Source organism: Bacteroides congonensis (assembly GCF_900130125.1).
GTDB classification, from domain to species: Bacteria; Bacteroidota; Bacteroidia; order Bacteroidales; family Bacteroidaceae; genus Bacteroides; species Bacteroides congonensis.
Map to the genome: position 1 here is coordinate 173,015 of NZ_FQXY01000011.1, position 57,671 is coordinate 230,685.

49 protein-coding genes and 1 tRNA gene (2 of these 50 running past the window's edge) are annotated in these 57,671 nt (G+C 44.3%); 14 read left to right on the forward strand and 36 right to left on the reverse strand.

The window, feature by feature from the left end; all coding sequences use genetic code 11:
• From BQ7997_RS18265 to BQ7997_RS18365, 21 genes are all read right to left on the reverse strand, one after another.
• Positions 1 to 1,073, reverse strand: the 5' portion of a protein-coding gene (locus tag BQ7997_RS18265) for a C45 family autoproteolytic acyltransferase/hydrolase (protein WP_073347574.1). 646 nt of this gene lie to the left of the window's left edge; 1,073 of the gene's 1,719 nt are visible here — the first part of the coding sequence; it begins with the start codon at positions 1,071 to 1,073; its stop codon lies off the left edge, out of view.
• Positions 1,066 to 2,556: a phytoene desaturase family protein gene (locus BQ7997_RS18270; RefSeq protein WP_073347575.1), complete on the reverse strand. Its 1,491-nt coding sequence runs from the start codon at positions 2,554 to 2,556 to the stop codon at positions 1,066 to 1,068. Before BQ7997_RS18270 ends, BQ7997_RS18265 begins: the two co-directional genes overlap by 8 nt.
• Positions 2,549 to 6,415 (reverse strand): 1-acyl-sn-glycerol-3-phosphate acyltransferase, encoded by a 3,867-nt coding sequence (locus BQ7997_RS18275; protein ID WP_073347576.1) that lies wholly within the window; start codon positions 6,413 to 6,415, stop codon positions 2,549 to 2,551. The genes BQ7997_RS18270 and BQ7997_RS18275 overlap by 8 nt, the downstream gene beginning before the upstream one ends.
• A complete protein-coding gene (locus BQ7997_RS18280; protein ID WP_073348443.1) occupies positions 6,412 to 7,602 on the reverse strand; it encodes a DUF2062 domain-containing protein in 1,191 nt (396 codons plus the stop codon). The genes BQ7997_RS18275 and BQ7997_RS18280 overlap by 4 nt, the downstream gene beginning before the upstream one ends.
• Positions 7,599 to 7,994, reverse strand: a complete 396-nt coding sequence (locus BQ7997_RS18285) for an ApeI family dehydratase (protein ID WP_022137635.1) — start codon at positions 7,992 to 7,994, stop codon at positions 7,599 to 7,601. The genes BQ7997_RS18280 and BQ7997_RS18285 overlap by 4 nt, the downstream gene beginning before the upstream one ends.
• Positions 7,995 to 7,997: 3 nt before the next feature.
• Positions 7,998 to 8,558 (reverse strand): flexirubin biosynthesis protein LolB2, encoded by a 561-nt coding sequence (locus BQ7997_RS18290; RefSeq protein WP_073347577.1) that lies wholly within the window; start codon positions 8,556 to 8,558, stop codon positions 7,998 to 8,000.
• Entirely contained in the window at positions 8,533 to 9,168 is a 636-nt protein-coding gene (locus BQ7997_RS18295) for a flexirubin biosynthesis/transport protein LolA2 (protein ID WP_073347578.1), read from the reverse strand. The genes BQ7997_RS18290 and BQ7997_RS18295 overlap by 26 nt, the downstream gene beginning before the upstream one ends.
• Before the next feature lie 11 nt (positions 9,169 to 9,179).
• Positions 9,180 to 9,860 carry a polysaccharide deacetylase family protein gene (locus BQ7997_RS18300; protein ID WP_073347579.1) on the reverse strand — a complete coding sequence of 227 codons (681 nt, stop codon included), beginning with the start codon at positions 9,858 to 9,860 and terminating at the stop codon, positions 9,180 to 9,182.
• Positions 9,857 to 10,888, reverse strand: a complete 1,032-nt coding sequence (locus BQ7997_RS18305; protein ID WP_073348444.1) for a beta-ketoacyl synthase chain length factor — start codon at positions 10,886 to 10,888, stop codon at positions 9,857 to 9,859. Before BQ7997_RS18305 ends, BQ7997_RS18300 begins: the two co-directional genes overlap by 4 nt.
• Before the next feature lie 12 nt (positions 10,889 to 10,900).
• A complete protein-coding gene (locus tag BQ7997_RS18310) occupies positions 10,901 to 12,190 on the reverse strand; it encodes a beta-ketoacyl-[acyl-carrier-protein] synthase family protein (RefSeq protein ID WP_073347580.1) in 1,290 nt (429 codons plus the stop codon).
• Between the two features lie 3 nt (positions 12,191 to 12,193).
• The gene (locus BQ7997_RS18315) at positions 12,194 to 12,475 is read right to left on the reverse strand and encodes a phosphopantetheine-binding protein (protein WP_073347581.1); all 282 of its coding nucleotides are present in this window, start codon (positions 12,473 to 12,475) and stop codon (positions 12,194 to 12,196) included.
• Between the two features lie 17 nt (positions 12,476 to 12,492).
• On the reverse strand, positions 12,493 to 14,289 hold the full coding sequence (locus BQ7997_RS18320; protein WP_073347582.1) for a beta-ketoacyl synthase N-terminal-like domain-containing protein: 1,797 nt from the start codon (positions 14,287 to 14,289) through the stop codon (positions 12,493 to 12,495).
• On the reverse strand, positions 14,274 to 14,717 hold the full coding sequence (locus tag BQ7997_RS18325) for an acyl-CoA thioesterase (RefSeq protein ID WP_022137627.1): 444 nt from the start codon (positions 14,715 to 14,717) through the stop codon (positions 14,274 to 14,276). The genes BQ7997_RS18320 and BQ7997_RS18325 overlap by 16 nt, the downstream gene beginning before the upstream one ends.
• Entirely contained in the window at positions 14,714 to 15,148 is a 435-nt protein-coding gene (locus BQ7997_RS18330) for a hotdog family protein (RefSeq protein WP_073348445.1), read from the reverse strand. Before BQ7997_RS18330 ends, BQ7997_RS18325 begins: the two co-directional genes overlap by 4 nt.
• Before the next feature lies 1 nt (position 15,149).
• Positions 15,150 to 16,244 carry a FlxJ family methyltransferase gene (locus BQ7997_RS18335; RefSeq protein ID WP_022137625.1) on the reverse strand — a complete coding sequence of 365 codons (1,095 nt, stop codon included), beginning with the start codon at positions 16,242 to 16,244 and terminating at the stop codon, positions 15,150 to 15,152.
• A complete protein-coding gene (locus tag BQ7997_RS18340) occupies positions 16,225 to 17,166 on the reverse strand; it encodes an LpxL/LpxP family acyltransferase (protein WP_073347583.1) in 942 nt (313 codons plus the stop codon). Before BQ7997_RS18340 ends, BQ7997_RS18335 begins: the two co-directional genes overlap by 20 nt.
• Positions 17,167 to 17,168: 2 nt before the next feature.
• Entirely contained in the window at positions 17,169 to 17,420 is a 252-nt protein-coding gene (locus BQ7997_RS18345; RefSeq protein WP_022137623.1) for an acyl carrier protein, read from the reverse strand.
• Positions 17,421 to 17,440: 20 nt separating this feature from the next.
• Positions 17,441 to 18,664: a beta-ketoacyl-[acyl-carrier-protein] synthase family protein gene (locus tag BQ7997_RS18350; RefSeq protein ID WP_022137622.1), complete on the reverse strand. Its 1,224-nt coding sequence runs from the start codon at positions 18,662 to 18,664 to the stop codon at positions 17,441 to 17,443.
• Positions 18,665 to 18,692: 28 nt separating this feature from the next.
• Entirely contained in the window at positions 18,693 to 19,421 is a 729-nt protein-coding gene (gene fabG, locus BQ7997_RS18355) for a flexirubin biosynthesis SDR family reductase FlxB (protein ID WP_073347584.1), read from the reverse strand.
• A gap of 1 nt (position 19,422) precedes the next feature.
• Positions 19,423 to 20,946 (reverse strand): flexirubin biosynthesis tyrosine ammonia-lyase FlxA, encoded by a 1,524-nt coding sequence (locus BQ7997_RS18360; protein WP_073347585.1) that lies wholly within the window; start codon positions 20,944 to 20,946, stop codon positions 19,423 to 19,425.
• Positions 20,947 to 21,153: 207 nt separating this feature from the next.
• A complete protein-coding gene (locus tag BQ7997_RS18365) occupies positions 21,154 to 21,585 on the reverse strand; it encodes an acyl-CoA thioesterase (protein WP_022137619.1) in 432 nt (143 codons plus the stop codon).
• Between the two features lie 78 nt (positions 21,586 to 21,663).
• Between BQ7997_RS18365 and BQ7997_RS18370 the strand changes: the two genes are divergently transcribed.
• The 8 genes from BQ7997_RS18370 to glmM all read left to right on the forward strand — a co-directional run bounded on the left by BQ7997_RS18370 (position 21,664) and on the right by glmM (position 31,318).
• Positions 21,664 to 22,227 carry an L-threonylcarbamoyladenylate synthase gene (locus BQ7997_RS18370; protein ID WP_073348446.1) on the forward strand — a complete coding sequence of 188 codons (564 nt, stop codon included), beginning with the start codon at positions 21,664 to 21,666 and terminating at the stop codon, positions 22,225 to 22,227.
• A complete protein-coding gene (locus tag BQ7997_RS18375) occupies positions 22,228 to 24,021 on the forward strand; it encodes a chloride channel protein (RefSeq protein ID WP_073347586.1) in 1,794 nt (597 codons plus the stop codon).
• A gap of 50 nt (positions 24,022 to 24,071) precedes the next feature.
• Positions 24,072 to 25,040 (forward strand): methionyl-tRNA formyltransferase, encoded by a 969-nt coding sequence (fmt, locus tag BQ7997_RS18380; protein ID WP_073347587.1) that lies wholly within the window; start codon positions 24,072 to 24,074, stop codon positions 25,038 to 25,040.
• A gap of 65 nt (positions 25,041 to 25,105) precedes the next feature.
• On the forward strand, positions 25,106 to 25,756 hold the full coding sequence (rpe, locus tag BQ7997_RS18385; protein ID WP_073347588.1) for a ribulose-phosphate 3-epimerase: 651 nt from the start codon (positions 25,106 to 25,108) through the stop codon (positions 25,754 to 25,756).
• 134 nt (positions 25,757 to 25,890) lie between these two features.
• Complete coding sequence (locus BQ7997_RS18390) at positions 25,891 to 28,014, forward strand: ComEC/Rec2 family competence protein (protein WP_097677835.1); 2,124 nt, start codon at positions 25,891 to 25,893, stop codon at positions 28,012 to 28,014.
• Positions 28,015 to 28,060: 46 nt separating this feature from the next.
• Complete coding sequence (locus BQ7997_RS18395; RefSeq protein ID WP_044655588.1) at positions 28,061 to 29,098, forward strand: DHH family phosphoesterase; 1,038 nt, start codon at positions 28,061 to 28,063, stop codon at positions 29,096 to 29,098.
• Between the two features lie 118 nt (positions 29,099 to 29,216).
• Complete coding sequence (locus tag BQ7997_RS18400) at positions 29,217 to 29,888, forward strand: BamK family beta-barrel-assembly machinery protein (protein ID WP_022138313.1); 672 nt, start codon at positions 29,217 to 29,219, stop codon at positions 29,886 to 29,888.
• Between the two features lie 38 nt (positions 29,889 to 29,926).
• Positions 29,927 to 31,318, forward strand: coding sequence for a phosphoglucosamine mutase (gene glmM / locus BQ7997_RS18405; RefSeq protein ID WP_073347590.1), 1,392 nt, complete (start codon positions 29,927 to 29,929; stop codon positions 31,316 to 31,318).
• A gap of 1,008 nt (positions 31,319 to 32,326) precedes the next feature.
• On the opposite strand, the gene BQ7997_RS18410 is transcribed toward glmM, so the two are convergent.
• From BQ7997_RS18410 to BQ7997_RS18425, 4 genes are read right to left on the reverse strand one after another with little or no spacing between them, the layout of a single operon-like run.
• The gene (locus tag BQ7997_RS18410) at positions 32,327 to 33,124 is read right to left on the reverse strand and encodes a LytR/AlgR family response regulator transcription factor (protein ID WP_073347591.1); all 798 of its coding nucleotides are present in this window, start codon (positions 33,122 to 33,124) and stop codon (positions 32,327 to 32,329) included.
• A gap of 31 nt (positions 33,125 to 33,155) precedes the next feature.
• The gene (locus BQ7997_RS18415; protein WP_073347592.1) at positions 33,156 to 34,214 is read right to left on the reverse strand and encodes a sensor histidine kinase; all 1,059 of its coding nucleotides are present in this window, start codon (positions 34,212 to 34,214) and stop codon (positions 33,156 to 33,158) included.
• 29 nt (positions 34,215 to 34,243) lie between these two features.
• Positions 34,244 to 35,143 carry an efflux RND transporter periplasmic adaptor subunit gene (locus tag BQ7997_RS18420; protein ID WP_073348447.1) on the reverse strand — a complete coding sequence of 300 codons (900 nt, stop codon included), beginning with the start codon at positions 35,141 to 35,143 and terminating at the stop codon, positions 34,244 to 34,246.
• A gap of 19 nt (positions 35,144 to 35,162) precedes the next feature.
• The gene (locus BQ7997_RS18425; protein ID WP_073347593.1) at positions 35,163 to 39,488 is read right to left on the reverse strand and encodes a CusA/CzcA family heavy metal efflux RND transporter; all 4,326 of its coding nucleotides are present in this window, start codon (positions 39,486 to 39,488) and stop codon (positions 35,163 to 35,165) included.
• 253 nt (positions 39,489 to 39,741) lie between these two features.
• On the opposite strand from BQ7997_RS18425, the gene BQ7997_RS18430 reads away from it, so the two are divergent.
• On the forward strand, positions 39,742 to 40,284 hold the full coding sequence (locus BQ7997_RS18430; protein WP_022138319.1) for a glutathione peroxidase: 543 nt from the start codon (positions 39,742 to 39,744) through the stop codon (positions 40,282 to 40,284).
• On the opposite strand, the gene BQ7997_RS18435 is transcribed toward BQ7997_RS18430, so the two are convergent.
• From BQ7997_RS18435 to BQ7997_RS18445, 3 genes are all read right to left on the reverse strand, one after another.
• The gene (locus BQ7997_RS18435) at positions 40,262 to 40,780 is read right to left on the reverse strand and encodes an NUDIX hydrolase (protein ID WP_073348448.1); all 519 of its coding nucleotides are present in this window, start codon (positions 40,778 to 40,780) and stop codon (positions 40,262 to 40,264) included. The genes BQ7997_RS18430 and BQ7997_RS18435 overlap by 23 nt on opposite strands.
• Positions 40,781 to 40,850: 70 nt before the next feature.
• Complete coding sequence (locus tag BQ7997_RS18440; RefSeq protein WP_073347594.1) at positions 40,851 to 42,071, reverse strand: S-adenosylmethionine:tRNA ribosyltransferase-isomerase; 1,221 nt, start codon at positions 42,069 to 42,071, stop codon at positions 40,851 to 40,853.
• Between the two features lie 98 nt (positions 42,072 to 42,169).
• Positions 42,170 to 42,243, reverse strand: a tRNA-Pro gene (locus BQ7997_RS18445).
• Between the two features lie 491 nt (positions 42,244 to 42,734).
• Here BQ7997_RS18445 and BQ7997_RS18450 point away from each other — a divergent pair.
• Positions 42,735 to 43,601 carry a helix-turn-helix domain-containing protein gene (locus BQ7997_RS18450; protein ID WP_022138322.1) on the forward strand — a complete coding sequence of 289 codons (867 nt, stop codon included), beginning with the start codon at positions 42,735 to 42,737 and terminating at the stop codon, positions 43,599 to 43,601.
• Between the two features lie 46 nt (positions 43,602 to 43,647).
• On the opposite strand, the gene aroB is transcribed toward BQ7997_RS18450, so the two are convergent.
• Positions 43,648 to 44,709, reverse strand: a complete 1,062-nt coding sequence (gene aroB, locus BQ7997_RS18455; RefSeq protein WP_073347595.1) for a 3-dehydroquinate synthase — start codon at positions 44,707 to 44,709, stop codon at positions 43,648 to 43,650.
• A gap of 80 nt (positions 44,710 to 44,789) precedes the next feature.
• Between aroB and BQ7997_RS18460 the strand changes: the two genes are divergently transcribed.
• From BQ7997_RS18460 to cls, 3 genes are all read left to right on the forward strand, one after another.
• The gene (locus BQ7997_RS18460) at positions 44,790 to 45,194 is read left to right on the forward strand and encodes a hypothetical protein (RefSeq protein ID WP_073347596.1); all 405 of its coding nucleotides are present in this window, start codon (positions 44,790 to 44,792) and stop codon (positions 45,192 to 45,194) included.
• Between the two features lie 83 nt (positions 45,195 to 45,277).
• A complete protein-coding gene (locus BQ7997_RS18465) occupies positions 45,278 to 48,208 on the forward strand; it encodes a TonB-dependent receptor (protein ID WP_022138325.1) in 2,931 nt (976 codons plus the stop codon).
• 128 nt (positions 48,209 to 48,336) lie between these two features.
• Positions 48,337 to 49,776 (forward strand): cardiolipin synthase, encoded by a 1,440-nt coding sequence (gene cls, locus BQ7997_RS18470; RefSeq protein ID WP_022138326.1) that lies wholly within the window; start codon positions 48,337 to 48,339, stop codon positions 49,774 to 49,776.
• A gap of 15 nt (positions 49,777 to 49,791) precedes the next feature.
• On the opposite strand, the gene BQ7997_RS18475 is transcribed toward cls, so the two are convergent.
• Genes BQ7997_RS18475 through BQ7997_RS18485 form a run of 3 tightly spaced genes read right to left on the reverse strand, consistent with a single transcriptional unit; the run spans position 49,792 to position 51,772 of the window.
• Entirely contained in the window at positions 49,792 to 50,325 is a 534-nt protein-coding gene (locus BQ7997_RS18475; protein ID WP_073347597.1) for an RsmD family RNA methyltransferase, read from the reverse strand.
• The gene (locus BQ7997_RS18480) at positions 50,316 to 51,086 is read right to left on the reverse strand and encodes a DUF3822 family protein (RefSeq protein WP_073347598.1); all 771 of its coding nucleotides are present in this window, start codon (positions 51,084 to 51,086) and stop codon (positions 50,316 to 50,318) included. The genes BQ7997_RS18475 and BQ7997_RS18480 overlap by 10 nt, the downstream gene beginning before the upstream one ends.
• Complete coding sequence (locus BQ7997_RS18485) at positions 51,086 to 51,772, reverse strand: hypothetical protein (protein WP_022138329.1); 687 nt, start codon at positions 51,770 to 51,772, stop codon at positions 51,086 to 51,088. The genes BQ7997_RS18480 and BQ7997_RS18485 overlap by 1 nt, the downstream gene beginning before the upstream one ends.
• Before the next feature lie 95 nt (positions 51,773 to 51,867).
• On the opposite strand from BQ7997_RS18485, the gene BQ7997_RS18490 reads away from it, so the two are divergent.
• The gene (locus BQ7997_RS18490; RefSeq protein ID WP_073347599.1) at positions 51,868 to 53,286 is read left to right on the forward strand and encodes an ATP-dependent DNA helicase; all 1,419 of its coding nucleotides are present in this window, start codon (positions 51,868 to 51,870) and stop codon (positions 53,284 to 53,286) included.
• A 172-nt stretch (positions 53,287 to 53,458) separates the two neighbouring features.
• Here the strand turns inward: BQ7997_RS18490 and BQ7997_RS18495 are convergent, their stop codons facing one another.
• The 4 genes in view from BQ7997_RS18495 to BQ7997_RS18510 are tightly spaced (at most 33 nt apart) and all read right to left on the reverse strand, a layout consistent with a single transcriptional unit that may run on beyond the window.
• Positions 53,459 to 55,402 (reverse strand): BT_3987 domain-containing protein, encoded by a 1,944-nt coding sequence (locus tag BQ7997_RS18495; protein WP_073347600.1) that lies wholly within the window; start codon positions 55,400 to 55,402, stop codon positions 53,459 to 53,461.
• Positions 55,403 to 55,435: 33 nt separating this feature from the next.
• A complete protein-coding gene (locus tag BQ7997_RS18500) occupies positions 55,436 to 56,608 on the reverse strand; it encodes a DUF1735 and LamG domain-containing protein (protein WP_073347601.1) in 1,173 nt (390 codons plus the stop codon).
• Between the two features lie 9 nt (positions 56,609 to 56,617).
• A complete protein-coding gene (locus tag BQ7997_RS18505; RefSeq protein ID WP_073347602.1) occupies positions 56,618 to 57,628 on the reverse strand; it encodes a glycoside hydrolase family 18 in 1,011 nt (336 codons plus the stop codon).
• A gap of 14 nt (positions 57,629 to 57,642) precedes the next feature.
• Positions 57,643 to 57,671: the 3' portion of a SusD/RagB family nutrient-binding outer membrane lipoprotein gene (locus BQ7997_RS18510; protein WP_073347603.1), read on the reverse strand. 1,546 nt of this gene lie beyond the right edge of the window; only the last 29 of its 1,575 coding nucleotides appear in the window; its start codon lies off the right edge, out of view; the stop codon is at positions 57,643 to 57,645.

Here is a 57,671-nt window from a genome sequence, read left to right on the forward strand (position 1 = left end):
AACGCTTCCGATTGGTAATGATTGGTGCAGATAATTCTGTCTTTTTCCTTTCCGTTGAAAAGAACGGTCTTTTCCGGAGATTTCTCGATGATAGCTGCCCTGCCGTCTTTGGCGGAGCCTATCAAGATAGATTCGGAGACAAAAGTGTTCCGCTTTTGGGCGATGGCGAGGGCTTCGTCGATAGTTGACGCATATTGCAGGATTTCCCGGGTAAGGATGGAGATAGGCGTGGCGGAACTTGTCGGCATGGCGGATTTTGCCGCGTTGATGGTTACGGTGAGCCCGGTTTCGTTCATGCCGGACAATACGCCTATCATGCCCGGCCATCCGATGGAAGCGAATGCATACCCTTTGGACGGTGCGCAGAAGGTGACCAGTTTGTTTTCTGCAAAGGCATCCCCGACATAGAAATCGAAGTTGCGCCCTATAAGCAGCGACGAGTCCGCACTTTGAGTTCCCCAGGTGGCAAACGAGCTGCATCCCACTAACATATAGTCCTGCATGGTGTGTCCCAAGTCGTGTGCCGCATGGTAATTCAACTGGCGTTCGTAAGGAGTGCCGATAAAGTCGTAGTCGTGGGTGCACGATAGTGAGATTCCATAAATCTCTTCCCGATATTCTTCAGGGACATTCTCACCCAAATTACGGTTGAACAGTACAATGAAGAACCGCAGAAATTTCAGATAACTGTCTGAAGGTATAATTTCACGAATCTGGTCAACGAATACTTTCTCTTGGTGATGAAGCAAATCGGCAGACAGTTTGCCGATGGCGTCCCCTCTTTCAAGGGCATCGCCTCTCACGAACAATTCCCACAATCCGCTTTCACTGCGTCGCATAAAGTTATCAGCATAATATCGAAGGTCGAGAGTATCCTTGTAGAGCACTTCTGCCGGAACCAGAGCAATAGTATCTGCATAAGGTACTTCTGTCAGGATGATATTAGGCTCTTTTGGCGGTGTCATCATATCCGCTGAAAAGTAGAGATAACTGATTCCGCCTATTAATACGATGACGAGCAACAAGAGAATGCCGCCCGTATATTTGATGGTTCGTTTGATAACTTTATGCATTTCCTACTTTTTTAGCTAAATATTCCTGTCCCACAAATTCGGTGCACGTAAGCATAGCTGTCAGTGTTACGCCCAGTGCGCCATGTACATTCAGGTTTTGACCTGTAAAAAATAGATTACCCAACCGGCTTCGTGTAGATACAAAACCGATTTGCGGGCATTTATAGTCTTTGATGATTCCGTATGCGGAACCGTCTACCGTACCTGTGTAGTCACGATAACTCAATGGAGTAGTGGTGAATAGTTCCTCTATGTTTTCAGAGAAATCGAAGCCGTGTCTTCGTAGGAAACGGAGTATTTGTTCCGCTTTCTCTTTCTTGAAGAACTGGTAACCCTCGCCGCGGTGTTCGGGAGAGGAGTCCTTCCATGCAGACAATTCATCCATATACATCGGTGTCAGGATAGAGATGACACTGGCATATTGGCTGTCCTCGGAAGAGGCTTGCATCGAAATCATGCAGTTAGTAGTTCGTCCCGGATAGAGCAACTTGTCATACCACACTTTATTGTTCCCATGCAGATAGATGTTGCGGTTCTGGTACGGAGTACTTTTCTTTTTCATTACCAGATAAAGTGTGAAGATGCCGTATGTGTTGTCGAGCGAACGGATTCGGGAGATAAAGGCATTCTTGATACTGCGGTTCTTGTCCAGTATTTCCAATGTCCGTTTGGGGTGTATGTTCGATATGACATAATCGCTTTCCAACCGTTCTTCACCGTTGACAATGACTCCCTGCACTTTCTCGTTCTCGACGATGATGCGGGTTGCTTCGCTGTTGTTGAGAACCGTACCGCCATTGTCCCGGATTACGTCAATCAGTTCCAGACTGACCTGCATGCTTCCGTCTACGAAACGGTAAGCGCTTTCAATATAGGAATGGTTAATCATGGCATGCTGATAGAAGGTGGAAACATCTTTCAGGCCGCCATAGAGCAAAGCGGAGCCTGCTAACACATTTTGCAGGGTATGGTCGTGGGTGATGTCGGCAATCAGTCCGGCAGCGGAAGTGCAGAAGTACTTCATGCCTTCGAGTGCAATGACGCCTTGTTTCAGATGGTTTACGCTAATCAGGTTCCCTACCGCTTGAAGCTGCTCGGTATAGCGTTTCAGGTTCTCTTTCTCGTGAGGGAAAGACCGGTGGAGCGTCTCGATAAATTGCGGGTATCCCATTGCGTAATCATACGCTTGCCCTCTGTAGTGAATCGTATCGAAAGCTTCGGCGTCCAACCGCTTCATTTTTAGCTTGTCCATAATGCCGAAATAGCGGAAATACTGGTTCATTACCTGTCCCTCATCCAGGCTTCCTACATAATGAATGCCTGTATCAAGCAAACGTCCTTTTCGCTGATACGTCTGGAAGCATCCCCCGAACTGCGCATTTTTCTCTATTACGCATACGTTGAATCCCTCTTTGCTGAGAATCGCTCCACATTCCAGTCCGCCCAGTCCGCTTCCGATGATGATAATGTCATATTTACTCATGCCAGTCCGGTTTTCTGAATATATAAATGGTGTTTGATGTATATTTGTCGTTGGGTATGGTTTCGACGTTCATGCCGCAGGTTGCCGCTATCTCCCGCAGTTGGGCTTCCGTGGTGAAGGACAACTCTTCGGTAGTCCGGTTGAAATTGAAGATGCGCGTGGACAGTAGCTCTGTGAACCGGGTCAGGCGGTGCTTGGAAGTGTTGGCGGAGTTTCCGTCACGTATAATCATCATTCCTTGCGGGCGTAGCCGGCCGGCACATTTCAACAGCAATGACCGTTGATGTTCATAACTCATATAGTGCAGCATATCGTTCAGGATAAACACGTCGCTTTCCGGCAACGGATATTCAAGTGCGTTGCCGTGCCTGAACTGAAGGCGGTCGCCGCGCAACCATCCGTGCTGTGCTACGGCTATTTTGTCCTCGTCATAGTCGATGCCCAGAATATTCCGGTCGTCGGACAGCAGGGAGAGCATGTAGCATAACGGGCCGAATCCGCAGCCTATGTCCGTGATTTGTCCCTGAGTGGGAATCAGCCGGTTGAACAACCGGTAATTTCCTTCCATCTTCACCTTGATGCGGATATACCATTCCACGATAGGGCCTTTGTAGATATAGTTCTGGATAAGCGCCTCATAAAAAGCGGGGTTGTCCGTTGTATTCTTTTCCCGGCAGATACGCGCATACTCCTGTTTCATATAGGTGGATATGCGTTTGGTACGCTCCTGATAGGTAGCTCCGAAAGACGGGTCACCTGCGGGTATGCGCGGAAGTATCTCCGTATAGATGATTCCTTTGCGGACATTGAAAGGCTGCGCTTTGGCAATAATCTTGTCATTGCCGTATAGCAGAATCGGGAGAATATCCAGTTGCAGCGTTTCCGCCAGATAAAACGCTCCTTTGTGGAAACGCTTCATCTTTCCGTTATAGGTACGTGTACCTTCGGGGAAGACAGCAATGGAATAACCTTCTTCCACCTTTTTCTTCATCCGTTCTATATATTGTTCGTATCCTTCACCTATATAATAGAAATCGGCATAGCGGATGATGGCTCCGAAGAAAGGGGAATGCCATACCCAGTGATTGGTCATCATCAGGACTTTGGACGAAAGAGACAGCAACACGAGAATATCAATAAACGACTGGTGGTTGGCAATGATAATGGCCGGACGGTCAAACCTTTCGTTGGTTTTGTTGATATGTTCCTTTTTGACGGCGGTAGCCAATAATAGAATCCCTTTGCAGGTAATCTGTATCAGGCGGCAGACGAAATGCTGCTTGCTGCTCTTGCGTACGGGAACCAGATAGAGCAAGGCTATCAATATCCGGAGAAGGATACATCCGATAAAGAAGAGCAGAAAGAGCGCGACAGTCCGTAGCAGCCCGATAAGCGTATAAGGCGGTAACCCTTTGGATGCCGGGGCTGCAATGAAGAACCGGAAGATAAGCGGCTGGATGGTATAGGCTACCAACACCACTGCTATCATTCCAAGTATGGAAATCAGTGAAATAGATTGCAAGGCCGGATGCTTGGCGAAAACGAGCGCACCCATTCCGACCACCGTAGTGAAGGCAGAGAAGAAGATGGCTGTTTTGTGCGAGTTCAGTACTTTCTGGCCTGTACGGTACTTGTTCTGCAATCCGTCCATAATGAAAATACTGAAATCATCACCGATACCGAATATAAAGGTAGACAGGATGATATTGATGATATTGAACTCAATCCCCAGGATTCCCATCAGCCCGAGGATAATCACCCAACTGACCAGCATCGGGAGAAAACTCATCAACGTAAGTTCGATACGTCCGTAAGAGAACCACAAGGCAAAGAATATCAGGAAAGAAGAAAGATACAGAATCAGGTAGAAGTCATCATTGATGGCGGACACCCATTTGTTGGCAAAGTAGGAACGGTCGAAGATGACGACATCCCGGTCTTTGTTGAAATGCGCATATACCGCTTCTTTATTTGTCTCGCTAATCCGTATCTGGCTGATAAGCATCGTTATGGAATCAGCCGATGTCTGCCATTCATTCAATAGCTTGCCGGATAAATCGTCCTCTTGGGAAGAGTAATGATATTCGCCGAAAGGCCGGGCGAGCCATTGGCAGAAGCCGTCGAAACTTCCGGGACGGAAGCGGTATTCGGCAGCGGATGCTTCCAGATGCTCGCGAACCTGTTCCTTCCTCTCATTCGTCCAGTAATCTTCCCATTTCTTCAGGCGTTTCTGCTGTTCTTGCGGGGAGATAAGGAATTGTGAGGCGGAAGCGTACTCTTTAATCAGCCCTTGTTCTTTCAAGGTAGATAGCTTCCGGTTGGTCGCTGCATAGGTTTCAGTAGCTCCGACCATATCTTTGCCTACGCTGACAAAGAGGACTGTCTTTTCATGGCTGTCGAAGAGGTGCAGCAGTTTCTCTTCCGATTGTTTGAGATGTTGAGGCTCGTAGTTGAGACTCATCATATCGTTGTTGAACCCTACTTTCTGTGAGGTAAACAGGCAGATGACGGTGACAAGGGCGATGCCCCCGACCAGCCATTTATTCTTATCGAAAGAATAAGCGTTTATTTTCTCTATGATACGTAATACACGCCCTTGCTTCACATCTGCCTGTCCCTTTAGGAAATGAGGCAGGTAAATCAGGCAGAAAAGAGTAGTGCCCACCAGTGCCAGGGAAGCGAACAGACCGAAGTCGCGCAGCAGGTCGGAACTAGTGAATATCAGTCCCAGAAATGCCCCGATGGTCGTAAAACTGCCTACCGTCAGCGGGTAAGCGATTTCTTTAATCAGTTGTTGCACCGTGGATACATGATTTTGATGCGCCAGCATATGGATGGAATAGCTGAGTGCGATACCCATCACCGCCGAGCCGGCTCCTACGGCAATAGCTGAAATGCTTCCTTTGATAAAGAAAATCAGGAACAGGGCAAACAGTCCGCCGAACAGTACAGGGGTAATAATCAAAGGTATCGACCTCTTCCGTTTGAAGACGAATGAGATGAATACAATGATGATGAGCAGTGCAATAGTAGAGGTCAGTATAGTGTCCTTTTTTATCTGTCGGGCGTTGTAGACTCCTACTGAAGGACCACCGAAATATTCCGCCCGAATCACAGGAGACTCACTTTGTACGTGCCGGAGTTCTTCTTCCAGTATTCTGACGAGTTCGTCATTCTTTCCAGTGCTTCCTGTGCTGAATACCGGAGTGATGAACATCAATAAGGTAGAACCGTCTTTGGAGAAGATATGTTCGTTGTAGATTTCGTAGTTGGCTTCCAACTGGAAATCCTGTAAGTGCTTCAGGGCTTCACTGCCAAGTCCGAGCGGGTCTCTGAGGATATAGCTTCTTAATGCAATGCCGGCAGGAGAAAGAAGGTTGGTATAATTCTTCTGCATGGCGGCGTGTATTCCCTTTTGCGTCAGCAGGGTGTCGAACCGCTGGTAATCCGTGTCTGTCAGGAAGAGTGGGAGATGGTCGTAAACGAAGTCGGTGGCTCCGCTGACGAGATTCTGGTCTACTTGTGCGAAGATATTTTTTATCAGTGTCCCGCCTGCTTTTCCGGTCAGAGATTGTTGCAGTTGTCCGGCTGCTTCAATCAGGGAATCCGGTTCTACGGCATTACACGTATCCGCAGAGGAGAGCATGACAATGATTTTGTCCTTAATCTTGAGATTATCAAAAACCTTGATGGTATTCTGTGAATCTTTGGTGTCGGGGAAGAACTGTGTGATGTTCTCTTCAAACTTCACTTGCAGGGCAAAGTAGCCCATGAACAGGATACAGCAGATGAGGGACAGGTAGAACAGAATCTTGTGTCTTTCAAAATAATCATATAGTCCGATAAAAAACTGGGTCATATCTTTTTTCTCCTACAAGTCGTGAGCAGGGCGAACGAAATGACTCCCGCTACCAGGCTGCAAACGACTGCAAAGATAATACTTCCTATCAAATATTGCTCTATGACTGATTTTACATTTGCGAAAGAGAGTTCATTTAAGTGCAGGTTGACGGGTTCGCCCAGCACTTTGCATCCGGTTGCGTAACTTCCGTACAGCAAAAACGGAATCATCGGGGGGATACTGATGTTGGCCGCTACAATAGCGATGACTTTGTTCAGCCGGAGCAGATGTGCCAGAAACAGGGTTATCAGCATTTGGTATCCCCATGCCGGAACGATGCCCATGAATACTCCGAGTGTGATGGCTGCCGTGATTCGCAGGTTGGATTCCGGTGAATGGATGACATGTTCGGAGAAAAAACGCTTGCAGTTCTTCCAGGTCAGTTTGCGGAGAAAGTTGCGGGGGATAATCCACAAGAAAGTGATAAATACCAGTACCGTATTCAGGATGCTGATACGGGTGAAATCCCTGAACGGGCGGAAATGCGAAACCCGCTCTTCTTGTGGCGGATAATAGACATGTACCGGTATGTTTTTGACTGCGATATCTCCCCATGCCGCGAAAACAAGGGCTTCCAGTTCAAATTCATACTTGGCGGTATAATACCATTTGTCGACATTCATCCGTTGCAATGGATACAGGCGGTAACCGGATTGTGTATCCTGCAGCTTGATTCCCGTTTCGAGGGTGAACCAGAAGTTGGAGAATTTATTGGCAAATGTATTCTTTCCCGGCATATTGTCCGAAGCAAGGTTACGCGAACCTACCAGCAGGGTATCCGGTTCCTTTTCGATGGCTTCGATGAACGAAGGGATATCCGAAGCGAAGTGCTGCCCGTCCGAATCAATGGTGATGGCATAGCGGAAGCCTTGTGCCTTTGCGTGGCAGAGTCCATGTTTCAAGGCTATCCCTTTTCCTTGGTTGGCGGGGTGGGTGATGACTTGCAGGTTGGCTTCCCGACTGAGTATCCCGGCTGTTTCGTCCGTCGAACCGTCATTGACGACGAGAATGTCCGGTGCATAGGAGCGTACACTCTCTATGACATCCGCCAATGTCTTGCCGTTGTTGTAACTTGGGATGATAACGATAATCCCCAATTGTTTCAACTTCTCGTGCCAGTAGGCTGTACTTTGCGGCTCCTTCATGCTTTCGTTGAGGTAAGTACGGCTTTCAGTTTGATAAAACATTCGTTTTCTGCGGTTCCTTCCATCTTAGCAGTACCTTCCGCCTGCAACTGAAGTTTGCCTTCTTCCATATCTTTGAGGGTCAGCGTTACTGACAGGCACGGTGTCTTTACAGGATTGACGACTGACAGGAACTTGCATGAAGATACTTGCGTATATTGCAACTTTTGCCGGCGGATACCTTCAGTACATTCTTTGATAAGTTGCAGCAGACAGACTCCGGGAACTACCGGATGTTCCGGAAAGTGTCCCTGATAAATAGCGTGTTCCGGATTCAGTTCTACCCGGATAGTCCAGGTGATTGAGTCCGGTGATTCGGAAGAGAGAAGCGTATAGAAGTTATCAAGTAGCATATATTAAATCTCTTTAGATAGTTTGTCCAGGCGAATTGTCAATCGTATCCATGGATGCTTTATTTTTATTTGTACCGGGTCGCCCGGAATATTGCCCGTGATGTATAAAACAGATTTCCCGAAGCCTTTCCCACTGGCTCTTTTTTCCGTCGAACCGTCTTTGGACATCTTCGCACGAATACTTTTCTCGCTTAGAAACAGGCGTTTGAAGTCCATCTCCAGAAGTTTCAGTACCTTTTCTTTCTGCATGGGTTCGATGCAACTGTTGACATTGAACTTGCCATCTTGAAGGGAGAAGTCGAAAAGGCTTAGCCCGAAATAGGTGGACGCCACTATCCGGATTTCATTGTCGGGCATACGGCGTACTATCAGCATGCCGCTCATATGATGTTTCATGAAGTCCAACTGGATATTATACTTTTGCGAGCTTTCTCCTTTTGCCAGTTCGATAGCAGGCGGCACTATGCTGCCTTCCCCGCTTATGCGCGGAGAACAGGAAACCGATAACTGCATCACTAGGAAAAGCAGAACCGTCCGACTAACGAATCGCAAACTTCGTCTCATTCTTCAGGGAGTTGAATTTTTTGTTATAGAATTCGTATTCGGTATAATTCGTGGCTGTTTCGGACAGGCGGAGTTTGTGTACCGACATATCTTTCTTGTCGAGGTAGATTTCTATCCCGGTGATATAGGCTTGTACGGCTTTATTGACCGGCTTTATCTTGACCAGGTAGAATTGTGCATCTTCAAAGTATGCCAGTTGGTAGTTGGATGACATTTTGGAGAGGTCGCCTATCATGCAGGCGGTCAGCATATCCTGCATCTGTCCCATCATCTTGTTGGCGCTCAAGTTCATGATGTTTTTCTTGCCGTCCGAAACGATTTTGAGCTTACTGCCGTTTATCACAATGAGATAGTCCATCGGGCGGAAATATTCCATGCAGATTTTATTGCTCTTCTGGTAGTAGAACTTCCCTTTGGAAGTAACTTTTTCGTCGAATATGTCGAGGTATTTCACTTGCGTGAAATCACTTTCGATAGATTGTACGGTCTGTGCTTCTTCTGCCAGGCGTTTCTCAAAATCCTGAAGTTGCGTCAACTTCTTCATGCCTTGCGCATGGGCAGAGACAACGGACAGAAAGATAAGTAATGTATATGTAACTAAAGTTCTCATACGTTTTTATTTTATGCCAATAGTTCGTCCAGCCGGACAACGGTGTATTCCTGTTCTTTCAGTAAATCCAGTATCTGTTTCACCAGTTGCCCGCTGTTTGGCATCCGGTCGTGCAGCAAGATAATAGAACCAGGTTTAATACCTTTCCGGATTCTGTCGAGTACTTTGTCCGGTGACGGCTGTTGGGTATCCAGTGTACGGATGTTCCATCCTATAGAGGTGTAACCCAATTGCCGGACGGCTTTCGCAATCGTCGGATTGGTGACTCCGAATGGCGGACGAAACAAAGTTACCGGCTGCGAAGTTACTCGTTCTAGTTCAGACTGACAAGTTTGCAGGTCTTTTTTCATTCTGGAGAGTCCGTATAGCGGGAATAAACCGGAATGGGTAAATGAATGATTTCCAATTAGATGCCCTTCCACTACCATTTGCTGCAACAGTTTTTCATTTCCTTTTACCTTGTGTCCGATACAGAAGAAACAGGCTGTTGCTTGCTGTTCTTTCAGTATTTGCAGTACTTTCGGAGTCTGTATCGGGTCGGGACCGTCGTCAAAAGTCAAGGCTACTACCTTTTCTCCAGTAGGCTTTCTGCAAAACGAGCGGAGATAAATCCCCGACCGAATGCTATAAGAAGCATAGACGAGAAAAGACAGTATCAACAATGAACCAAGTACGATACAGGTGATAATCATACGCTTTTCCGGATTAGAATCAAAGAATGATTGATGGAGTGGTGATGATTATAAATCAGTATATTCGTAGGAGTAGTGCAGTTTTCCGATTCTTTCACTACTTTCCATACGGCATACGATGAGGCGGTAGGATACTCGCCACATTCGTCTTTGAAGCTGAGATGCATACTTTCCGGGAAGAGGTTTGTTTCGAGTTTCTCATAAATGGCATTACTTTCAGAGGTGATTGCTTGATTCAATGGCACATCTTTTTCAGATATGATTGTCTGCTTCGAAGAATTATCCTGCCAGGATTGTTGCTTATTCTTTCCGGTCATAAACCACTGAATATCCCGGCTATTTAATCCATTCCGTTGCAGAAAACGCATAATCCGGTTTTGGATTTCTTCTGTCGTTTGCTGCCCGGCGAAAGTTTCTATCCCTTTTATTTCAGCGAGCGGGTGTTCTCCGACTTCCCGGCTCAACAGGAAAAACTGCGCGCCTTCTCCGGCTTCTATTCCTTTTAGTATCCCCAGTCGCTGTTGGATGGCGTGACTGGTATCCGTCATTTCGTCCATGGCTCCTACCAGTATATGCCCGCTTCCTTCCCCAATCTTCATCATGGCATCCAGCAAAGCACTTTCGAAACTTAGACCTCGGTGTACATAAGTCATGTTGTAGGCATGTATCCCACGTATCAGGGCGATTTGCGCACCGATTGTATTGAATGTCGACTGGATGAAGGGGGTAGGGTTCAGCATCCGTTCTTCATTGTCTATCAGTGTGTTCAGAAACTTTTCCGTATCGACCAGGCAGCCTAGTCCTGTGGCTGTGATAATTCCCTGTATCTCTTCGGGCGGCAGTCCGCCTATACATTCTAATCCACAGGCTACCCCCATTTTTACGATACGGCTCATGCGTCTGCGTAAGGTCGGATTGGTAATGATATTCTTATAATCAGGCTCACAGGCTTGGAGATAAGGACGGCTGTCATTCCGTTTTCCTTGAGGATGAATCGAGGCGATGCGTTGGATATAGACTGGCTGCATAGACATAATAACTTAAAGGTTCGTTCCTTGCGGAATAGTAGTTGCAGAAAAGAGAAGCGATGAATCGTTCCCACCGAAACCGAAAGAGTTGGATAATACGTGGCGTACGGGGATTCCTTCCCGGAAAGTCGTTTCCGGTATCAGTCCCGTTTCGGGCATCGCGTCCGTGAAGTTCAGATTCGGGTAAATCATACCTTTATATAAGGAAAGAACGGAATATACCGCTTCAATCCCTTCGGAAGCTCCTAAAGTATGTCCGATAAAGGCTTTCACCGAACTGAACGGCGGAACGTGCTCTCCGAAGATTCTCCGTAATGCCATTCCTTCCGATGCGTCGTTGCCGGGAGTGCCTGTGCCGTGCACATTGATATAGTCTATTTCTTCGGGAGAAATACCGCTTGAAGCGATTGCTTCGCTCATTGATAGAAAGGCGCCGTCTCCTTCTGGAGAACTTCCCGTCTGGTGATAGGCTTCGTTTGTATTAGCGTAACCGCTAAGTTCGCAATAAGGAGTTCGCCGGAGTGAGCTTTCCGGTTGAAGTACTAAGTAACCTGCCCCTTCTCCGAGGTTGAGCCCCGTACGCGAACGGTCAAAGGGACGGCAATGTGCCTTATCCAAAATCATAAGAGAGTTGAATCCGTTCAGTGTGAACCGGCAAAGCGCATCTGTCCCCCCGACAACAACGGCATCCAATAACTCGTGTTTAATCATCCTTGCTCCCAGCATGATAGCGTTGGCGGCTGACGAACAGGCGGTACTGATGGTTGTTATGAAATCGTTGATGCCCAAGTAGGAAGCAATCAGTTCCGTACTGGCTCCGCAGTCATGGGAGATGACTTCACGCAGTCGTCCCCGTTTGGGATTCTCTTTGAATGATTCATAGAAATGCTCGCTTAAATCCATGCCGCCGACGGAAGTTGCAGAAATAAAACCGATACGTAACGGTTGAGAATCCTGCTGTGTCTGCTGAGAGTCCTGCTGTGGCGGTTGCTGTATATGCTGTGACGGTTGCTGCGCATACCGTGATGTTCTCTGATTCAGTCCTGCATCTTCCAACGCTTCTTTAGCCGCCACCATTCCCAACAATGCTGTGCGTGAGACGGTCCGTTGCGGAGAGATGCCGAGCAATTGTTTCAGTTCCTCATTGTTATGCTTCACTTCGGATACGGGCACGTCGAGGGCAGTCGGGAAAAGAGTTACTTTTCCGATACCATGTTTCCCTTGTCTCAAAGCCTCTATGTTTTCGGAAACTCCGATGCCGATGCCCGAAACAATTCCCAGTCCGGTGACATAAATCTTCATGCGTCAGGCTTTACGATTGGCTGCAATGTAATCAGACAATGTGCGCACCGAATAGAAGATTTGCTTTCCTTCACCCGGTTTTTCTATTTTAATCCCATATTCACGTTCCAGAATCAGTATGATTTCGAGAGCGTCGATAGAGTCAAGACCGAGGCCTTCATCTCCGAACAGGGGTGCTTCGTCGTCTATATCTTCCGGAGTGATTTCTTCCAGGTTCAACTCTTCGATGAGTTTGCCTTTCACTTCGTCCATCAGTTCTCTTGGGGTTTGATTTGAATTATCCATAAGTTGTCGATATGTTATTAATAAGTCGTTGATATATTAGTAATTTGTTTAAATTCTGCCTGATATTGTCCGTCCATCAGTTCACACCAGCCTATGACGCATGCGCGCAACTTCCCTTTAGCCATTACGATACGTGCGTAATCCTCTAAAGAATCAGGCTCGTAATGCGGACAGACAAAGAAAGTATTCTCTCCCTTTATTTTATGCCGGATACAAATCTCACCCAACACCACATTGGGGAGCGTATAGACAAATACGGCGGGACTGGCGGCTTTGTCTCCTTCTTTGCTGATAAGAGTCTGATGTTTGCAGTCCGTATCCAGCGATGAAGAAGCGTTGGCAAGAATAATTCCAATCTCTTCCGGTTGATAATCAGTTCCTTTCAGCAAGTGGCCGGCAGCCACATATCCCAGTTTACACAGGTCATCCATTTTATAGAACTTCATATTGTTTTCTCCCAAATTCTTATAGGCTTCCCGGATAAACGGTGCAAAGTCCGTCTCTGAAGAGTTGAATATGACTGTTCCGTCACGTTCTACCACTCCCGGTCTGATAGTGATACTGTTCACTGATTCGGCAAGTGCCTTGGAGAAAGGAACCTGTTTCTGACGGTGACGGGCGGCAGGAAGAGACAATACAACTGCGGCATTGCATCCACCGAAACCGGAAGCGGTCTTGACGCAACATTTCATCGGCATCGGTTGATGCGTGCCATAGACGGTGACAGGCATAGGAACACCGAGTGTTTCGTATCCTAAAGTCCCGTAGAATATTCCTGTTTTCAACTGCTCCATGCAAAGGATGGTTTCGATAATGCCCGAAGCTCCTAACGTATGCCCGAAATAAGGTTTCAAGCTATTCACCGGAACAGTTGATAATCCTGCCAGATGGATAGCTTTGGATTCCATTTCATCATTGTAGACGGTAGCTGTCCCGTGTGCATTGATAAAGCTGATGTCTCCGGGAGTTACTTCTGCCTCTTCCATTGCCTGGTTGATAGCCATTGCCAATCCGTCTCCCGTCCGGGAAGGACCGGATATGTGGTTGGCATCATTGCTGACAGCTCCACCGGAGAGAATAATATCATTGGCGTTCCCTTGAGTTTCTAAAAGAACGGCTCCGCAGGCTTCGCCCAGGCTCAATCCGTCCCGTTGTATGTCATAAGGTCGGCAGCGCTGTGCGCTGACAGACCGGAAAGACAGGAATCCGCTGGTGATAAAATGAGACAGAATATCTCCACCGGCAACGATGATCCGTTTGTAACGTCCCGATTCTATCTGTCTTTTAGCTACAATGAGTGCCGAAACTCCTGATATACAGGCATTGGAAATGACGTCTACCTGATTGCAGGCTCCGAAAAAGTTGCCGATTCGCTCCGCCATTTTCCAAAGAAAGGCAGGACTGTCCGTTGGAAGCTGTATAGACGAACCGTTCGATTCACCCAAAGCAACCAGTTCGTCCGAAGCAGCCTGCTTACTTAATAAATCGACATTCCCTTTTGTCGTAGAGAGCAGTAAGGCACAATCCGGTTCACGGAGACTGGCTCCCGACTGGGAAATCACCTCTTGAACAGCCAAAATAAATAGTTGTTCCATACGGGTATAATCCGTTATCTGCATCTCCTTCGCCCGTCTTTCCAATTCGACAGCGTCAATCATTCCTGCCAATAGCGGGCTGTCGGATATCCGTCCGGCTTCCTGTATGCGGATGCCACTCCGGCAGGCACGGATAGCTTCCGTATTCTCCTGTATGCCGAAGCCCAGTGAAGTAATAAGCGTATGAGCTGTAATATATATGTTCAGAGAATGTTCCATTTCTTTTTCCATTCCATATAAAACGGCGGATTAATAAGTTCCAGTTCTTTATTCAGGTTCAGGAATACCTGCATCGTGCTTCCGGTAGCTACTACGCTCTGGTCACTAGCCCGATAGATGACGTATTCGAATTTTATCTTGGCAGCTTCGCAGGCGATATAGCGCGTTTCGACAATTGCCTCTTCACCAAAAGATAATGATTGCTTGAACTGGCAGGTCAAATCGACAATGGGAACCATGTACCCTTCGCGGTAAATACTCATATAATCCAGACCGTACTGCTTGCCGAAGGCTTCCCTTCCGTCTTCAAAATAACGTACGTACTCACCGTGCCATACGATTTGCATGGAATCTATTTCGCTGAACCGCACTTTGAATGTAGTCCGGTTGGTCAGAGCGGGTGTATGTTGAGTCGTTTTCCGTTTCATTCTTTCTTGATAAATATTTTCATCCGACATTCGGCTATCAGCTCCTCACCGGCTTTTACTTGTGCGGAAACCAGTGTAATATCGAATACTTCCTGCACGACCGTAATCTCGGTAAATAGTTTCATTCCCACTTCCGGTAAATTATAAATCTTGAGTTTATCCACCGAACCGATAAAGCCTAACGGAACCTGTGCGCCTTGCCGAGTGTAGATAAACCCGATACGTGCGGCTGCCGATTGGGCGATGTGCTCGATGATTCCCGGTTCTTGCAGTTTTCCTGCTTCGCAGAAGATATTATCGGACGTGATGGTCAGCCCGGAATAGGAACAGTTCTCTTCGATGTCGAAGAAACTATCCACCATGACAATGGGCGGGCGTTGCGGAATCAGTCCGAGTATTCCTTCTCCGTGTATGATAGCTTCTCTATTCATCTTAATCCGCATTATTTTCTGTTGTAACTTTCAGTTTGCACTGTACGATGCTGTGTCCCATTCCCAGGTGGTCGTGCATTTCTTCTATTTCCAGTCCCGCTGCTTCGATGCATCGTTTCATGTCGTCCGAGTGGTACATCTTGCTGTTGCCGTTTGCCATTGCTGTGAAGTAGAGGCTGATTTGCGTCAGACAGTAAGCGGCTGTATCAAACTTCTGCCGGTTCCAGAAAGTTTCCATGATATAGAGCCGGCTTTCTTTGTCCATAGAACGGGCGGCACGTGTCAGTATGCTGGTCACTTCTTCTTCCGAGAAGCAATCGAGGAACTGGCTCATCCAGATGGCGTCGAATCCCGTAGGGAAAGGAACTTGCGGGTCGAGTAGATTGGCGCCGTGCCCGTGGATACGTGTTGCTCCGGGCAGGTCTTGGGTCTGTTGGCGCATCATCTCCAGTTGTTGCGGCAAGTCCATGATGGTCACTTCCACTGCGGCGTCATAGCCTACACATTTCGTTGCCCAACGACCGGTATTGCCGCCTACGTCCAACAAAGTCTTGGGATGGCGGGCGAAAACGATAGCCAGTGCTTCGTCAAACGAGCAATCCGAATAATAGTGGTCGAATCCAAACCAACTCTTCTGTACCTGTGGCGGCAGACTGGACAGTCCTTCATAAATCGTACTCCATTCTCCGAATACTTTCAGCCCTTCGGGACGTCCGTTGGTCAAAGCTTCTTCAAGATGGAACATACCCAGATAATTGACATCCTGGTTAAAGTCCATGTTGACACGCACCATCTTGTCATTAAGCAGGAACCAACCGGCTTTGGCGAGTGAGTATCGGCCTTCGCGCAATAGCACCGTTCCGATTGTCAACGATGCTTCCAATAATACTTGTGCGGCATAAGAAGACAGTCCGCAAGCCTTGCTGATTTCTTCCTGCGTCCGTCCGTTCCGGTGGTCTGCAAGTAACTTGAAAATACCGAATTTAAGCATTAGGCGCGATACCTGAAATACGATGGGGCCGAAAGCTATCTCTTGTGCCAGGCGTTGAGCTTCTACCGCTGTCAACGGTTCTTTGTCATATCTGTTCTGTTGCATCTTTTTGTCTTTCTTTTGAATCCGGTGACTGCTTTTCGGCAGATTCCCAGAAGGGGTAATAATTAAACCATTGTTCCGGATAACGCTTTAGTATTTGTTCCAAGGCAACGGTATATTGTTCGAGCAGAGCCGTCTCCGCTTTTTTATCTTTGTTTCGTACCACCGGCTCCGCGACAATGAAGTGAAAACGGTACGTTCTTCCCGGTTCCCGCATGGCGAAATAAAATACGACAGGTACTTTCATTCGCGAAGCCAACAAGAAAGGTCCGGCAGGGAAAGGGGCTTCCCGTCCCACTAATCTGCCTGTCAGTAGCTTCTCCTTATTCAGGTAGCGGTCGCCCTGGAAACAGACATATTCTTTTTTGTTCAACGCTTCAGTGATGCGGAAAACGTGTGTCAGATTGTCCTCGTTGACAGGAATAATCTTGTATTCTTTCTCCCTTCCGTTTTTCTCCAACATCTCCTTGATTTTGCGATGTTCGGCATCGTACATCACGATATTGATTTTCTTTCCGTAATCATCAAAGAAAGGAACGCCTATTTCCCAGTTTCCCACATGGGCGCCAATCATAATCACTCCTTGCTCGCTGTCCAATAATCGTAGAAACTCCGGATATCGTTCAAACTCAAACCGATACCGGTCTGCTTTCCCATTGCCGATGGCTACCTTGTCAATCAGAATCTGTCCCAGCCGGTAATAGTTGCGCAGCAACATTCCAACAGAACGTATCCGATTGTATTTCAGGATGTGGCGGGCATAAAACCAGGTGCTCTTCGTCGCTTTCGGGGCGAACGGTATAAAATAGAGGACTACCAGGCTCAAGAAAATATAAGCGGCAGTGATGCCCAGATACTTAATCAAATAAATAAAGAATAAGTATCCGAACGTTCCACCCCTGGTTTTGCCTTTCCACGTCGACATGTCTATTTTGTTTCCTGCATACGGGTAATAACAAGATTGTAGAAGTCCTGGAAGGTCTTGATACCTGCGAAATCCTGTCCGGTCACGTTAAATCCGAAATTCTTTTCTACCAGTACCACCATGTCGACCAAGTCCAGGCTGTCCAGTTCGAGAGTTTCCATCAACGGTGCATCCGGCTGGATGACGTCGATGTCTACTTCAAACTCTTCTGCCAGAGTGGTTCTTATTTTCTCGATGATTTCTTCGTTTGTCATATGGTTTCTCTTTTAATCTATTATTTATTGAATTTACGTACTATCAGAGTGGAGTTGGTTCCACCGAATCCGAAGGAGTTGGACAAGAACGTGTCGAACTCCAAGTCTACCCGTTGCGCCGGAATGTTCAACTGCGCCGAGGCTTCGTCCGGCTCCTCGAAATTGAGGTTGGGAGCGATGAAATTGTTGTTCATCATCAGGGTGGAGTAGATAACTTCGCTGGCACCTGCCATCCACATCTCATGTCCTGTCATGGACTTGGTGGAAGCTACATACGGACGGTGTCCGTCGAATACTTCCGCGATGGCTTTCGCTTCGTTCAAGTCGCCTACCGGAGTTGAAGTGGCGTGTGCATTAATATATTTGATACGTTCGAGCGCAATACCTGCATCCTTGACAGCCATTTGCAAAGAACGTCTGGGGCCGTCTACATTCGGCACGGAAATATGGTCGCCATTGGATGAAAAACCGTATCCGATCACTTCAGCCAGAATAGGCGCACCTCTTTTCACTGCCGATTCGTAGCTTTCGAGTACCAGACTGGCAGCTCCGCCGCTTGGTATCAGCCCGTCCCGTCGCTTATCGAAAGGTTTTGAAGCCTTTTCCGGTTCCGCTTCCTGAGTGGAGAAAGCGCTTAACCCGTCAAAACTACCTACAGCATACGGGTTCACTTCCTGCGCGCCGCCGCATAAGATGCAATCCTGCAATCCCGATTTGATAAGCAGATATCCCATACCGATGGCATGCGAACCGCTGGCACAGGCTCCTGCGATGGTAAAGTTGACCCCCCTTAGCTTGAAAATGACAGACAGGTTCATTGTCACGGTAGAGTTCATCGACTGGAAGATGGAACCGGAACCAACCAGTGCCGTATTCTTCTTTTCACGGATAATGTCCACCGCATTGATTACGGGAGCGGCACTGCTGTCGTTGCCATACAGGATACCGACTTCGTTGCTTTCGAGGAAAGCTTCATCAATGCCGGCATTGCGGAAAGCTTCTAATGTTGCGAGATAAGCATATTCTCCCTGTTCCGGCAGGCAATGACGTTTGCGCCGATCCAGTAGCTTTTTCAGGTCGGGACGTTCCAAAATACCTGTCAGTGCGGAAAAATAACCTAGTTCTTTCCGTACCGGGTCTATGCCGATGCCCGATTTCCCATTGTATAGTGAGTCTTTTACTTCATCCAGGTTCTTGCCGATGCAAGAATAAATCCCCATTCCCGTGATAACAACTCTTTTCATTATTTTAGTCTATTCTATGCTTTTGTTTTTAAGTATATAGTCCGCCGTTGATGGAAATCACCTCTCCCGTGATGTAGGATGATGCCGGAGATGCCAGGAAACCGACCAGGTCGGCCACTTCTTCCGGAGTTCCGAAACGTCCCGCCGGGATATGCTTCTTCCATTCGTTTTCGTCAATGCCTTCTGTCATGTCCGTGCGGATAAATCCCGGAGCCACCGCGTTGACTGTCACTTTCTTCTTGGCTACTTCCTGTGCCAGCGCTTTGGTTGCGGCAATCACGCCGCCTTTGGCTGCCGAGTAATTGGCTTGTCCCGGCATTCCCTGGATGCCCGACAGGGATACGATATTCACGATACGCCCGTAGCGTTTCACCAACATGTTCTTCAATAAAGGCTGTGTCACATGGAAGAAACCGTTCAGGCTGATGTCGAGCACTTTACTCCATTCTTCGCCCGTCATCCATAACATCAGGTTGTCTTTGCGGATGCCCGCATTATTGACCAGCACTTCGATATATTCGTCGGGATGCAGTGAAGACCAGTTGCCTAAAGCAACGGCAACCGCTTCGGAATCGGTGACATCGAACTTCATCAATTCGCCGTCGCTCCCTTTCTCCCGTACTAATTGCAATGTCTTTTCCGCTTCCGCGTCGTTACTCTGATAATTGATAAGTACGAAGTAGCCCATTTCCGCCAGCCTGCAACTGACGGCACGACCGATACCTCGGCTTCCACCGGTTATTAATGCGTATTTCATCTTATTTATTTTCTTTTTTGAGATAAGCTATCATGGCTTCTATCTCTTTATATTTAGGTGTGTCATTGGTGAAAACGGGGAAGAAGCTACGGATTTCATCGTAAACCTGCCGGCTTTTCGGACTAAGTTTCTTCTGTATCTTCAGATAGTCGACAGCCTGCGCCATCCCCATAAACTGAATAGCCATCACCTGATAGGAATTCTCAATGACAGTTTTTGCTAATAAGGCGGAGTTAGTACCCATGCTGACAATATCCTGATTGTCATTATTGTTGGGGATACTGTGGACGTACATCGGGTTCGATAAGGTCTGACACTCGGCGGTGGTGGACGTTGCCGTGAATTGGGATGCCTGTAGACCATAATTCAGTCCCAATACTCCTAAGTTGACAAATGGCGGCAGGATGCCGTTGATGCGGTCATGGAACAAATAGTTGATTTGTCTTTCGCAGATCATGGTCAGCTTGGTCACGGCGATTTTCAGTTTGTCCATTTCGAAGGAGATATAGTCTCCGTGGAAATTGCCGCCATGATAAATATTCTGTGTTTCCGGGTCGATAATCGGATTGTCGCAAGCGGAGTTTATTTCGTTGATTAATACTTCTTCCGCATTCTCCAGCTCGTCATAAATAGGGCCAAGTATCTGCGGAACACAACGCAGAGAGTAATAAGGCTGCACTTTATGTTCGAAGATTTTTTCTTTGTGTACTTGGTTATAGAGTTCGTTCTCTCTTTGGAGTACGCATTGACTGCCACTTACCCATTCTCGCATCATAGCGGCAATTTCCCGTTGCCCGCGGTGATGTTTGGCTTCGTTCAGTGCCTGAGCCATAAAGTCATCGTAAGAGGCGGCGATTTCGTTCATCATAACGGAAGCGGCTACCGACCAACGGAGCAGTTTCCGGGCATAAATCAAGTTGACGATGCCGATTCCTGTCATTACGGAAGTCCCGTTGGTCACGGATAATCCTTCACGGATACGCATGGAGAACGGGTTCAGACCATTTTCCCGGAGTACGGTGGCGGCATCACGCAATTTTCCCTGATAGAAGACTTCTCCTTCGCCTATCAATGTCAGGGCTATATGGGCCAGTTGCACAAGGTCGCCACTGGCGCCTACGCTTCCATGTTCGGGGATAAAGGGGCATATGCCACGATTGATAAATTCGGAAAGGAGCGATACCAGTTCCATGTGCACTCCCGATTTCCCTTGCAGGAAAGTGTACAGGCGGGCAATCATAGCTGCTTTCACATAAAGCTCGGGGAGCGGTTTTCCGGCGCCTGTAGAGTGGCTTCGGATGATGTTGTATTGAAGTTCAATCAATGACTGGTCTTCTATCCTGTATTGTGCCATCGGGCCGAACCCGGTATTGATACCATAAATAATCTTATCGCTAGAGAAAGATTGCAGGAAATCGAAACTCCCCTCTACTTTTCGGATACATTCTTCGGAGAGTTCCAGCTTTTCGTCTTCAAACAATACTTTATAAAGGGTATCTAAATTTATACTTTTGTCAGCTATCATTTTCTGTACTAGATATTTTATGCCTTAGTAATAAGGTGCAAAAATAGGCAATTTCTATTATATAGCGGACATGAATCAAAATAAAACTTTTCCGGAGAAGCTGGTTTTGCTTGTTTGGCACTCCATTGCAAGAGATTTGCTCCCCGGTGCCGGAGTAGTGCCTTATCGGTGCGGAGACAGTGTCTCCCCTCATGGGGAGAATTTGATTTACGCTTTCATCAAATCCCGCCCTTCATACTTGCATATCGCCTCTATCCACTCTTCCGTCAACGGCATGGACTCGTGTCTCTCGAGGTCGAAAGTCACCATGACAGACTTGCAGATACATTTTATCTCGTTTGTTTCCGTATCGATTACCCGTTGAATCAGATGAAAACTTTTAGTGCCTATCTTAGAGACGGCAGTCTGCACGGCGATGTGGTCTGACGCAAAAATCTGCTTTACAAAGTCCGCTTCGATATGAACGACAACGATGCCAATCTTTTCCCAATCTACTCCCGGGCATACTGAAGCGAAGTATTCAGTCTTTCCCAAGTCGTAAAAAGAAAAGTAAACAGTGTTATTGACGTGACCGAATTTGTCTACGTCATTGAAGCGCAACTGAATAGGCAAAGTGTGGTGAAATACAATTTCTTCCATAGTTTTCACTTAATCTTTTTGAATTCGGCGCAAAAATACTACTTTTGCGTGTTATTCTCAACAGAAATTAATCAAGAAATGATAGAAGATATTAAAAAAGCCTGTCAGGTGATGAATAAAGGAGGAGTGATTCTCTATCCCACCGATACCGTTTGGGGTATAGGCTGCGACGCGACTAACGAAGAGGCGGTACGCCGTGTATACGAGATTAAGAAACGTGCTGACAGTAAGGCTATGCTGGTACTGGTAGATACTTCTGTGAAGGTGGATTTTTATGTACAAGATGTGCCGGATGTGGCATGGGACTTGATTGAAGTTGCCGACAAGCCGTTGACGATTATATATTCCGGTGCACGCAATCTGGCTTCGAATCTGTTGGCTGAAGACGGAAGTGTGGGCATACGTGTTACCAACGAGGAATTCTCAAGACGCCTTTGCCAGCAATTCCGCAAGGCGATTGTCTCTACATCGGCGAATGTCAGCGGACAACCCGGTGCTGCGAACTTCAGCGAAATCAGTGATGAAATAAAATCGGCAGTAGACTATATCGTCAGCTTCCGTCAGGATGACAGGAGTCGGCCGAAACCCTCAAGTATTATTAAGTTGGATAAAGGTGGAGTGATTAAGATAATTCGCGAGTAAATGAAAGAGGAAAAACAGAGTTTATTACAGCGTTGCATCAAATGGCGGGAAGCCAATATAAAGGAGAAACAATTCATCCTGATATTGAGTTTCCTGGTCGGAATCTTCACAGCGTTTGCCGCTTTGATATTGAAGTTCTTCATCCATCAGATACAAAATTTCTTAACGGACAACTTCAATGCGACGGAAGCTAATTACCTGTATTTGGTATATCCGGTAGTCGGAATCTTTTTGGCAGGCTGGTTTGTACGCAATATTGTCAAAGACGACATCAGTCATGGAGTGACTAAAATTCTATATGCCATTTCCCGCAGGCAGGGACGCATCAAACGACATAATATCTGGTCGTCTACCATTGCCAGTGCGATAACCATCGGTTTCGGTGGTTCGGTCGGAGCGGAGGCGCCTATCGTTTTGACAGGTTCGGCCATCGGTTCCAATCTGGGAAGTGTATTCAAGATGGAACACCGCACGTTGATGCTGCTCGTTGGCTGTGGAGCGGCGGGCGCTATTGCCGGTATCTTTAAAGCGCCAATCGCCGGACTGGTATTTACATTGGAAGTACTGATGATTGACTTGACCATGTCTTCTCTGCTTCCTCTGCTGATTTCAGCAGTGACAGCAGCTACCGTTTCCTACATAACTACCGGTACGGAAGCTATGTTTAAATTCCATCTCGACCAGGCATTCGAGCTGGAACGTATTCCTTACGTTATTTTGCTGGGTATCTTTTGCGGACTGATTTCTCTTTACTTTACGCGTGCTATGAATTCGGTCGAAGGAGTTTTCGGTAAACTCAACAATCCCTACAAGAAACTGGCTTTCGGTGGTGTGATGTTAAGTGTACTGATTTTCCTTTTCCCCCCTCTCTACGGTGAAGGGTACGACACGATTAATCTTCTGCTGAATGGTACATCTGCCGCAGAATGGGATACGGTGATGAACAACTCTATGTTCTATGGCTATGGTAATCTGCTGTTGGTTTATTTGATGTTGATTATCCTGTTAAAGGTTTTTGCATCCAGTGCAACGAACGGTGGTGGTGGTTGTGGCGGTATCTTTGCTCCTTCACTTTATTTGGGCTGTATTGCAGGATTCGTATTTTCGAACTTTAGTAATAGCTTTGATTTCTCCGCCTATCTGCCCGAGAAGAATTTTGCTTTGATGGGAATGGCAGGGGTCATGAGCGGCGTTATGCATGCTCCGTTAACGGGAGTATTCCTGATTGCCGAACTGACCGGTGGCTACGACTTGTTCCTTCCATTGATGATTGTATCTGTAAGCTCTTACCTGACGATAATAGCGTTCGAACCTCACAGTATCTATTCCATGCGTCTGGCAAAGAGGGGACAACTGCTTACGCATCATAAGGACAAAGCTGTACTGACATTGATGAAAATGGAGAATGTGGTGGAAAAGGATTTTGTTGTCGTGCATCCCGAAATGGATTTAGGCGAATTAGTAAAAGCAATCGCTGCTTCTCACCGTAATGTATTTCCGGTGACTGATAAGAAAACGGGTGAACTGTTGGGGATTGTCCTGCTCGATGACATCCGTAACATCATGTTCCGTCAAGAACTTTATCATCGTTTCACTGTTAGTAAATTAATGACATCTGCTCCGGCCAAGATATTCAACACGGACGGAATGGAACAGGTGATGCAGACGTTTGATGACACCAAAGCCTGGAATCTCCCGGTCGTTGACGAGGAAGGACGTTACGAAGGCTTTGTCTCTAAATCGAAGATATTTAACTCATACCGGCAAGTACTGGTACATTTTTCAGAAGACTAGCCGGCAAGGTGCCGGAGCCAGGTTTCTATGCAGATAAAAGTAAGAAGATAATGAAGAAAGAAGATTTAAGAATAGTATATATGGGCACTCCCGATTTTGCGGTGGAGGCCCTGCGCCAGTTGGTAGAAGGCGGTTATAACGTTGTGGGCGTGATAACAATGCCCGATAAGCCTGCCGGACGCGGACATAAGATTCAATATTCTCCCGTTAAACAATATGCGCTTGAACAGAATTTGCCGCTGCTTCAACCGGAAAAGCTGAAGGATGAGGCTTTCGTGAAAGCATTGCGCGAATGGAGAGCGGATTTGCAGATTGTGGTTGCCTTCCGTATGTTGCCGGAAGTGGTATGGAATATGCCCCGGCTGGGCACATTCAATCTCCATGCATCTCTGCTTCCTCAATATCGTGGAGCTGCTCCCATCAACTGGGCAGTCATTAATGGTGACACGGAGACTGGTATCACTACTTTCTTCCTGAAACATGAGATAGATACCGGAGAAGTCATCCAACAAGTCCGTGTGCCTATTGCGGATACAGATAATGTGGAAGTAGTGCATGATAAATTAATGGTGTTGGGCGGAAAATTGGTTGTTGAAACGGTAGATGCCATCTTGAATGGTGAGGTAAAACCGATTCCTCAAGAAGAAATGGCTGTTATCGGCGAACTTCGCCCGGCTCCGAAGATATTCAAAGATACTTGCAGGATTGACTGGAACCAACCGGCAAAGAAGATATATGACTTTATTCGCGGACTATCACCTTATCCGGCTGCTTGGAGTGAATTAATCACTCCTGACGGAGAAACGGTAGTGGTGAAAGTCTTTGAAAGTGAAAAGATTAACGAATCGCATCAACTCTCTGTCGGGACTGTTGTGACGGATGGAAAGAAATATATGAAGGTAGCCGTACCAGATGGATTCCTGTCCATCCTTTCCTTGCAGTTTCCTGGCAAGAAACGTCTGAAAACGGATGAATTACTTCGTGGATACCGCCTGTCAGATGGATGTCAGATGAAGTAATCTGATAAATAGATAGCATGAACCGTCTCGATTTCGAGATAAATTGAACCTAAAATAGATGAATTATGAAACCGATTATCGCTCCTTCCATTCTTTCTGCCGATTTCGGATATTTGGCAAAAGATATTGAAATGGTAAACCGCAGTGAAGCGGAGTGGGTACATATTGATATTATGGACGGGGTATTTGTCCCCAATATATCATTTGGCTTTCCGGTATTGAAATACGTGGCAAAGTTAAGCAAGAAGCCATTGGATGTGCATTTGATGATTGTTAGTCCGGAGAAATTTATCCCTGAGGTGAAAGCGTTGGGAGCTCATACGATGAATGTACATTATGAAGCCTGTCCGCATTTGCATCGGGTGATTCAGCAAATCAAGGAAGCAGGGATGCAACCTGCCGTAACAATCAATCCGGCAACTCCGGTTGCTTTGCTTCAAGATATAATCCGGGATGTATATATGGTACTTGTCATGAGCGTGAATCCGGGATTTGGCGGACAGAAATTCATAGAGTATTCAGTAGAGAAAGTTCGTGAACTGCGTGCTTTGATTGAACGTACGGGCTCGAAAGCTTTGATTGAAGTGGACGGTGGCGTGAATCTGGAAACTGGTGCCCGCCTGGTTGAGGCAGGAGCCGATGCGTTAGTGGCCGGTAATGCCGTTTTTGGAGCTCCGGATCCTGAAGCTATGATTCGTCAGCTCCATGATTTGTAATTCATAGAACTTTAGTATATCCTATATAATACACTATTCTTCCTTAGAAGGAGAGGAGTTTCATGCATACAAACACATATAGACGACCTAATTAATATTAATGAGTGAATAACTTTATTCATAAATATACTTATATGCGCTTGGTTATCCCCTGGATAGCAGGCGCTTTTTGTGGAGAGCGCTTTTTCAGTTGTTCGACAGAGCTTATTTGGGGGATTCTAGCCTTTGGCTTTTTGTTCGCCCTGTCGTTTATCCTTTATTTCCTGGAACGTTATTCGCTGAGATGGTGTTTTGGAGTTGTTATTGCAGCCCTCTGCTTTACAGGTGGATGGCTTGGGATAACCTGTCAATTCCAACAAACAATTTATACTTTTCCACAAGGAGAAGTTGTCTATCGGGTTTTAATAACAGATACACCCCAAGCAAAAGAACGTACTTACCTCTGCCGGACACTTTTGAAAGAACATTGTGATTCTGTCGGTATCCATCCGATAGACAGGAACGCGATTCTTTATCTGAAACGGGATTCGGTAGCTGCACAACTAAAAACTGGTGATGAACTGTTAGTTTCAGCCCGTATATCTCCGCCTACAAATAATAAGAACTTTGATGAATTTGATTATGCCCGCTATTTGATGAGGAAAGGAATCTGTGGGACAGGCTATGTTGCATCCGGAAAATGGTCTATCTTATCTTCAGGCGGACATTCCCTGTATTTATCTTTGCCACCAGACGCAACGGACAATCATTATCTAAAAACGAGTATGCTTTATCTTAGAAATATAGCCAACTCTTATCGGGAAAAGATAATCTCTCTTTATCGTGAACTCGGATTTAATGGTGACGAACTGGCTATACTTTCCGCATTGACCATAGGTGACAAAACAGAACTTAGTGAATCTATTCGTGAGAGCTATTCGGTGGCAGGCGCAAGTCATATCCTTGCTCTGTCCGGTCTGCATATCGGACTTTTATATGCCTTACTTTTCTTTGTTTTGCAACCTGTTGCCAAAAGAGGGAATACGGGTAGATATCTACGTTCCCTTTTTCTCATCATCTTATTATGGACTTTTGCCTTCTTTACAGGATTCTCGCCATCGGTAGTCCGTTCGGTTGCCATGTTTTCTATTCTGGCTCTTGCAGATATGTTTGGCCGTCAGTCTTTTTCTTTGAATACCCTGGCAGCTACCGCATGGCTTATGTTGCTTTGTAATCCGGCATGGTTGTTTGATGTGGGTTTTCAACTCTCTTTTGTAGCGGTCACCTCTATTTTACTCATTCAACAACCTATCTACCATTTGTTTACAATAAAAGGCAGAATAGGAAAATACGTTTGGGGATTGATGAGTGTGTCCATCGCCGCGCAATTAGGTACTGCTCCACTGGTTATATTTTACTTCTCCCGATTCTCCACACATTTTCTGCTGACTAATTTGGTCGTTATTCCATTGGTTACCATTATCCTATATGTTGTTGTATTCATGCTGTTGCTCACTCCAATTTCGTGGATTCAAACCTATGTGGCAGAAGGAGTTAAAAAACTATTGGAAATCCTGAATCTTTTTGTTCGATGGGTAGAGCTACTTCCTTATTCATCTATAGACGGAATTTGGCTGTATCAGTTGGAAGTTCTCGGCATCTACGTCTCTTTGTTTCTGTTATTTTGTTATTACATGAACCGGAGATATAAAAACCTGATAACTTGTCTTTCTTTTATTCTTCTATTGGCTGTTTGTCATGTGGCGATGTCGTGGATAGACCGCCCGCAATCCAGTCTGGTCTTTTATAATGTGCGTGGTTGTCCGGCAGTTCATTGTATCGGAAGCGACGGGCATTCCTGGATAAACTATGCCGATACACTTCCGGATAAGCAACTCCTGAAGCGGGCGGCAACCAACTATTGGAACCACCATCATCTTCTACCTCCGAAAGAAATAACTACCGATTATAAGACTGCCACATTCTCCCGCCGGCAACAAATACTATCTTGGCAAGGATGCCGTATATGTATGGTGACCGACAATCGCTGGAGGAACAATTCGACAGTTTCTGTGTTATATACTATTGATTATCTTTACTTATGCAAAGGTTATGACGGACATTTGGAAGAACTGACCAGACTCTTTGTTCCCGGCTGTATCATATTGGATGCCTCTCTTTCAGAATACCGCAAAAACCGTCTTGAAGATGAATGCAAACAATCCGGTTTGCGTTTTATCTCTTTATCCGAAGAAGGTTCTGTTTGCTTTTTGCTCTAAGTACAAAGATTTATCGTACATTTGCACCCTGATAAAGTAAAAGAATATGTTGACGAAAGTAATAGAACAAGCCAAAATAGACCATTTTACCAAATGGTTCGAGCGAGCTGACAAAATAGTAATCGTATCTCATGTATCTCCTGACGGTGATGCCATCGGTTCCTCACTGGGATTATATCACTTCCTTGATTCACAGGAAAAAACAGTAAACGTAATCGTGCCTAACGCTTTCCCCGATTTCCTCAAATGGATGCCGGGCAGTAAGGACATTCTTTTGTATGACCGTTACAAGGAGTTTGCGGACAAGTTGATTGCTGAAGCAGATGTAATCTGCTGCCTGGACTTCAACGCATTGAAACGTATTGACGATATGGCGGATGCCGTAGCGGCTTCTCCTGCCCGCAAGATAATGATTGACCACCATTTGTATCCCGAAGAATTTTGTAGGATAACGATGTCTTACCCCAAGATATCTTCCACTTCCGAACTTATATTCCGTCTGATTTGCCGGATGGGTTACTTTGGTGATATATCTAAGGAAGGTGCCGAATGCATCTATACAGGTATGATGACAGATACCGGTGGCTTTACCTACAACTCGAACAATCGTGAGATTTATTACATCATAAGCGAACTCCTTTCCAAAGGAATTGATAAAGATGAAATCTACCGCAAAGTGTACAATACCTATTCCGAGAGCCGTTTGCGACTGATGGGATATGTATTGTCTAACATGACGGTTTACTCGGACTATAACGCCGCGTTGATAACGCTGACAAAAGCCGAGCAAAGCAAATTCAACTACATAAAAGGAGATAGCGAAGGCTTTGTCAACATCCCTCTTACCATCAAGAACGTATGTTTCTCCTGTTTTCTGCGGGAAGATACTGAGAAGCCGATGATTAAGATTTCGTTTCGTTCGGTGGGAACTTTCCCGTGTAATCAGTTGGCCGCCGAATTTTTTAACGGCGGCGGACATCTGAACGCATCCGGAGGTGAATTTTTCGGAACAATGGAAGAGGCCAAAGCAGTCTTCGAAAAAGCGCTTGAGAAATATAAACCACTACTAACAGCCAAAAGCTAAAAATGGAAGGTTAAAAGTGAATACGGAAAGGTTAAAAGATACGAACTTTCAACTATCTCCTTACAACTTTTAATGATTTTGCGATACATTTGCGGAATATAGCTATAAACAACAGATAATGAAGAAACTTTTATTTTTATTTCTCTCTTTGTTAACCGCCGGAAGTTTGTTCCAGGCATGCGACAACTCAAAGACATATGCAGAAATGCTGGAAGACGAGAAAAATGCAGTGGAGAGGTTCATCAAGGATAGTGCGATTCATGTGATTTCTGTAGAAGATTTCGAGCGGAATGATACCGTGACGAAAGCGAAAGCGAACGGAGATGCATATGATGAATTCGTTTTTTTCTCCAGTGAAGGAATATATATGCAGATAATAGACCGCGGAGATTACGATGCAGATAATAAGAATGCGTATAAATTTGAAGATCGTGACATCATCTGTACCAAGTATAAGGAGATAAATGTCGATACCCGCGAGCTTGCATCTTTTAATATTCCTACGGAAGAATATATGGATGCGGGACAATTATATGCTAATCCTGCTGTGTTTGTTTATGTGAAAAAAGAGACTTATTCAGCCGGTACATTCATCGAGATGGACTATGTATGGGCGTCTTATTACGGCAGTACCGCCGTACCGCAAGGGTGGCTTTTATCATTACCTTATTTGCGTGACAACGCTCATGTGCGTCTGATTGTTCCTTCAAAGATGGGACACCAGTCCGCGCAGCAATACGTAACTCCTTACTTCTATGACATCACCGAGTTCCGTAAAGCACGAAGCTAAGACACTAACATTTAAATAAATCTTTTAGTAAAAGACCTATGACTCTAATCAAATCTATCTCTGGCATCCGCGGAACAATCGGCGGAGGCGCGGGTGAAGGACTGAATCCGCTTGACATTGTTAAATTTACCTCAGCTTATGCTACTTTGATTCGCAAGACTTGCAAAGTGCAGAGTAACAAAATTGTTGTGGGACGTGATGCCCGCATCTCAGGTGAAATGGTAAAAAACGTAGTTGTTGGCACCCTGATGGGAATGGGCTGGGATGTGGTAGACATCGACCTGGCTTCTACTCCGACTACGGAACTGGCTGTAACGATGGAAGGCGCTTGTGGCGGTATCATCCTGACAGCTTCACACAACCCGAAACAGTGGAATGCACTGAAATTACTGAATGAACATGGTGAGTTCCTCAATGCAGCCGAAGGTAACGAAGTACTTCGTATCGCCGAAGCCGAAGAATTCGACTATGCCGATGTAGACCACTTAGGCTCTTATCGCAAAGACCTGACCTACAATCAGAAACATATCGACAGCGTATTGGCTCTTGACCTGGTAGACGTTGAAGCTATCAAAAAAGCTAATTTCCGTGTAGCTATCGACTGTGTCAATTCAGTAGGTGGCATCATCCTTCCCGAACTCTTGGAACGCCTGGGTGTGAAACACGTAGAAAAACTCTACTGTGAACCTACCGGAAACTTCCAACACAACCCGGAACCCCTTGAAAAGAATCTTGGCGACATCATGAACTTGATGAAAGGTGGAAAGGCTGATGTAGCATTTGTAGTAGACCCCGACGTTGACCGCCTGGCAATGATTTGCGAAAACGGTGTAATGTACGGTGAAGAATATACACTGGTTACTGTTGCCGACTATGTACTGAAACATACTCCGGGCAACACGGTATCCAACTTGAGCTCTACCCGTGCCCTGCGTGACGTAACCCGCAAATACGGTATGGAATACAATGCTTCTGCCGTAGGCGAAGTAAACGTAGTGACGAAGATGAAGGCAACCAATGCCGTTATCGGTGGTGAAGGAAACGGTGGAGTAATCTATCCTGCCAGCCACTACGGACGTGACGCTTTGGTAGGTATTGCCTTATTCCTTAGCCACTTGGCTCACGAAGGGAAGAAAGTCAGCGAACTCCGCGCTACTTACCCGCCTTACTTCATCGCTAAGAACCGTGTAGACCTGACTCCGGAAATTGACGTAGACGCTATCCTTGCTAAGGTGAAGGAAATCTATAAAGACGAAGAAATCAACGACATCGACGGTGTGAAGATTGATTTTGCTGATAAATGGGTGCACTTGCGCAAGAGTAATACGGAACCGATTATCCGTGTATATAGCGAAGCATCCACAATGGAAGCTGCCGAAGAAATCGGGCAGAAGATTATGGATGTGATTAATGAACTGGCGAAGAAATAACAGTCTCATTTATATCGAAATAAGAGAAAGGAGAGCTTGACAACCAGGCTCTCCTTTCTTTTATTTTTAATTTATTAGCCAGAAGAACATGTGTTCCTATATGAGCTTTATTGCTAACTTATTTCTTCTTTTATTTTTTTGTTCTTCTGTCTGTAAATAGTTCATATCGATACCGAAATGAGCTAAATGATTTTTTGCAGACAGACTAATAAATTTCTTTTTAGACAGAAGAACATAAGAACAAAAGATAAAACAGTAGTAGTTTAATGACCGGCAGAAATAATTTTCCAAGCGCAGCCTTTATGTTCTTTTGTTCTTATGTCTAAATCAAATTCCCATTTAGCTCATAACAGTGCAGAAATGAGCCAAGTATTTAGCTTCATCAAGATTTAAAATGATATAATTATCTTGCACACCTACACTCTTTGCATCTATTCAATTGATACATAGAAATATAAGTATGTGCAAGATACCGTTGCAGATGCGTGCAAGATAAAAGTATCTTGCACGCTGTCTGCTGTGATTACTTAGCTATTCATTCCTGTTGACGGTAGTTCCCATTTGTTTCAAGTACTTGAAACAAAGTGTTCATAGGCTTGAAACAAAGTGTTTACTTACTTGAAACAAAGTGTTTCTCTATAGCAAACACTTTGTTTCATTACTTTGAACAAGTCATTTGATGCCTTGATTCTATAAATGACTGCATAGTTTTCGGGAATTATCAGGAACTTTTTGAAAAAGACACAGCGTGCAAGATACTTTTATCTTGCACACATCTGCAACGGCATCTTGCACACGCTTATATCTCTATGTATCAATCAAGTAGATGCAAAGAGTGTAGGCGTGCAAGATAATTATATCATTTTAAACTCTATGTAATGCAGGAACTATTATGATTTTGTTCAAAACCGTGCAGTGATGATTTGAAACTCAATGGAGTAAACTGAAGCTTTGTGATAGAACTGAAATTGGTATTGTTGAATTTAGTTCACGAAGTCAGCTTTTGATTTATTGTTTCTTAGAGAACCATTCCTTGAACTCCGCCACCCGTGCCTTGCTGACCAGAATCTTTTCCTTGATTCCGGAATAGCGCACATTGATGGATAACCGGCTGTTGAACCATAAATCAATATCTTTGATAGCTTCCCGTGAAACCAGGTATTGGCGGTTGGCGCGGAAGAAAAGGTGAGGATTGAGACAGTCGGTGAGTTCGTCCAGAGTTTGAGGAAAGTTGTATTCTGTGCCATCGTTTAGGACAGCTTTCACCTGGCAGTCTTTGATATAAAATAATTGTATCATATCTACGGAGACAGGTAGCAGTTTGTCTCCTTTTATTGGGATAAGGAAGTGCGTCTTATAGTTCTCCTGCTTTTTGAGTGAATGGAAAAGTTGCAGCAGCTCTTCTTCCTGATGTGGGGTGTGGAGCGATTGAGAGTCGGGGGTGGCGGTATGCTGCAAGTTTCCCAGTTTGGCGAGGGCACGTTCGATGTCTTCCTTGCCGATAGGTTTCAGCAAATAGTCGATACTGTTCACTTTGAAAGCCCGCAGGGCATATTCGTCATAGGCAGTGGTGAAGATAATCGGGCAGGTGATATGGGCATGATTGAATATCTCAAAAGCCGAGCCGTCCGCCAGGTGAATATCCATGAATACCAAGTCCGGCATCGGATGAGAGCCGAACCATTCGATAGTGGAACCGATACTGTCCAGTACGGCAGCAATTTCTGAGTCCGGCTTTACTTCGTTGAGCAATGAGGAAAGGTTGCGTACCGCTGCCTTTTCGTCTTCTATAATGACGGTTTTCATGGTGTCTTTTTATCTATAAATCACTGTTTTTTTATTGTGCTTCGTCAATCAGGGGAATAGAAACGGTAAATTCTTTACCCTCTGTGATTTGTATCTCTTGCTTGAATAAAAGGTGGTATCTCTTGGCTAGATTAACCAGTCCGATACCCGTTCCGGGGGTGGCGGTCCATTTGGGCTGAATGTCGTTGCTGACGGATAGGTAGCCGTTCCCGTCAGTGGTGATATGGATAGCCAGCGGTTTCCGGTTACTTATTTCATTGTGTTTTACGGCATTCTCAATCAATACCTGTACAGCCATCGGTGGAAGCCGGAAATCTTCGTATGCCTTGTCTACCTGTATGTCGAACTGCAAGTTGTTCTCAAAACGCATCTTTAACAGGAAGATATAGGCGGAAGCGAATTCCATTTCTTCGCGAAGGGTGACACTCTGTGATTCGTTGCCTTGCAGGGTATATCTCAGTACCCGGGAAAGTTCCTGGATATAATCTTGGGCTTTGTCCTGATTCTCACGTACTAATGAACGCAAAGTATTCAACGAATTGAATAGCATATGCGGGTTGAGCTGGTTTTTCAAAACTTCGTATTGGTTGCGGATATTTTCTGCCTGGAGTTGCTCGTTCTCAATGAGTACCTGTTGTTGGCGGTATATTAGATGAATGATATAACAACTGCTGGTGACAAGACAGGCCATGATAAAATCCCTTAATGGGTGCAGATAGTGGTGTACCATTGCGTCAATGGCCGGAATATCAAATGTCTTGTGCAGGAAGACAAAGACTTGTCCCAGCAGGTTGCTCAATATCCATGTCAAGATGAAAGAGAGGAGAATCTTTGTTCCCGTAATCTTGATAGACGACTGGTTGAAATGGAATAGCCGCGTATTGACAGCGAAGAGCAGGAGTAGAGACAGAAAAGTGAAGAGTATCTCATTGGCCACATCCATAAACTTCATTCCGGGAAATAACGAATGGCTCTCGAACCGGTCGAAAAGGGATACGGACTCCGGGAAATGGATTAGTACCGCCACAGCCACCGATATGATGACTGTGGAAAGCACATATTTGTCTTTTTCTATTGCCTTTACTATCATATTGCAAAGATAAGAGAATTTTTTAGTGATTAATCGTTTTTCTGAATATGTGCTGTGACATACATGCCCGGTCGGAATTGTGCGTTTGTCTCTTTGATAGATGAATAAACTTCGAGCGAACGGTTGGTTTCGTCTACTTTTTGTCCGATGGAGACTACTGTTCCGTTGAAAGTCTGCGTTCCCATCCCGTTGACGCGGAACTGCACGGGACTGCCCACTTGTATGTCTGCAAGGTCTTTTTCGTAAGTAGTCAGGCAGAGCATCGGGGAGCTTTTATCAATAATCTCACAAAGAGCTTCTCCCGGATTGATGTATTTGCCTATATTCATAGCCACATTGGCTGCATAGCCGCTGATGGGGGCTTTCACTTCCAGCAATGGCTGGATGCCGTTCTTCAGCAATGTCTCCGGGGTGACACCCAAAATGGAGAGTTGCGCGGCGGCGGCATCCTGGCGGCTTTTCATGGAGAGATAATCCGCCTTGCTTTGCTGGAACTTCTTTTGTGAAGCTGCCTGTTCGGCGGAAAGTGCCTTTTGACGCTCGTATTCCGCCAGAAGATATTCCGCCTGCGCATGACTGTCAAGATAAGTCTGTTGCAGGGTAATGAATTCCGGATTTTCCAAGGTGGCGATAACCGCGTTTTTAGCTATGTGTTGTCCGGGCAACAGAGAGGTGTGCTTGACTACTCCACCCATAGTCAATGCTATAGTCGCCTGTCGTTGGGGCGGAAGGACAATACGCCCGTTGAATGAAACCTGATTCGGTTTTGAAGTCGCGGAAGTGATGGCATCCACTTCGGGTTGTTTCGCCACGGTGTCTGCCGCAACTTCAGTTGCAGAAACCATACCAGTTTCGTTATCCGTAATCTGTTGGTTGCCCTTGCAAGCTGTCAAAGCAAGTAAAAGGACAGAATAAAATATCTTCTTCATCTTCATATACTGTATTTTATTATCTGAATAGTTCATACTCTAATGCGGCAATGTTATATTGGTAGACAGTCTCGATATAGCCGCGGCGAATATCCCGGGCGGTTGTTATGGACTGTATGTATTCCGCTATACCCGTTTCGCTCTGTTGCAACTGGAGATTGGCAGCCTTGGTCAACTCGTCCGCTTCTTTCAAGGCGGAAGAAGTGTAGTAGCGCAAGCTTTCGTTGTATCTGCGGAGTGAGGCTTCCAACTCAAGCACCTTGTTTCTCAATTCGCGAATATTTGCGTCTGCCTGAATCTGTGCTGAGGTAGCGGATAACCGTGCTTGCCTTACCTTGCTCTTTTGGGGCAGGAAATAGATAGGGAAGGAGACCCCCACCATCCACGCACTCAGATTCTTCAACGGAAGAATATCCTGGCGGGTATATCCCACGCTGATTTCCGGAAAGAAATGGCTCCGCTCTACATGAAGTATTGCTTTCGCTTCGTCCGCCTGACTTTGAAAGTAAGCAGTGTGCGCTCCCGACAGCGTCCCGTCTGAAAGGCTGGTGTAAAACAGCGATAAGGTAGAATCTGCCGGAACAATCGGTTGGTCTGAATAACAACTCCAACGGAAGCGTGCCAAAGCCATTTTCTCTTCTTCCTGTGCCTGGAACCAACGATTGTGCAGTTCGGCGGCGATGGTTGTCATCATATTCTTTTCGAGCAGGGTGATTTCCCCCTGTTGATAACGCAGTTCACCGATATGCTGTAACTTTTCCGCCATCTTATCCTGGTCGCGGTACATCGCACAGAGGTTGGCGGCATATTGATAATAAGCCCATGCCCGTTTCACTTCTGCCGTGACTTCCTTTTCCACCATCTGACGATAGAAGGTGGTTGTTTTCACTTGTCGGTTGACTAATGCATTCTTGTAGAACGGGGTCAGCAGAGAACCCAGGCTTTGCTCGAAAGCCAGTTCCTTGTCTTTCTTGTTCTCTCCGTTGAGTTGCCCCCAGGAATAGCTGAATGAGGTAGGGGATGCTTCTACAATCTCGCCACGGGTAGCTTTGGCTTGTTGAATGGCGTTTGTTGCTATTTTCAGACGGGGGTGATTCTGTTTAGCCATCTCGATAGCCTGTTCCAAAGTGACAGTCGATGCCTGTTGCGCGGAAACGAAAGAAGGAGTCAGCAGGAACAGGGGAAGAAGGACGAAGAACGGCAGGTGAAACTTGACTCCCGGACGTTTCCATGTTGCCAATGAGTTCACAATCTTGTAGAACACCGGGATGATGAGTAATGTCAACACAGTCGAGATAATCAATCCGCCGATAACGACAGTTGCCAGCGGGCGTTGCACCTCGGCACCGGCGGAAGTGGCGATAGCCATCGGGACAAATCCCAATGATGCCACCAAGCCTGTCAGGAATACGGGACGGAGCAGATGCGGAGTTCCCTTGGCGATGATTCGGTTTGTAGTCATGGGGTGAGTGTTTTGTTTACGAAGTTCGTTGAAGTGATTCACCATGAGGATGCCGTTCAGCACCGCTACGCCGAATAATGCGATGAAACCTACACCCGCCGATATGCTGAACGGGAGTCCGCGCAGCCAAAGGGCGACAATACCGCCGATAAGCGACAACGGAACGGTGGAGAATACCATCAGTGTATAGGTGATATTCTTGAAAGCAAAGAACAGAATCAAAAGGATGAGCATCAATGCTACCGGAATGACAATGAGCAGTGTGTGAATAGCGTTCTGCAAGTTCTCGAACTGACCGCCGTACTCGAAGTAATATCCCGGTTTCAGCTTGACGTTCCTGTCCAATGTCTTTTGTATGTCCGCCACCACTTGCTGTATATCCGCGTCACGCACATTGACACCGATGACGATACGGCGTTTCGTAGCGTCACGGTTGATTTGGAGAGGACCGCTGACGAGGTCTATGCTCGCTACTTCTCCGACCGGAATCTGGATTCCTTCGGAAGTGCGCACAAACAATTTGTCGAGATTCAAATCCGCTACCTTCTCCTGGTCAAGACGGACGACGAGGTCGAACCTTCGTTCGTTTTCAAACACTACGCCGCTGGATTCTCCGGCATAGGCGGTTCGGATAATCGTGTTGAGTTCTTCTATGTTGATGCCGTAGCGGGCTATCTTGCTGCGGTTGTATTTTACTACGAGCTGGGGCAATCCCATCGTCTGCTCTACGATGACGTCTGACGCTCCCGGCACTTTTTCTACATAGGCGGCGGCTTCTTTTGCTTTTTCGTAGAGTTCGTGGGTGTCTTCTCCGTACAGTTTGACGGCAATGTCGGCTTTGGCTCCTGTCATCAGTTCATTAAAACGGAGCTGTATTGGTTGCGAGAAGTTGAATTCGGCTCGCTCGGACAGTGGTTCGAGCGCTTCTTTCATCTTGTCCACCATTTCCGCACGATTTCCAGCGCTGATCCATTCTTTGAAGGGTTTCATGATAATCATCACGTCGGCGTCTTCTACTGCCATCGGGTCGGTGGGGACTTCCGCCGTTCCGATTTTGGCAACTACGTGCTTGATTTCGGGGAATTTGTCCATCAGTGCTTTTTCTGCCAGGCGGGATACCTCGATACTTTCGGTCAGCGAACTTCCGGCAGGCAATGTCATTTGCATGGCAAAGTCGCCTTCATCCAGTGTCGGGATAAATTCAGCACCCAGCCGTGTGAAGAGGAAGAGCGAGCCGATTAGTGCGGCAAAGGCTATGATGACGGTACGCCACTTGTGATGCAGACAGGAACGAAGGCCGCGTTGATATACGCTGTTCAGTTTCTCGAAGAAACGGTCGGCAAGCGTCGGTTTCACCACGATGGTATGTTTCAGGAAGAGCGATGCCATCATCGGAACATAGGTGAGTGAAAGAATCAAGGCTCCGATGATGCAGAATACAAGAGTTTTTGCCATCGGGGTGAAGTATTTTCCTTCAATTCCGTTTAGGGTGAGGATGGGGAAGAATACTATAAGGATAATCAATACGGCGAAAGTTGCCGAGCGGACTACGCCGGATGCTCCTTTTTCCACTTCTTTGTCCATCTCTTCACGGGTGAGCGTCCGTCCCCGGAACTGCTTGCCGTAGATATGGGCGAGGATACCTTCCAGTATGACGATAGAGCCGTCCACAACGATACCGAAGTCGATGGCTCCGAGGCTCATCAGGTTGGCGGTGACATTGAAAAGGCGCATCATGATAAAGGCAAAGAGCATCGCCAGCGGGATGACTGACGCGACAATCAGTCCGGCACGTACATTGCCGAGGAAGATGATAAGTACGAGGAATACGATAATCGCTCCTTCAATCAGGTTGTTGACAACGGTTGAGATATTCCGGTTCACCAGTTCCGAGCGGTTCAGATAAGGTTCGATGCTGACTCCTTCGGGCAGCAGGTGTTGTATCTTCTCCACTCTTTTTTCAAGTTCCTGGGTGACGACGTTGGCGTTAGCTCCTTTCAGCATCATCGCGATTCCGCCTACACACTCGCCTTCGCCGTCCATTGTCATGGCGCCGAAACGTTTGGGAGAGCCGAAACGGACTACGCCTACATCGCTGATATGTACCGGAATCCCGTTCCGGTTGGCTACAACGATGCGCTCGATGTCCTTCGTCCGGGTAATCATACCTTCCGACCGGATGTAATAGGCATTCTTCGCTTTTTCTATATAGCTTCCGCCAGTGTTCTGGTTGTTGCTGCTGAGGGCTTCGAATACTTCGCCGATGGTGATGTTCAGTGAAAAGAGCGCGTCCGGGTCGACGGCGACTTCATATTGTTTCAGGTAGCCGCCGAAACTGTTGATTTCTACGATACCCGGTATGCCGGACAACTGGCGTTTCACCATCCAATCCTGAATGGTGCGGAGTTCCATAGCATCGTACTTCTCTTCGTAACCGGGGGCTACTTTCAGTATGTACTGGTAGATTTCTCCGAGTCCGGTGGTGATAGGCATCATCTCCGGTGCTCCGAGTTCGGGTGGAATCTCTCCGGCAACGGTTTGTATCTGTTCGTTGATAAGCTGACGGGCATCGAGGGTAGGGACGCTTTCCTTGAATACAACGGTTACTACTGATAGTCCGAAACGACTGACGGAACGGATATCTTCTACATTCATGATGTTGCTCATCGCTAGTTCGATAGGCATGGTGATGAGCTGTTCTACCTCTTGCGGTGCGAGGGTGGGCGATACGGTCACAATCTGTACCTGGTTGTTGGTGATATCGGGCACGGCGTCGATAGGTAATGTCAACATCGCGTAGATGCCGCCGATAAGCAGGAAGAGAGTAGTGAGCCCTACAAACAGCTTCTTTTTGATTGAAAAACGTACAATGGCTGTAAACATGATTCTCTTTGTGTTATTATTTCATGTTACAAAACTACGGACTATCTACGTTCGTGATAGCCGGAAACGTTTGAAGCGGAAATATTGCGGGGCGAAGTGACGAAATGACGGCTTGGAATATATATTGTATATGGTGTAGTGATGGGGAAACCTTGGCAATATCGGACGAAATATCGGGAATAATGCGATGTGGAGCAAACATTTTTTCAGACCGGTTCGTTTAATATGAAACGAATTAAATAACGTATTGAGTATGAAATCATTTGTCTTAATGGTGGTAGCTATGGTGTGTGCGATATCTTTGGAAGCGCAGAATAAGTCTTTCTACGACTTCACTGTGCAAACGATTGACGGTAAGGAATTTCCTCTTTCGTCCTTGAAAGGAAAGAAAGTGTTGGTGGTGAATGTGGCTTCAAAGTGTGGCTTGACACCACAATATGCCAAATTGCAGGAATTGTACGAGAAGTATAAGGACAAGAACTTTGTTATTATCGGCTTTCCTGCCAATAACTTTATGGGACAGGAACCGGGAAGCAATGAGGAGATTGCCAAATTCTGTTCATTGAAGTATGATGTCACTTTCCCGATGATGGCTAAGATTTCCGTCAAAGGCAAGGAGATGGCTCCGCTTTATCAATGGCTGACGGAGAAGAAACTGAATGGAAAGGAAGATGCACCTGTTCAGTGGAACTTCCAGAAGTTTATGATTGACGAGAACGGAAACTGGGTCGGATTCGTCGCTCCCAAAGAGAGTCCGTTCTCGGAGAAAATCATTACTTGGATAGAGAAGGGATGAGGGATACTTTCTTCAGTTCTCCTTCGAAGTTGGGAGTGAAAACACCTTTTCCCAGATTCTCTTTTATTTCTTCTATTGTCCAGAACCGGCCGCCGTCCAGTTCGTCACTAGGGTGGATTTCACCGTCGTAGACTGTCTTATGGACGAATACAAGTTCCTTTTCACGATCGGACTCGAAAACATAATTAGTCAGAAGTTCAGGAGTAAAGTCCGTGATGCCCAGTTCTTCACGGACTTCCCGTTTAAGGGCTATCTCTACACTTTCTTCTAAATCGATATGTCCGCCCACGGCCGTATCCCATTTTCCGGGTTGGATGTCTTTCCATTCGGGACGTTTTTGCAGGTACAAGTCTCCTTTTGTATTGAAGACGTGCAGATGGACGACCGGATGAAGCAATTTGCTGCCGCTGTGGCATTCCCCGCGGGTGGCGGCTCCGGTGATATTTCCCTGTTCATCGACGACGGGGAACATTTCTTGGTTATTATCGCTTGACATCATTGTTTCTATTGTTTTCATTGGAAGGGTTATCACAAGTTATGATACTCTCGCGGTATTTGTAATATTCTTACGGTATTAATAAGGAAGAATCCCCATAACTCAGGAACCGGAAATCGTGGCTCAGGGCATAATCATAAATCGTGCGCCAGTCTCCTTTCACAAAAGCCGAAACCAACAATAATAAGGTGCTTTGTGGCTGATGGAAATTAGTAACCATTGCTTTTACTATTTTATACTGGTAGCCGGGGGCAATAATAATCTGTGTACTGGTATGAAGTGCTTCAAGCCCGTTCCTGTCGAGATAGCCCAATATCTTTTGCAACGCAACTACCGGGGGAATCTGGTCATACTTTTCATAGGGCTGCCATTGCCTGACGTGTAGTTCCTCTTCCGTGGCGTCCGGATTATCTGCCAATGTGACTCCGATATGATACAGGCTTTCGAGTGTGCGTACCGAAGTGGTTCCTACGGCAATGGCACAACCGTCATGGTCGATAAGTTTCTTGATAGTGCTCCGGTTGACAGATATATATTCCGTATGCATCTCGTGACCTTCAATCTCTTCACTTTTCACAGGTTTGAAAGTTCCTGCGCCTACGTGCAGGGTCAGTTCCTCAAGTTCTATTCCTTTCTCTTGCAGTGCATCCAATACTCGGGACGTGAAGTGCAGTCCGGCGGTAGGCGCGGCTACCGAACCTTTAATCTTTGAATAAACCGTCTGATAAGTTTCTTTATCGCTTTCTTCCGTCTTCCGGTTTAAATAAGGCGGGATAGGAAGCTCTCCGAATACTTCGAGAATATCAGCGAAAGTCACTTCCGGATTATCCCATGAGAAGTCTACCCAATGACTGGTTCCTCTGCTTTCTCCTCTCGTTGCGGTCAGTGTGATTGGTAATCCTTTTACCGTCATTTCCCGTTTCAAGGTTCCGTCTTTCCATTTCTTCAGGTTGCCAATCATGCAAAGCCATGCGGCATGTTCCGTTTGCTGGAAATTCAGAACATAATCATTGGGCTGAATCGGCTCGAGGCAGAATACTTCAATCAGTGCCCCTGTTTCCTTACGGAAATGTAGCCTTGCCTGAATAACTTTTGTATTGTTGAATACCATCAAAGCACCTTTAGGCAGATACTCTGGCAAAGAGGTGAAAGTATCTTCGCTTACTTCACCGTGGCGGTACACTAGCAATTTCGACTGGTCGCGGACAGCCAACGGGAACTTGGCAATACGTTCATCCGGCAATGGATAGTTGTATTCGCTGATATGGATATGTTTCGGGTCTTCTTTCATTGTTGTCAGGTATGTTTCTTGATGAATATGTTCCAAATGTGTTCCACTAAAAAATGAATCAGCCACTTACTAAATTGTAAATGGCTGATTTCCAGTAGTCGGGATGACAAGATTCGAACTTGCGACCACACGCCCCCCAGACGCGTACTCTACCGGGCTGAGCTACATCCCGAATTGCGGATGCAAAAGTACGGATTAATTTTGAAATAGCAAATAATTCCTGTGAATTTTGTAGTGTACTTCCGCGGTTTATGATTATTTTTTTGATGATAAGTGAAATAAAGTACGGAATATTTTCTAAGTTTGTGTTATGAATAGTGGTTATAAATATAGGGACTTTGGCAATATTGTTTTAGATATCTGTGCTAATAGGTTGAACTTCTGTTTTATTTGAATTAGTAAACAAACTCATATTTTTCATTAAGTAGTTCGAAAAGACAATGTTTGCATAAAAACACTATGATATATTGGATAGTATATAATAAAAACTAAATGGGGAATTGCGAAACGAACTATCAATCAGTGAGTTTGTTTATGAATTAATGCAAATAAAGGGTGTGTGACTTCTTTAGTATGATACTATATTTCCTTTTTTGATATATGGTATTTTAGGAAGTTATACATTTGTAGTATAAGACTTAGTTTAGAATAGAAAGGTGTTAAATGTTAGACATTAAAAATAGAGAGACATTAGAGATATACGTCTTGGGTGACGATTTTAAATTTTATCAGAATCTGAAATATCTTCCTCTAACTTCTTATCCTTCTAATATTCAATCGGCTTTGATTGTATATTGTTTGAGTGGAAGGGCGAAACTTACTGTACACGAAGATGTACACTGGATACAGCCGGAGGAACTTATTATATTATTACCCGGACAATTTGTCTCATTCAGTGAACCTAGTGAAGATTTCTCAACCGTTTCGATGGTAATCTCGTCTTCCTTGTTTAGTGATGCGTTAAGTGGAGTTCCACGATTCTCCCCGCATTTCTTCTTCTATATGCGAACCCATTATTGGTATCCGCAAATGGAACGTGATATTCCCCGGATATACAATTTCCTGGGAATGATAAAAGAAAAAGTGAAGTCTCAGGATGTATATAGACGTGAGTTGATAACCCATTTGCTGAGATATCTGTATTTGGAGCTGTTCAATGCTTATCAGAAAGAATCCGCTTTGATGACCGTGCGGAAAGATACGCGTAAAGAAGAATTGGCTAATAAATTCTTCGGGCTTATCATGAAGCATTTCAAGGAAAATAAGGATGTAGCTTTTTATGCAGATAAATTGTGCATTACTTCCAAGTACCTGACTATGGTTATCAAAGAGACAAGCGGAAAATCCGCCAAAGACTGGATTGTAGAATATATCATATTGGAAATAAAGGCTTTGTTGAAAAACACAAGCTTGAATATTCAGGAGATAGCAATTAAAACAAACTTTGCTAATCAGTCTTCACTTGGACGTTTTTTCAGAAAACATACAGGTATGTCACTGTCTCAGTATCGAATGAGTAGTTCAGATTAAAAACAGCACAGGCAGATTGTATGGTATTTGCCAATAAGTATGGGGATTAAATCCCCATACATTCGCGGTAGAAGTCCAACATTTCGAAAATGGTATCTTTGCCGGCAGTCTGATTGATACAGATATCTCCGATATCTTTCAGTAACGTGAAGTTAATTGTCCCCGAAGTGTTCTTTTTATCATGCGTCATGTACGCATAGAGTCGTTCGTACTTCTTACAGTCGAACGTAAACACACCGTAATTGTCTTTGATGAATTGGATAGTCTGTCTCATTCTTTCTTTCGGGAAGCCTACTTTAGTGTGAGACAGATATAATTCGCATACGATTCCCCAAGCTACTGCGTATCCGTGCAATACCGGACGGTTTTCCGCTAGTGCCATGCTTTCAAATGCGTGTCCGACGGTATGTCCCAGATTTAGTGCTTTGCGGATACCGTGTTCAAAAGGATCTTGTTCCACAATGTCTTCTTTTACTTGCACCGATTCACCAACCAGTCGTTTGAGGGCAGTATAGTCAATATCGGAAGTGTTGAAGTTTAACAACTCCGCCCAATGTGCGACGTTACTGATCAAGCCATGCTTGAGCATCTCTGCATATCCTGAAAAGAAATTATGTGCGTCCAGCGTACGCAGGAATTCTGTTTCAATCAATACACTGCTTGCCGGAGCGAATGCACCGATTTCATTTTTCAGTCCGTTGAAGTTGATTCCTGTCTTTCCGCCGACGGAAGCGTCCACCATAGCTAGTAGGGTGGTTGGTATATTAATATAAGAGATGCCACGTTTGAATGTAGCTGCGGCAAAACCACCTAAGTCCGTCACCATCCCGCCACCGAGGTTGATAAGTAACGAGTGGCGCGTAGCCCCTTGAGTGCTCAATGCCATCCAGACTGAAGCAAGGGTTTCCATCGTTTTATGTACGTCTTCAGCTCCGATACAGATTTCAATGGCATCTTTCAGTAAGGTAGTTTCCTTCAGGGAAGGAAGACAGAGATGCCGGGTATGATCGTCTGTGAGGATAAATAATTTGTCATGCGGGCACTGTTCAATGGCACGACTCAGGCTCGTTTCCAAGCTTTCACAGAGAATAACTTCTTGTTTACTCATGATTCTTTTGCTTTTTATCCTGCAAATGTATATAAAATATCTATTTTATACTTACTTTTGTCCCGTTAAAACGTTCAATCATGAAAGCATTATTACCTGTATATTGTCGTCCTTTGGGATATGTGGTCCTGTTGATAGCTCTGTTCATACCTTTTCTTCTGGTAATGCGGGGAGTGGTGACCGATAGCAACCTGTTGTTTTATAAAGAATGTACAAAGTTGCTGATGATGGCAGGATGCTTGTTGATAATCTTCGCTCTTAGCAAGCATGAGAGTCGCGAAACGGAGCAAATCCGTAACTCGGCTGTCCGCAATGCAATCTTCCTGACATTTCTGTTCGTATTCGGAGGGATGTTGTGGCGTGTTATGCAAGGAGATGTGATTAATGTAGATACTTCTTCTTTTCTTACCTTTTTAAGCTTTAATGTGCTTTGTTTGGAGTTTGGTCTGAAAAAAGCGCTCGTTGATCGATTCTTTAAAAGATAATTTTCTTTTCAATTAAACCTTTTGCGGTTCTATTTGTCAAAAAGACATTGTTATTGCTACTAATATAATCGTAATTTAGGTAAATGAAAAGAATTTCTGCAGGGTTGGTGTTGATGTTGCTATGCACCTTCTCAATTTTTGCACAGAATAAGGTAATTACTGTTTCGGGACGTGTTGTGGAATCCGACTCAAAGGAACCGGCAGCACAGGCTACTGTTCAATTGTTGTCGTTGCCCGATAGTGCTTATGCTGCTGGTATAGCCAGTAGTAATCAAGGTTGGTTTACTCTCCCCAAAGTGAAAGCCGGGAAATATGTATTGAAGGTTTCCTATATCGGCTTCCGAACTAAATTTGTACCGGTTCAACTGGCTGCCAATGCCCCCGATAAGAAGTTGGGAACAATCGCATTGGAACCGGACGCTGTCATGCTGAAAGAAGCGGTGATTACTGCTGAGGCTCCGCAAGTGGTAGTGAAAGAAGATACTTTGGAATATAACTCGACAGCCTATCGTACTCCTGAAGGTGCCATGCTCGAAGAGTTGGTAAAGAAACTTCCGGGAGCCGAGATTGATGATGACGGTAATGTCAAAATCAATGGTAAGGAAGTAAAGAAGATTATGGTGGACGGTAAAGAGTTCTTTGGCGGTGATGTGAAAACCGGATTGAAGAATCTGCCGGTCAATATGATTGATAAACTGAAAACGTATGATAAGAAATCGGACTTGGCTCGCGTCACCGGAATAGATGATGGGGAAGAGGAAACGGTTCTCGACCTGAAAGTAAAAAAAGGAATGAACCAAGGCTGGTTCGGTAATGCTAGTGTTGCCGGTGGTACGGAAGACCGCTATGGAAGCAACTTGATGCTGAACCGCTTTGTCGATAACAGCCAGTTCTCTTTAATAGGTTCTGCTAATAATGTGAACGATCAGGGATTCTCCGGTGGCGGGGGTGGGCCACGTTTTCGGAATAGCAATGGTTTGACTGCTACCAAGATGCTTGGAGCTAATTTTGCCACTCAAACGGAGAAACTCGAATTAGGTGGTAGTGCCCGTTATAATTATAGTGACCGCGATGCTGATTCTAAAAACTATTCAGAGCGTTTCTTGGATAAAGGAAATTCATATTCTAACTCGAATAGTAAAAATCGTAATAAGAATATGAATTTTAATGCTGATTTCCGCTTGGAATGGAAGCCGGATACATTGACTAATATCATTTTCCGACCAAATGTTTCTTATGGGAAATCTAAAGGGTATTCTATTTCCGAATCGGGTACTTTCAATGAAGACCCATTCAACTTGGTATCTGATCCTAATAAGTTTTTGAATAAGATTCAGTGGGCGAATACGGATGATCCCTTGAAGGATATTCGTGTTAATGCCAGTAACAGTGAGTCTGCGTCTGAAAGTAATAGCTTGTCTGCTAATGCTTCCTTACAGGTGAACAGAAGGTTGAATAATATGGGGCGAAATATAACTTTTCGTGGGACGTTTGGTTATGGAGATAACGATAGTGAGCAATTTAGTGAATCATTGACACGTTATTTTGACCCTGATGCTAAAATGAAAGATGATGAGCGTAAGCAATATATAACTTCTCCGACCAAAAACTACGATTATACGGCTGAACTGACTTATAATGAGCCGATTGCGAAAGCAACTTTTTTGCAATTCCGTTATAAGTTCCAATATAAATATAGTGAAAGTGACAGAAGTACATATAGCTTGATCCCAGAAACAGAAAAAAATCAAGATTGGTTCTGGAACTTCGGTGACGGGTTGCCTGAAGGATACGAAGCTAATAAGGATATGAACTTGAGTAAATATGCTCAGTATAAATATTATAACCATGATATTAATGCAGGGATGAATATTATCCGAGAGAAATACAGATTTAACTTTGGAATGTCCTTGCAACCACAGAACACTAGGTTGGATTATAAGAAAGCAGAAATAGATACTGTAGTAAAAAGAAATGTGTTCAATTTCGCTCCTAATGTTGATTTCCGTTACCGCTTTTCTAAAGTGAGCCAGTTACGCTTTACGTATCGGGGACGTGCAAGCCAGCCGAGTATGGAGAATCTGTTGGATGTAACTGATGACTCGAATCCGCTGAGAATCACTAAAGGTAATCCGGGACTGAAACCGTCTTTTACTCACTCTATGCGCTTGTTCTATAATACATATAATGCTGATAAACAACGCGGAATGATGGCACATGCCAACTTTAATATGACTCAAAACAAAATTACCAATGCGACTAATTATAATCAGACGACTGGTGGAACAATCTCACAGCCGGAGAATATTAATGGTTATTGGACTGCTATGGGTATGTTTGGGTTTAATACAGCTTTGAAAGACAAACGTTTCACAATTAATTCTTTTTCACGTGCCAACTATACAAACGATGTATCTTTCCTTTATAATGAAGGTACTAAGGTGAATGATAAGAATACAAGTACATCATTGACTTTAGCAGAGAATCTGAATGGAACATTCCGCAATGATTGGTTTGAGTTTACTATCAATGGTTCAATTAATTATAATTTTGAACGTAACAAGTTACGTTCGGAAAACAATCAGGAACCATATACTTTCGGATATGGTGCCAGTACCAATGTTTCTTTGCCTTGGAATATGACGTTGTCTACCAATATAACCAACAATTCACGTCGTGGCTACCGTGACGCCAGTATGAATAGAAACGAACTTATCTGGAATGCCCAGATTGCCCAGAACTTCTTGAAGGGAAATGCTGCGACCATCAGCTTTGAAGTCTATGACATTTTGAAACAGCAATCCAATATCAGTCGTTCGCTGACTGCCGATATGCGCTCTGTTTCTGAATACAACGGAATCAACAGTTATTGTATGCTACGCTTTTCTTATCGTCTGAATATATTTGGAAATAAGGAAGCCCGTGGAAATATGCGTCAGGGTGGTTTCGATGGTGGTGGTCATCGCGGACCGCGTGGACCTCACGGGGGACCAACCAGAATGATGCGTTTTTAATTGTAAGTAAATTCTTATAAGATAGGAAGTCCCGGTACAACGGTTGATAGTTGTCGCCGGGACTTTTTTGTTAATCCGATAATTTACTTTATATTTGTTGTTCAGTATCCGTTTAAAAGGAGATTCCTATGATTGATTGGAACTATGTACTTAGTCAGATAGCAACGGTGGCTTTTGATATTCTCTATTTCGGAGCCATCATCGGCACGATTGTCATTATCATTCTTGACAACCGGAATCCGGTTAAAACTATGGCTTGGATACTGATATTACTATTCCTTCCTATTGTAGGTCTTGTCTTTTACTTTTTCTTTGGGCGGAGCCAGCGTCGTGAACGTATTATCGGTCAGAAGAGCTACGACCGTCTGCTGAAGAAGCCGATGGCGGAATATCTGGCTCAGGACTGTTCGGAAGTCCAGTATGAATATTCCCGCCTGATCCAACTATTTCAGCATACCAATCAGGCATTTCCTTTTGAAGGAAATCGTGTAGCTGTCTATACTGAGGGTTATACCAAACTGCAATCATTATTGCGCGAACTTCAGAAAGCGAAGCAGCATATTCATATGGAATATTATATTTTTGAGGATGACGCTATCGGGCGTTTGGTCAGGGATGTGTTGATAGAAAAGGCTTCGCAGGGAATTGAAGTGCGAGTGATTTATGACGATGTAGGCTGTTGGCATGTCCCCAATCGCTTTTTTGAAGAAATGCGTAATGCGGGCATCGAGGTGCGAAGCTTCCTGAAAGTGCGCTTTCCCTTATTTACCAGTAGGGTGAATTACCGGAACCATAGAAAAATTGTCGTTATTGACGGATGTGTAGGCTTTGTAGGTGGAATGAATCTTGCGGAACGTTATATGCGCGGCTTTTCATGGGGAATTTGGCGTGATACACACATCATGCTCGAAGGTAAAGCAGTACATGGGTTACAGACTGCCTTCCTGCTTGACTGGTACTTCGTAGACCGTACGCTGATTACAGCTTCCCGGTATTTTCCGAGAATAGACTCTTATGGCAGTTCTTTAGTGCAGATTGTCACCAGTGAACCTATCGGCCCTTGGAAGGAAATAATGCAGGGATTGACTATGGCGATTACTAACGCCAAGAAATATTTCTATATGCAAACCCCTTATTTCCTGCCGACAGAGCAAATACTGGCCGCTATGCAGACCGCGGCTTTGTCCGGGGTGGACATACGTCTGATGTTGCCGGAACGTGCCGACAACAGGATAACCCATCTTGGCTCACACTCCTATCTGGCAGATGTGATGCAGGCAGGTGTGAAAGTCTATTTCTATAAGAAAGGTTTTCTGCATTCCAAACTCATGGTTTCGGATGATTTGCTTTCTACCGTAGGTTCTACTAATATAGACTTTCGTAGCTTTGAGCACAATTTTGAGGTGAATGCTTTTATGTACGATGTAAACACTGCACTCGAAATGAAGGAAATATTCCTTCAGGATCAGCGTGAAAGTACACAGATATTCTTGAAGAACTGGGTAAGGCGTTCGTGGAGACAAAAGGCAGCGGAGTCTATTGTACGTTTATTAGCCCCGCTACTCTAATAGTTTTAATCCGGTTTAGCGGAACAGAGAGAAGTTTACACTTCCATAAATTCTTCTTTCAATGAAGTGCGGATTCTCTTCGAAGTTATTATCTTTCCCATGTTCCAGTACAAATAATCCCCCTTCTTTAAGAAGATTGTTCTGGAAAATAAGTTCAGGTATTATTTCCAACTCTTTTAAAGCATAAGGCGGATCGGCAAAGATGAAGTCGAACTGCTCTCGGCTGCTCTTGATAAACTTGAAAACATCACCCCGTATCGGCAGACACTTGTCTGTCTTCACCTCTTTCATGATTTTGGCGATGAATGAATGATGTGCGGGGGCTTTCTCAATGCTGATAACGCGGTCGCATCCCCGGGAAACGAGTTCGATACTGATACTGCCGGTTCCGGCAAACAAATCAAGCGCAGTCACTCCTTCCTCAAAATCAATATAGTTATTGAGTACATTAAACAGATTCTCTTTGGCGAAATCTGTTGTAGGACGTGCTTTAAACGTTCGTGGCACGTCAAATCTTCTTCGTTTGTATATACCGCTGATTACTCGCATGTTAATAAGGCTTGCATGTCAATATTAGTGGCAGGGTTCATAATGAATACCTGCAAGATAAACTTTTTCAGTTCGTTCATAAGAATCTCTTTGTCCGGAAGTGTTCCGGTGAGGTGAAGTTCATCCCGTTCCTGGTTAAATTCCAATTGCTTCCAGGCATACAACAGATAGTAGATACGGTCTTCCGTATGCGTACATTCAAAGGAATTGGCGAGAAGGAGATGTCCCCGTTCGAAACAATAGACATCGATACCTTCCTGACGTATGGAAGCATACATCTTTTTGCTGTTTCCCAGTCTGCTTTTGACAGAAAAATAGTCAATAAGCGGGGTGGACTGCGAATAAAAGCGAGCTTCGGGATACTGCTCTTTCAGAAAAGTGCAGACACTTTTGTCTATACCAAAGATGACAGCTACATTATTCTTTTGTAGGATATTGTAAACCACCATTTCATTTTCCCGTTTCTGATGATTGTGATAAAATAAAAGTTCAGCCTGTTCCTCTTCAAACAATTCCAGTGGCACAATCGTAAAACGTTTGCCGGCCATCATGATATTCACCCGTTTGTAGGGATGGCTTAAGAAGTCCGATTCGTGGAAAACCGCTTTCAGGTTGGCAGTGAGGGATAGAGAGGGTTCTGTCTCTTTCTCTATGATTGACAGAGAGTCGTCGTGAATCGGGTTATAGATAGAAAAAGAAAATCCATCCGTACTAAGACGGATGGATAAAGTATATTGTTTTGATTTAGTAAAATCAATCATTATTCCCAGTTACCAGCACCATTGTTCGGAGTATCGATAGAACCTACCATCAAACCGCAGTATCTACCCAGTTTGCTCTGAACATCTTTTAAGTTAATGATTTCCTGTTTGTCAAGTCCGCCCAAATAAGTTTCGTACGGAGCTTTTACTTCGAACAAGAATACAGGAGCACCTGATTTAGCAGTATCATTTTTAACATTCATTTCAAACTCTGCACCACCACTGTAAGGAATGTATCTCATAGAGTCTGCATTGAATCCTTTCGGGAAAATAGTATCCATTACTGCTACCCACATAGTGTCACGCTTGAAGTTTTCAAGTCCCCACTTCTTAACTTCGTCATACTTGCCTGTCTTTTTCGCTTTTTCGATGATAGACATAGCTTTCTTTTCAGTCAGACCATCTTCCAACTGTTTGTCTGTCAACATTCCCATCTTCATAACGAACGGCAACTTCTGATTCTTGACGAAATCAATCAGTGAATCGAATTTGTCAGTGTACATTCCGTGGTGCAGTGTGCGGTATTCCTGCTGTGCTTTACGGATGTCAATCAAGCGGGCAATGACTGCTTTTTCCCTGTCTTTTTTTGCGTTTTCAAAATTGATAGGACCCATGATGCTGTTGTAGCAAATGTAAACAAGTGCAGCAGCACAGAGCACCAATACAATATTAAATACTGTTTTCATGATAAATTATGTTTTTAGTTGTTATATTCGCATCGCAAAAATAGAATAAATTAATTTAAATACGATAGTTCAGGGAACTTTTTTCTCGTACAAAAATGATAAATAACTATTTAGAAAGGCAAATTAAGGAAAATTTTCCTTACCAACCAACTTTAGAGCAGGAAATTGCTGTAAAATCTCTTTCAGAGTTTCTTCTGTCTACTCTGGCGGATGAGGTTTTTATACTCAGAGGGTATGCCGGTACCGGTAAAACATCTCTAGTAGGAGCCTTGGTGAAAACGATGGATCAGCTTCAGCAAAAGTCTGTTTTGTTGGCTCCGACAGGTCGTGCGGCGAAAGTTTTTTCGGCATATGCCGGACATCCCGCTTTTACTATCCATAAGAAAATATACAGACAACAATCTTTCTCTAACGAACTGAGTAACTTTTCGATTAATGACAATCTGGCTACAAATACGTTGTTCATTGTCGATGAAGCTTCCATGATTTCGAATGAGGGATTATCCGGCAGTGTATTTGGTACGGGGCGTTTGTTGGATGATTTGGTGCAATTCGTATATTCGGGACAGGGATGTCGTCTTTTACTAATGGGTGATACAGCGCAGCTTCCTCCGGTAGGAGAGGAGTTGAGTCCGGCACTCTTTGGTGATGCATTGAAGGGGTATGGTCTTGAAGTTCGTGAGGTCGATTTGACTCAGGTAGTCCGCCAAGTACAAGAGTCCGGTATTCTATGGAATGCTACGCAATTGAGACAGTTGATTGCGGAAGATGAATGTTACTCTTTACCTAAGATAAAGGTAACAGGGTTCCCCGATATAAAAGTAGTACCGGGTACGGAATTAATTGACGAACTGAACAATTGCTATGACCATGACGGAATGGACGAAACAATTGTAATCTGTCGTTCTAATAAACGCGCGAACCTCTATAATAACGGAATACGTGCGCAGATTCTTTGGCGTGAAGATGAATTGAATACAGGAGATATGTTAATGGTTGCCAAGAACAATTATTACTGGACGGAGAGGTATAAAGAGATGGACTTTATAGCTAATGGTGAGATTGCTATTGTTCGTCGTGTCCGCCGTACTCGTGAGATGTACGGTTTCCGTTTTGCCGAAGTCACCCTTCGGTTTCCCGACCAGAATGATTTTGAACTGGATGCTAATTTGTTGTTGGATACTTTACATTCAGACGCACCTGCATTGCCGAAGGCGGATAATGACCGATTGTTTTATACGGTATTGGAAGACTATATAGATATTCCTAATAAGCGTGACCGGATGAAGAAGATGAAAGCTGACCCGCATTATAATGCTTTGCAGGTGAAATATGCGTATGCGGTTACTTGTCATAAAGCGCAAGGCGGACAGTGGCAGAATGTGTTCTTGGATCAAGGATATATGACGGACGAATATTTGACTCCTGATTATTTTCGTTGGTTGTATACGGCGTTCACACGTGCGACAAAGACTTTGTATTTGGTGAATTATCCGAAGGAACAGGTGGAATAGGTGTCTTGGATAACAACGATGAAATCAGTTAATTTGAAATCAATTGATTTCATGAGTACATTTTTTTATATTAAAAGGTTCTTGTCTATGAAGTACACCCTAAAAGTTTTATAGAAAACTCTTAGGGTGCTATATTTATGAAAATATTATAAAATAAAATCTTATAATTCTATTACTTCTTTTTTAGCGTAAAATTATTCTTAGGATGCTGGTCTCCAAAATTGGTATGAATATACAGCCAAGTGGTTCCATTATCATTTGAACAAAATGGAATCATGGTAGATTGGGAATTAGTAGCAGGCCGGTGATCTAGGTATAAACCTCCACTGTTTCCGAATGAGCTCACAATAGTTCCTTCTTTATCTTCTCTTTTCCATGAATTAATTTGTTTTTGGTCTCCAAGCGTACCAAGACATAACTGCCATAAAAGTGGGTCTGTTGCATCTGGTTCATGGATCGTTTGAGGAATTGGAATACTTAAACTAGCTGTTTCTGCAATATAATTCATAACTAACGGATATTTGTCAGTGATTTGATTGTAAGGAGGAGCCCAACCATATACATAATAAGATTCATCTTTAACATTTTCTTCAATTCTTATATTGTATTTCATGGTACCACCCCATGAGTTCCAAGATGTATTATTCCATTTGAAAGAAGTTCCAGAAGTAACCTCCCATTCACCGAGGTAATATTTATAGTCAATGCGGGCAGTTGTTTCTGAGGATGTAAAGTCGGTTCTTCCATAAACTTGACCACTCCAAACTACTTCATCATTATAAAGAAGCTTGCCGATTTCATTAATTTTGGTATCATAAATCTTAGAAGATTGCAAGTCATAAAATGCAAAGTATCCCCAATCTGCTTTGATGTTGTTTAAATAGCTAGTATTGTAGGAAATCCCATTAGATAGCCTTATGGCATATGGACATTGTTTCTTTTTCTCTAAAAGATCTGTAGAAAGAGGCCTCCATCCACCATACGTACCATAGACTGCATAATCTACTATTTCGTTGACAGTTTTTCCCTCAATATCTCCTCTTGGATAGTCATTACTTTGATACCAGTATATTCCTAAAGATGTATTTGGCATTATTTGCCGGCATTCATATACTAAACGGCTATATTGTTCTTGTGAAGCTGTAACTAGTCCGGGATGTCCAGGAACTTTGTCATATGCAGAGTATTCGTCATCGAAGTCAATTCCGTCGAATCCATAGATATCAACATAAGCTTTTAATTCTTTGGCAAAGTCTTTTGCTGCCTCATTTCCTAAACTTCTCATGCCCGCAGGAGTGTGATCCCCTAGAATAGATAAATTGACTTTGATTCCCTTTTCTTGTAGTGGACGAATTAATTTATCAGCATTCTCTAATACAAAAGTAACTTGCGGATTGCAATGAATGTATGGTTTTCCTTCTGCATTCAAGCGGATATTCGCAGCAAAAACACTAACAATATCAAAAAAAGGTTTGCCACTTTCTTTCATTGTATATTCCCCGACATTCAAGATGTTTTCATTATTTACTTCAATATAACAAAGTGTTTTGACATCTCCTTTCTGACTATCGGGAATAGCAGCTAATGGTTTCACTAAATAAATATATGACTGATTGTTAGAAGTCATATCAATTCCATCAGAGGCTGTTGCAGATACGGCTATGGCATATGTTGAGCCAACTGTACCTCCAGATGAAATATTTAATTCAATTGAGGCGGATTTTCTTTTTCCTGCTGGAATTGTTACGATACCATCATTCTCTAAAGTTAATTTGTTGGCTGGGTACATCACATAAGATGTACCATTAGCGTCATTATAGGCAGTAAGTGCAGCTTCGTCTACTTTAAAAGTAACAGTTATATCTTTATCTGCTGCTTTACTTAATTCAAAATAAAGATGCCCTGTTCCTGCTTTATCACCATTAATGTTGATAGTGGTGAGCGCTTTAGCACCAGCAGCCGATCGGACACTTCCAAATGTTCCTTCTACATTATCAAAGGCATTTTGACTCCCGAACGGTATAGTAATGTCGTCTTGGCAAGCTGCAAACATTGCACTTAAGCATGCGAATGTTACAGTGAGTATGGATGATTTTAAAATATCAATATGTTTCATAGCTTGTATTCTATTAAATCTATGTTTATTTATTTACTCTTTGGCTGGAAGGGCTACGTCTATCCATGTCAATGGGTTGGAAGCAGTAGCATCATTGCCGTTCATTGTATAATCTTTGATAGAATTTGCACCGTCATTGAACTTCCAATAAACAGCTAATCCATCTGATGCAGGGTCTACTTCATAAGCATGGTTAGTAGCACTAATCTCTTCTGCACTTAATACTCGATTCCATATGCGTACTTCTGATATGTCTGCATCCAGCCAACGTTCATTATTGTATGAATAACCAATCCAGAAACAACGTGGTTTTCCATTTGATTCGTCGGAATGTTCTACTCCCCAATCAACAGGGCCAAATGTTACTTTATTGTCTTCTGCAACTAATTCTCCGTTATAATATGCTTTAATTGTTTTGGCATTGGCATCATAAGTGATGGCAATATGAATCCACTCTTCCAATTGTACGTCACGGGCAATCATAGTTTTATGTTCGCTAGCGCCTTCTCCTGTTACAATCTGCAATTGATTTTTAGGAGAATTATCACCAAATCGGAATAAGAACTTGCCCTCAATACCCATTAATGTACTAATTGAGTTATCAAAACTATGTGGGCGAATTAAAGCCTCGGCTGTCAGCTCTGTCATTCCTTGTACAACGTCAGGATTTGTCCATTTCACATAAACATTGTTATTGCTTATGTTTGCCACTTTATTGATAAGTGATGCACCTTTGAAAACATAATAGAATGTACGGGCAGAATTTAAAATGCTAATATTGGCATTTGTAATTGTAACTGGGAGTACATAAACTTTATCAATATCCAATAGGTTGATATCTTTGAATTTTACAGTTATTGGAGTGGAGATAATACCTTCAGCAGGAATTCTTCCCTCAGTTGCAGAAAAAGAGTAAAAATTCTCCGGTAAGGATTCTACCCCACTAGTGTAATAAATATCCTCATATTGAGAAATTAAACCAGGGTCGGCCTTGATTGTAAAACTAACATCTTGTGGCTCCGGTTTTGCCATGGCAATTTGGAATGAACGCTCTTCTGATTCTATATTAGCTTTAACCAATATATTTTCAGGAACAATAGAATTCATATAGATGTTATTGGAGAAGTTTTCCATATCCTCATTGCATCCGGTAAGCAATCCGGTCAGTAATCCTAATGAGATGAAATATAGTTGTTGTAGTTTCATAATAGTAAATTATTTAACTGGAGCTGGGTTCATAATGTTAATAGTTTCTCTTACAGTACGGTATGTACCATTCGTGCGATAATAGTCATATTGAACATTATTGATAGCAATACCGGCTTTGATATAGATATTAGACTCGGTCGTTGTCCAATATGCACTTTCGATTATAGCTTCTGCTGTTCCCCAAAAACCTTCTGTACCATCTGACGAAGGACTTGAAACTGCTATAATAAAGCGGTCGGTAGGGACATTTGTTTCTGAACATTCTAAGATGGAAAGATTGAGTTCAGTTTCATTTGTTATTTGAAATGCATCAATGATAATATGAAGGAAATTATTCAGTATATTTTTGTCAATTAGATTTTGAGGCTTTCCTTCAAATGAAAGTACTTTATTGCTGTTTTGGCTTTTCCATGTTAACATAGCATTCAGGAAGATATTCTGCATTTCAGTATAAATAGCTTTGTCTTCTTCGTTCATATATTTAGGATTTTGACCAACATATTTTACGATAATTCCATCGAAAGGTTCTGCATATGCCAATTGCTTTTCTACTTCTTTTTTTAGAAATGCATCAAATGTACTTTCAGTTTCTGACTGTGATTGGGTAGAAATATGGTCTTCATATTGGGTCTTTATATCATCATAACTTATGGTATAAACTACTTTTGTTCCCTTCTGTCGTAGAATTGTTATTTCTTCTTTTTCAAAAGTTGCTAACTCTGAAGGATACATCAATCCGACAATATCAATGCTGTCAGGCAGGCTTGTTATATGCTGTGCGCGACTAGCAGGATTCTTTTCGCTATTATCAAACCATGCATACACTTTTTTGTGTTCCGTATCAGCTTTATATTGACGTAAGTTCTCCAAGTACTTGGTATATAGTTCAGGGTTTTGTTCCTCAATACCGGGCTGTTTGATGCCGATACTTTCTACATCTGTCCAGTCATCACATGAAACAAAAGCACAACTTGCTGCAAAAAGCAATGTTACTATTATATTTGTTTTATTATTCATAATTCACTAGATTTTTATTCTTGAGTTAATCTTGGATTACAAT

What these genes read in the sequence shown, in the direction of transcription:
- BQ7997_RS18270 (WP_073347575.1), bottom strand. Translation starts at nt 2,556, where the DNA reads ATGAGTAAATATGACATTATCATCATCGGAAGCGGACTGGGCGGACTG.
- BQ7997_RS18275 (WP_073347576.1), bottom strand. Translation starts at nt 6,415, where the DNA reads ATGACCCAGTTTTTTATCGGACTATATGATTATTTTGAAAGACACAAG.
- BQ7997_RS18280 (WP_073348443.1), bottom strand. Translation starts at nt 7,602, where the DNA reads ATGAAGGAGCCGCAAAGTACAGCCTACTGGCACGAGAAGTTGAAACAA.
- BQ7997_RS18285 (WP_022137635.1), bottom strand. Translation starts at nt 7,994, where the DNA reads ATGCTACTTGATAACTTCTATACGCTTCTCTCTTCCGAATCACCGGAC.
- BQ7997_RS18290 (WP_073347577.1), bottom strand. Translation starts at nt 8,558, where the DNA reads ATGAGACGAAGTTTGCGATTCGTTAGTCGGACGGTTCTGCTTTTCCTA.
- BQ7997_RS18295 (WP_073347578.1), bottom strand. Translation starts at nt 9,168, where the DNA reads ATGAGAACTTTAGTTACATATACATTACTTATCTTTCTGTCCGTTGTC.
- BQ7997_RS18300 (WP_073347579.1), bottom strand. Translation starts at nt 9,860, where the DNA reads ATGATTATCACCTGTATCGTACTTGGTTCATTGTTGATACTGTCTTTT.
- BQ7997_RS18305 (WP_073348444.1), bottom strand. Translation starts at nt 10,888, where the DNA reads ATGCAGCCAGTCTATATCCAACGCATCGCCTCGATTCATCCTCAAGGA.
- BQ7997_RS18310 (WP_073347580.1), bottom strand. Translation starts at nt 12,190, where the DNA reads ATGAAGATTTATGTCACCGGACTGGGAATTGTTTCGGGCATCGGCATC.
- BQ7997_RS18315 (WP_073347581.1), bottom strand. Translation starts at nt 12,475, where the DNA reads ATGGATAATTCAAATCAAACCCCAAGAGAACTGATGGACGAAGTGAAA.
- BQ7997_RS18320 (WP_073347582.1), bottom strand. Translation starts at nt 14,289, where the DNA reads ATGGAACATTCTCTGAACATATATATTACAGCTCATACGCTTATTACT.
- BQ7997_RS18325 (WP_022137627.1), bottom strand. Translation starts at nt 14,717, where the DNA reads ATGAAACGGAAAACGACTCAACATACACCCGCTCTGACCAACCGGACT.
- BQ7997_RS18330 (WP_073348445.1), bottom strand. Translation starts at nt 15,148, where the DNA reads ATGAATAGAGAAGCTATCATACACGGAGAAGGAATACTCGGACTGATT.
- BQ7997_RS18335 (WP_022137625.1), bottom strand. Translation starts at nt 16,244, where the DNA reads ATGCAACAGAACAGATATGACAAAGAACCGTTGACAGCGGTAGAAGCT.
- BQ7997_RS18340 (WP_073347583.1), bottom strand. Translation starts at nt 17,166, where the DNA reads ATGTCGACGTGGAAAGGCAAAACCAGGGGTGGAACGTTCGGATACTTA.
- BQ7997_RS18345 (WP_022137623.1), bottom strand. Translation starts at nt 17,420, where the DNA reads ATGACAAACGAAGAAATCATCGAGAAAATAAGAACCACTCTGGCAGAA.
- BQ7997_RS18350 (WP_022137622.1), bottom strand. Translation starts at nt 18,664, where the DNA reads ATGAAAAGAGTTGTTATCACGGGAATGGGGATTTATTCTTGCATCGGC.
- fabG (WP_073347584.1), bottom strand. Translation starts at nt 19,421, where the DNA reads ATGAAATACGCATTAATAACCGGTGGAAGCCGAGGTATCGGTCGTGCC.
- BQ7997_RS18360 (WP_073347585.1), bottom strand. Translation starts at nt 20,946, where the DNA reads ATGATAGCTGACAAAAGTATAAATTTAGATACCCTTTATAAAGTATTG.
- BQ7997_RS18365 (WP_022137619.1), bottom strand. Translation starts at nt 21,585, where the DNA reads ATGGAAGAAATTGTATTTCACCACACTTTGCCTATTCAGTTGCGCTTC.
- BQ7997_RS18370 (WP_073348446.1), top strand. Translation starts at nt 21,664, where the DNA reads ATGATAGAAGATATTAAAAAAGCCTGTCAGGTGATGAATAAAGGAGGA.
- BQ7997_RS18375 (WP_073347586.1), top strand. Translation starts at nt 22,228, where the DNA reads ATGAAAGAGGAAAAACAGAGTTTATTACAGCGTTGCATCAAATGGCGG.
- fmt (WP_073347587.1), top strand. Translation starts at nt 24,072, where the DNA reads ATGAAGAAAGAAGATTTAAGAATAGTATATATGGGCACTCCCGATTTT.
- rpe (WP_073347588.1), top strand. Translation starts at nt 25,106, where the DNA reads ATGAAACCGATTATCGCTCCTTCCATTCTTTCTGCCGATTTCGGATAT.
- BQ7997_RS18390 (WP_097677835.1), top strand. Translation starts at nt 25,891, where the DNA reads ATGCGCTTGGTTATCCCCTGGATAGCAGGCGCTTTTTGTGGAGAGCGC.
- BQ7997_RS18395 (WP_044655588.1), top strand. Translation starts at nt 28,061, where the DNA reads ATGTTGACGAAAGTAATAGAACAAGCCAAAATAGACCATTTTACCAAA.
- BQ7997_RS18400 (WP_022138313.1), top strand. Translation starts at nt 29,217, where the DNA reads ATGAAGAAACTTTTATTTTTATTTCTCTCTTTGTTAACCGCCGGAAGT.
- glmM (WP_073347590.1), top strand. Translation starts at nt 29,927, where the DNA reads ATGACTCTAATCAAATCTATCTCTGGCATCCGCGGAACAATCGGCGGA.
- BQ7997_RS18410 (WP_073347591.1), bottom strand. Translation starts at nt 33,124, where the DNA reads ATGAAAACCGTCATTATAGAAGACGAAAAGGCAGCGGTACGCAACCTT.
- BQ7997_RS18415 (WP_073347592.1), bottom strand. Translation starts at nt 34,214, where the DNA reads ATGATAGTAAAGGCAATAGAAAAAGACAAATATGTGCTTTCCACAGTC.
- BQ7997_RS18420 (WP_073348447.1), bottom strand. Translation starts at nt 35,143, where the DNA reads ATGAAGAAGATATTTTATTCTGTCCTTTTACTTGCTTTGACAGCTTGC.
- BQ7997_RS18425 (WP_073347593.1), bottom strand. Translation starts at nt 39,488, where the DNA reads ATGTTTACAGCCATTGTACGTTTTTCAATCAAAAAGAAGCTGTTTGTA.
- BQ7997_RS18430 (WP_022138319.1), top strand. Translation starts at nt 39,742, where the DNA reads ATGAAATCATTTGTCTTAATGGTGGTAGCTATGGTGTGTGCGATATCT.
- BQ7997_RS18435 (WP_073348448.1), bottom strand. Translation starts at nt 40,780, where the DNA reads ATGTCAAGCGATAATAACCAAGAAATGTTCCCCGTCGTCGATGAACAG.
- BQ7997_RS18440 (WP_073347594.1), bottom strand. Translation starts at nt 42,071, where the DNA reads ATGAAAGAAGACCCGAAACATATCCATATCAGCGAATACAACTATCCA.
- BQ7997_RS18450 (WP_022138322.1), top strand. Translation starts at nt 42,735, where the DNA reads ATGTTAGACATTAAAAATAGAGAGACATTAGAGATATACGTCTTGGGT.
- aroB (WP_073347595.1), bottom strand. Translation starts at nt 44,709, where the DNA reads ATGAGTAAACAAGAAGTTATTCTCTGTGAAAGCTTGGAAACGAGCCTG.
- BQ7997_RS18460 (WP_073347596.1), top strand. Translation starts at nt 44,790, where the DNA reads ATGAAAGCATTATTACCTGTATATTGTCGTCCTTTGGGATATGTGGTC.
- BQ7997_RS18465 (WP_022138325.1), top strand. Translation starts at nt 45,278, where the DNA reads ATGAAAAGAATTTCTGCAGGGTTGGTGTTGATGTTGCTATGCACCTTC.
- cls (WP_022138326.1), top strand. Translation starts at nt 48,337, where the DNA reads ATGATTGATTGGAACTATGTACTTAGTCAGATAGCAACGGTGGCTTTT.
- BQ7997_RS18475 (WP_073347597.1), bottom strand. Translation starts at nt 50,325, where the DNA reads ATGCGAGTAATCAGCGGTATATACAAACGAAGAAGATTTGACGTGCCA.
- BQ7997_RS18480 (WP_073347598.1), bottom strand. Translation starts at nt 51,086, where the DNA reads ATGATTGATTTTACTAAATCAAAACAATATACTTTATCCATCCGTCTT.
- BQ7997_RS18485 (WP_022138329.1), bottom strand. Translation starts at nt 51,772, where the DNA reads ATGAAAACAGTATTTAATATTGTATTGGTGCTCTGTGCTGCTGCACTT.
- BQ7997_RS18490 (WP_073347599.1), top strand. Translation starts at nt 51,868, where the DNA reads ATGATAAATAACTATTTAGAAAGGCAAATTAAGGAAAATTTTCCTTAC.
- BQ7997_RS18495 (WP_073347600.1), bottom strand. Translation starts at nt 55,402, where the DNA reads ATGAAACATATTGATATTTTAAAATCATCCATACTCACTGTAACATTC.
- BQ7997_RS18500 (WP_073347601.1), bottom strand. Translation starts at nt 56,608, where the DNA reads ATGAAACTACAACAACTATATTTCATCTCATTAGGATTACTGACCGGA.
- BQ7997_RS18505 (WP_073347602.1), bottom strand. Translation starts at nt 57,628, where the DNA reads ATGAATAATAAAACAAATATAATAGTAACATTGCTTTTTGCAGCAAGT.